General features: G+C 62.1%; 61 protein-coding genes, 1 tRNA gene and 1 pseudogene (1 of these 63 running past the window's edge). 31 read left to right on the top strand and 32 right to left on the bottom strand.

Features of this window, described 5'->3' with window-relative positions; all coding sequences use genetic code 11:
* Positions 1 to 377 (bottom strand): NUDIX hydrolase (locus ALI44B_RS16340; protein WP_238591951.1); only part of this gene is annotated, 377 nt, incomplete at its 3' end.
* A 783-nt stretch (positions 378 to 1,160) separates the two neighbouring features.
* Between ALI44B_RS16340 and ALI44B_RS01140 the strand changes: the two genes are divergently transcribed.
* From ALI44B_RS01140 to ALI44B_RS01120, 5 genes are all read left to right on the top strand, one after another.
* Positions 1,161 to 1,847: an SOS response-associated peptidase gene (locus ALI44B_RS01140; protein ID WP_077052963.1), complete on the top strand. Its 687-nt coding sequence runs from the start codon at positions 1,161 to 1,163 to the stop codon at positions 1,845 to 1,847.
* Positions 1,848 to 2,176: 329 nt separating this feature from the next.
* Positions 2,177 to 2,473, top strand: coding sequence for a DUF7882 family protein (locus tag ALI44B_RS01135; protein WP_077052962.1), 297 nt, complete (start codon positions 2,177 to 2,179; stop codon positions 2,471 to 2,473).
* Positions 2,474 to 2,487: 14 nt separating this feature from the next.
* Positions 2,488 to 2,784, top strand: coding sequence for a hypothetical protein (locus ALI44B_RS01130; RefSeq protein ID WP_077052961.1), 297 nt, complete (start codon positions 2,488 to 2,490; stop codon positions 2,782 to 2,784).
* A 238-nt stretch (positions 2,785 to 3,022) separates the two neighbouring features.
* Positions 3,023 to 3,328, top strand: coding sequence for a DUF7882 family protein (locus ALI44B_RS16595; protein WP_077052960.1), 306 nt, complete (start codon positions 3,023 to 3,025; stop codon positions 3,326 to 3,328).
* A 114-nt stretch (positions 3,329 to 3,442) separates the two neighbouring features.
* Entirely contained in the window at positions 3,443 to 3,715 is a 273-nt protein-coding gene (locus tag ALI44B_RS01120; protein ID WP_077052959.1) for a hypothetical protein, read from the top strand.
* A 114-nt stretch (positions 3,716 to 3,829) separates the two neighbouring features.
* On the opposite strand, the gene ALI44B_RS01115 is transcribed toward ALI44B_RS01120, so the two are convergent.
* A complete protein-coding gene (locus tag ALI44B_RS01115) occupies positions 3,830 to 4,279 on the bottom strand; it encodes a DUF805 domain-containing protein (protein ID WP_077052958.1) in 450 nt (149 codons plus the stop codon).
* A gap of 61 nt (positions 4,280 to 4,340) precedes the next feature.
* Positions 4,341 to 5,090 carry a hypothetical protein gene (locus ALI44B_RS15765; protein WP_143458903.1) on the bottom strand — a complete coding sequence of 250 codons (750 nt, stop codon included), beginning with the start codon at positions 5,088 to 5,090 and terminating at the stop codon, positions 4,341 to 4,343.
* A 671-nt stretch (positions 5,091 to 5,761) separates the two neighbouring features.
* On the opposite strand from ALI44B_RS15765, the gene ALI44B_RS16060 reads away from it, so the two are divergent.
* The 6 genes from ALI44B_RS16060 to ALI44B_RS16590 all read left to right on the top strand — a co-directional run bounded on the left by ALI44B_RS16060 (position 5,762) and on the right by ALI44B_RS16590 (position 9,185).
* Positions 5,762 to 5,852: transfer RNA gene (locus tag ALI44B_RS16060), tRNA-Trp, on the top strand.
* Between the two features lie 217 nt (positions 5,853 to 6,069).
* Positions 6,070 to 6,513, top strand: coding sequence for a VanZ family protein (locus ALI44B_RS16555; RefSeq protein WP_083709370.1), 444 nt, complete (start codon positions 6,070 to 6,072; stop codon positions 6,511 to 6,513).
* A 285-nt stretch (positions 6,514 to 6,798) separates the two neighbouring features.
* On the top strand, positions 6,799 to 7,593 hold the full coding sequence (locus ALI44B_RS01105) for a hypothetical protein (RefSeq protein WP_077052956.1): 795 nt from the start codon (positions 6,799 to 6,801) through the stop codon (positions 7,591 to 7,593).
* Positions 7,590 to 8,009 (top strand): phage holin family protein, encoded by a 420-nt coding sequence (locus ALI44B_RS01100; RefSeq protein ID WP_077052955.1) that lies wholly within the window; start codon positions 7,590 to 7,592, stop codon positions 8,007 to 8,009. Before ALI44B_RS01105 ends, ALI44B_RS01100 begins: the two co-directional genes overlap by 4 nt.
* Positions 8,006 to 8,626: a DUF3618 domain-containing protein gene (locus ALI44B_RS01095; protein ID WP_238591945.1), complete on the top strand. Its 621-nt coding sequence runs from the start codon at positions 8,006 to 8,008 to the stop codon at positions 8,624 to 8,626. The genes ALI44B_RS01100 and ALI44B_RS01095 overlap by 4 nt, the downstream gene beginning before the upstream one ends.
* 247 nt (positions 8,627 to 8,873) lie before the next feature.
* Positions 8,874 to 9,185 carry a DUF7882 family protein gene (locus tag ALI44B_RS16590; protein WP_143458901.1) on the top strand — a complete coding sequence of 104 codons (312 nt, stop codon included), beginning with the start codon at positions 8,874 to 8,876 and terminating at the stop codon, positions 9,183 to 9,185.
* A gap of 161 nt (positions 9,186 to 9,346) precedes the next feature.
* On the opposite strand, the gene ALI44B_RS01085 is transcribed toward ALI44B_RS16590, so the two are convergent.
* Positions 9,347 to 10,225, bottom strand: a complete 879-nt coding sequence (locus ALI44B_RS01085; RefSeq protein ID WP_077052954.1) for a manganese catalase — start codon at positions 10,223 to 10,225, stop codon at positions 9,347 to 9,349.
* A 611-nt stretch (positions 10,226 to 10,836) separates the two neighbouring features.
* Between ALI44B_RS01085 and ALI44B_RS01080 the strand changes: the two genes are divergently transcribed.
* Positions 10,837 to 11,184 (top strand): hypothetical protein, encoded by a 348-nt coding sequence (locus ALI44B_RS01080; protein ID WP_077052953.1) that lies wholly within the window; start codon positions 10,837 to 10,839, stop codon positions 11,182 to 11,184.
* A gap of 177 nt (positions 11,185 to 11,361) precedes the next feature.
* Here ALI44B_RS01080 and ALI44B_RS01075 read toward each other — a convergent pair whose 3' ends face one another.
* From ALI44B_RS01075 to ALI44B_RS01035, 11 genes are all read right to left on the bottom strand, one after another.
* The gene (locus tag ALI44B_RS01075) at positions 11,362 to 11,658 is read right to left on the bottom strand and encodes a hypothetical protein (protein WP_077052952.1); all 297 of its coding nucleotides are present in this window, start codon (positions 11,656 to 11,658) and stop codon (positions 11,362 to 11,364) included.
* Between the two features lie 5 nt (positions 11,659 to 11,663).
* Complete coding sequence (locus ALI44B_RS16055; RefSeq protein ID WP_179100186.1) at positions 11,664 to 11,828, bottom strand: hypothetical protein; 165 nt, start codon at positions 11,826 to 11,828, stop codon at positions 11,664 to 11,666.
* Positions 11,829 to 11,837: 9 nt separating this feature from the next.
* Positions 11,838 to 11,981 carry a hypothetical protein gene (locus tag ALI44B_RS16050; RefSeq protein WP_179100185.1) on the bottom strand — a complete coding sequence of 48 codons (144 nt, stop codon included), beginning with the start codon at positions 11,979 to 11,981 and terminating at the stop codon, positions 11,838 to 11,840.
* Between the two features lie 580 nt (positions 11,982 to 12,561).
* Positions 12,562 to 13,086 (bottom strand): hypothetical protein, encoded by a 525-nt coding sequence (locus ALI44B_RS01070; RefSeq protein WP_238591944.1) that lies wholly within the window; start codon positions 13,084 to 13,086, stop codon positions 12,562 to 12,564.
* Between the two features lie 59 nt (positions 13,087 to 13,145).
* On the bottom strand, positions 13,146 to 13,385 hold the full coding sequence (locus tag ALI44B_RS15755; protein WP_143458899.1) for a hypothetical protein: 240 nt from the start codon (positions 13,383 to 13,385) through the stop codon (positions 13,146 to 13,148).
* Between the two features lie 10 nt (positions 13,386 to 13,395).
* Positions 13,396 to 13,638 carry a glutaredoxin-like protein NrdH gene (gene nrdH / locus ALI44B_RS01060; RefSeq protein WP_077052949.1) on the bottom strand — a complete coding sequence of 81 codons (243 nt, stop codon included), beginning with the start codon at positions 13,636 to 13,638 and terminating at the stop codon, positions 13,396 to 13,398.
* Positions 13,639 to 13,998: 360 nt separating this feature from the next.
* Entirely contained in the window at positions 13,999 to 14,331 is a 333-nt protein-coding gene (locus ALI44B_RS01055; protein ID WP_077052948.1) for a hypothetical protein, read from the bottom strand.
* Positions 14,331 to 14,963: an AAA family ATPase gene (locus tag ALI44B_RS01050; protein WP_077052947.1), complete on the bottom strand. Its 633-nt coding sequence runs from the start codon at positions 14,961 to 14,963 to the stop codon at positions 14,331 to 14,333. Before ALI44B_RS01050 ends, ALI44B_RS01055 begins: the two co-directional genes overlap by 1 nt.
* 246 nt (positions 14,964 to 15,209) lie before the next feature.
* On the bottom strand, positions 15,210 to 16,271 hold the full coding sequence (locus ALI44B_RS15750) for a hypothetical protein (RefSeq protein ID WP_143458897.1): 1,062 nt from the start codon (positions 16,269 to 16,271) through the stop codon (positions 15,210 to 15,212).
* Complete coding sequence (locus ALI44B_RS01040) at positions 16,189 to 16,578, bottom strand: ParB/RepB/Spo0J family partition protein (protein ID WP_077052945.1); 390 nt, start codon at positions 16,576 to 16,578, stop codon at positions 16,189 to 16,191. Before ALI44B_RS01040 ends, ALI44B_RS15750 begins: the two co-directional genes overlap by 83 nt.
* A gap of 441 nt (positions 16,579 to 17,019) precedes the next feature.
* The gene (locus ALI44B_RS01035) at positions 17,020 to 17,760 is read right to left on the bottom strand and encodes a hypothetical protein (RefSeq protein WP_143458895.1); all 741 of its coding nucleotides are present in this window, start codon (positions 17,758 to 17,760) and stop codon (positions 17,020 to 17,022) included.
* A 284-nt stretch (positions 17,761 to 18,044) separates the two neighbouring features.
* On the opposite strand from ALI44B_RS01035, the gene ALI44B_RS01030 reads away from it, so the two are divergent.
* The 3 genes from ALI44B_RS01030 (at position 18,045) to ALI44B_RS01020 (ending at position 19,419) form a co-directional block, all read left to right on the top strand.
* On the top strand, positions 18,045 to 18,350 hold the full coding sequence (locus ALI44B_RS01030; protein ID WP_143458893.1) for a hypothetical protein: 306 nt from the start codon (positions 18,045 to 18,047) through the stop codon (positions 18,348 to 18,350).
* 194 nt (positions 18,351 to 18,544) lie between these two features.
* Complete coding sequence (locus ALI44B_RS01025) at positions 18,545 to 19,063, top strand: hypothetical protein (protein WP_143458891.1); 519 nt, start codon at positions 18,545 to 18,547, stop codon at positions 19,061 to 19,063.
* Between the two features lie 161 nt (positions 19,064 to 19,224).
* On the top strand, positions 19,225 to 19,419 hold the full coding sequence (locus ALI44B_RS01020; RefSeq protein WP_077052942.1) for a hypothetical protein: 195 nt from the start codon (positions 19,225 to 19,227) through the stop codon (positions 19,417 to 19,419).
* Between the two features lie 504 nt (positions 19,420 to 19,923).
* Here the strand turns inward: ALI44B_RS01020 and ALI44B_RS01010 are convergent.
* From ALI44B_RS01010 to ALI44B_RS15735, 8 genes are all read right to left on the bottom strand, one after another.
* Complete coding sequence (locus tag ALI44B_RS01010) at positions 19,924 to 21,855, bottom strand: hypothetical protein (RefSeq protein ID WP_143458889.1); 1,932 nt, start codon at positions 21,853 to 21,855, stop codon at positions 19,924 to 19,926.
* A 214-nt stretch (positions 21,856 to 22,069) separates the two neighbouring features.
* The gene (locus ALI44B_RS01005; RefSeq protein ID WP_143458887.1) at positions 22,070 to 22,306 is read right to left on the bottom strand and encodes a hypothetical protein; all 237 of its coding nucleotides are present in this window, start codon (positions 22,304 to 22,306) and stop codon (positions 22,070 to 22,072) included.
* A 103-nt stretch (positions 22,307 to 22,409) separates the two neighbouring features.
* Entirely contained in the window at positions 22,410 to 22,706 is a 297-nt protein-coding gene (locus tag ALI44B_RS01000) for an ArsR/SmtB family transcription factor (protein ID WP_179100184.1), read from the bottom strand.
* Between the two features lie 229 nt (positions 22,707 to 22,935).
* Positions 22,936 to 23,199 (bottom strand): ArsR/SmtB family transcription factor, encoded by a 264-nt coding sequence (locus ALI44B_RS00995; protein WP_179100183.1) that lies wholly within the window; start codon positions 23,197 to 23,199, stop codon positions 22,936 to 22,938.
* Between the two features lie 69 nt (positions 23,200 to 23,268).
* Positions 23,269 to 24,714 (bottom strand): MinD/ParA family ATP-binding protein, encoded by a 1,446-nt coding sequence (locus ALI44B_RS15740; RefSeq protein WP_077052936.1) that lies wholly within the window; start codon positions 24,712 to 24,714, stop codon positions 23,269 to 23,271.
* Positions 24,711 to 26,159 (bottom strand): hypothetical protein, encoded by a 1,449-nt coding sequence (locus ALI44B_RS00985; protein ID WP_077052935.1) that lies wholly within the window; start codon positions 26,157 to 26,159, stop codon positions 24,711 to 24,713. The genes ALI44B_RS15740 and ALI44B_RS00985 overlap by 4 nt, the downstream gene beginning before the upstream one ends.
* 17 nt (positions 26,160 to 26,176) lie before the next feature.
* Positions 26,177 to 27,271, bottom strand: coding sequence for a M23 family metallopeptidase (locus ALI44B_RS00980; protein WP_077052934.1), 1,095 nt, complete (start codon positions 27,269 to 27,271; stop codon positions 26,177 to 26,179).
* The gene (locus ALI44B_RS15735) at positions 27,268 to 27,735 is read right to left on the bottom strand and encodes a hypothetical protein (protein ID WP_143458885.1); all 468 of its coding nucleotides are present in this window, start codon (positions 27,733 to 27,735) and stop codon (positions 27,268 to 27,270) included. Before ALI44B_RS15735 ends, ALI44B_RS00980 begins: the two co-directional genes overlap by 4 nt.
* Positions 27,736 to 27,839: 104 nt before the next feature.
* Between ALI44B_RS15735 and ALI44B_RS00970 the strand changes: the two genes are divergently transcribed.
* The 8 genes from ALI44B_RS00970 to ALI44B_RS00935 all read left to right on the top strand — a co-directional run bounded on the left by ALI44B_RS00970 (position 27,840) and on the right by ALI44B_RS00935 (position 36,347).
* The gene (locus ALI44B_RS00970; protein WP_143458883.1) at positions 27,840 to 28,493 is read left to right on the top strand and encodes a DUF6668 family protein; all 654 of its coding nucleotides are present in this window, start codon (positions 27,840 to 27,842) and stop codon (positions 28,491 to 28,493) included.
* Positions 28,490 to 28,765 carry a hypothetical protein gene (locus ALI44B_RS00965; protein ID WP_077052931.1) on the top strand — a complete coding sequence of 92 codons (276 nt, stop codon included), beginning with the start codon at positions 28,490 to 28,492 and terminating at the stop codon, positions 28,763 to 28,765. The genes ALI44B_RS00970 and ALI44B_RS00965 overlap by 4 nt, the downstream gene beginning before the upstream one ends.
* Positions 28,766 to 28,793: 28 nt before the next feature.
* Positions 28,794 to 29,549 carry a DUF8175 domain-containg protein gene (locus tag ALI44B_RS00960; protein ID WP_077052930.1) on the top strand — a complete coding sequence of 252 codons (756 nt, stop codon included), beginning with the start codon at positions 28,794 to 28,796 and terminating at the stop codon, positions 29,547 to 29,549.
* 103 nt (positions 29,550 to 29,652) lie between these two features.
* On the top strand, positions 29,653 to 30,900 hold the full coding sequence (locus ALI44B_RS00955) for a hypothetical protein (RefSeq protein ID WP_143458881.1): 1,248 nt from the start codon (positions 29,653 to 29,655) through the stop codon (positions 30,898 to 30,900).
* Positions 30,897 to 32,405: an SCO6880 family protein gene (locus ALI44B_RS00950; protein WP_077052928.1), complete on the top strand. Its 1,509-nt coding sequence runs from the start codon at positions 30,897 to 30,899 to the stop codon at positions 32,403 to 32,405. The genes ALI44B_RS00955 and ALI44B_RS00950 overlap by 4 nt, the downstream gene beginning before the upstream one ends.
* 2 nt (positions 32,406 to 32,407) lie before the next feature.
* Positions 32,408 to 34,141, top strand: a complete 1,734-nt coding sequence (locus tag ALI44B_RS00945; RefSeq protein WP_077052927.1) for a putative type IV secretion/conjugal transfer ATPase — start codon at positions 32,408 to 32,410, stop codon at positions 34,139 to 34,141.
* The gene (locus ALI44B_RS00940; protein WP_077052926.1) at positions 34,138 to 35,901 is read left to right on the top strand and encodes a type IV secretory system conjugative DNA transfer family protein; all 1,764 of its coding nucleotides are present in this window, start codon (positions 34,138 to 34,140) and stop codon (positions 35,899 to 35,901) included. The genes ALI44B_RS00945 and ALI44B_RS00940 overlap by 4 nt, the downstream gene beginning before the upstream one ends.
* A complete protein-coding gene (locus tag ALI44B_RS00935) occupies positions 35,898 to 36,347 on the top strand; it encodes a DUF4913 domain-containing protein (RefSeq protein ID WP_238591943.1) in 450 nt (149 codons plus the stop codon). Before ALI44B_RS00940 ends, ALI44B_RS00935 begins: the two co-directional genes overlap by 4 nt.
* Before the next feature lie 75 nt (positions 36,348 to 36,422).
* Here the strand turns inward: ALI44B_RS00935 and ALI44B_RS00930 are convergent, their stop codons facing one another.
* The 3 genes from ALI44B_RS00930 to mobC are packed head-to-tail and all read right to left on the bottom strand — an operon-like array spanning position 36,423 to position 39,610.
* On the bottom strand, positions 36,423 to 37,592 hold the full coding sequence (locus tag ALI44B_RS00930; protein ID WP_077052925.1) for a hypothetical protein: 1,170 nt from the start codon (positions 37,590 to 37,592) through the stop codon (positions 36,423 to 36,425).
* Between the two features lie 21 nt (positions 37,593 to 37,613).
* Positions 37,614 to 39,215, bottom strand: coding sequence for a relaxase/mobilization nuclease domain-containing protein (locus tag ALI44B_RS00925; RefSeq protein WP_077052924.1), 1,602 nt, complete (start codon positions 39,213 to 39,215; stop codon positions 37,614 to 37,616).
* The gene (mobC, locus tag ALI44B_RS00920; RefSeq protein ID WP_077052923.1) at positions 39,215 to 39,610 is read right to left on the bottom strand and encodes a plasmid mobilization relaxosome protein MobC; all 396 of its coding nucleotides are present in this window, start codon (positions 39,608 to 39,610) and stop codon (positions 39,215 to 39,217) included. Before mobC ends, ALI44B_RS00925 begins: the two co-directional genes overlap by 1 nt.
* Before the next feature lie 274 nt (positions 39,611 to 39,884).
* Here mobC and ALI44B_RS15730 point away from each other — a divergent pair, with 274 nt between their 5' ends.
* From ALI44B_RS15730 to ALI44B_RS15720, 3 genes are all read left to right on the top strand, one after another.
* On the top strand, positions 39,885 to 40,187 hold the full coding sequence (locus tag ALI44B_RS15730; protein ID WP_143458879.1) for a hypothetical protein: 303 nt from the start codon (positions 39,885 to 39,887) through the stop codon (positions 40,185 to 40,187).
* 1,465 nt (positions 40,188 to 41,652) lie between these two features.
* The gene (locus tag ALI44B_RS15725) at positions 41,653 to 42,396 is read left to right on the top strand and encodes a hypothetical protein (protein WP_143458877.1); all 744 of its coding nucleotides are present in this window, start codon (positions 41,653 to 41,655) and stop codon (positions 42,394 to 42,396) included.
* 124 nt (positions 42,397 to 42,520) lie between these two features.
* The gene (locus tag ALI44B_RS15720; RefSeq protein ID WP_143458875.1) at positions 42,521 to 44,704 is read left to right on the top strand and encodes a hypothetical protein; all 2,184 of its coding nucleotides are present in this window, start codon (positions 42,521 to 42,523) and stop codon (positions 44,702 to 44,704) included.
* Here the strand turns inward: ALI44B_RS15720 and ALI44B_RS16550 are convergent.
* A pseudogene (locus ALI44B_RS16550) lies at positions 44,616 to 45,334 on the bottom strand (recombinase family protein). The gene ALI44B_RS15720 and the pseudogene ALI44B_RS16550 sit on opposite strands and share 89 nt — an antisense overlap.
* 223 nt (positions 45,335 to 45,557) lie before the next feature.
* Between ALI44B_RS16550 and ALI44B_RS00905 the strand changes: the two are divergent.
* The 5 genes from ALI44B_RS00905 to ALI44B_RS00885 all read left to right on the top strand — a co-directional run bounded on the left by ALI44B_RS00905 (position 45,558) and on the right by ALI44B_RS00885 (position 48,581).
* Positions 45,558 to 46,472, top strand: coding sequence for a toll/interleukin-1 receptor domain-containing protein (locus ALI44B_RS00905; RefSeq protein WP_077052920.1), 915 nt, complete (start codon positions 45,558 to 45,560; stop codon positions 46,470 to 46,472).
* Between the two features lie 265 nt (positions 46,473 to 46,737).
* Positions 46,738 to 47,244 (top strand): hypothetical protein, encoded by a 507-nt coding sequence (locus ALI44B_RS00900; protein WP_077052919.1) that lies wholly within the window; start codon positions 46,738 to 46,740, stop codon positions 47,242 to 47,244.
* A 41-nt stretch (positions 47,245 to 47,285) separates the two neighbouring features.
* Positions 47,286 to 47,630: a hypothetical protein gene (locus ALI44B_RS00895; protein WP_077052918.1), complete on the top strand. Its 345-nt coding sequence runs from the start codon at positions 47,286 to 47,288 to the stop codon at positions 47,628 to 47,630.
* Between the two features lie 80 nt (positions 47,631 to 47,710).
* Positions 47,711 to 47,917: a hypothetical protein gene (locus tag ALI44B_RS00890; protein ID WP_143458873.1), complete on the top strand. Its 207-nt coding sequence runs from the start codon at positions 47,711 to 47,713 to the stop codon at positions 47,915 to 47,917.
* A gap of 28 nt (positions 47,918 to 47,945) precedes the next feature.
* The gene (locus ALI44B_RS00885; protein WP_077052916.1) at positions 47,946 to 48,581 is read left to right on the top strand and encodes a hypothetical protein; all 636 of its coding nucleotides are present in this window, start codon (positions 47,946 to 47,948) and stop codon (positions 48,579 to 48,581) included.
* Here the strand turns inward: ALI44B_RS00885 and ALI44B_RS00880 are convergent.
* From ALI44B_RS00880 to ALI44B_RS00865, 5 genes are all read right to left on the bottom strand, one after another.
* Entirely contained in the window at positions 48,560 to 49,474 is a 915-nt protein-coding gene (locus tag ALI44B_RS00880; RefSeq protein ID WP_077052915.1) for a DNA-methyltransferase, read from the bottom strand. The two genes, ALI44B_RS00885 and ALI44B_RS00880, sit on opposite strands and share 22 nt — an antisense overlap.
* Positions 49,467 to 49,697, bottom strand: coding sequence for a hypothetical protein (locus ALI44B_RS15715; RefSeq protein ID WP_143458871.1), 231 nt, complete (start codon positions 49,695 to 49,697; stop codon positions 49,467 to 49,469). Before ALI44B_RS15715 ends, ALI44B_RS00880 begins: the two co-directional genes overlap by 8 nt.
* A 762-nt stretch (positions 49,698 to 50,459) precedes the next feature.
* Positions 50,460 to 50,765: a hypothetical protein gene (locus ALI44B_RS00875; RefSeq protein ID WP_077052914.1), complete on the bottom strand. Its 306-nt coding sequence runs from the start codon at positions 50,763 to 50,765 to the stop codon at positions 50,460 to 50,462.
* 922 nt (positions 50,766 to 51,687) lie between these two features.
* Complete coding sequence (locus ALI44B_RS00870; RefSeq protein WP_077052913.1) at positions 51,688 to 51,984, bottom strand: hypothetical protein; 297 nt, start codon at positions 51,982 to 51,984, stop codon at positions 51,688 to 51,690.
* Between the two features lie 10 nt (positions 51,985 to 51,994).
* Positions 51,995 to 52,340, bottom strand: partial view of a M23 family metallopeptidase gene (locus ALI44B_RS00865; RefSeq protein WP_083709365.1) — the 3' portion only. 113 nt of this gene lie beyond the right edge of the window; the window shows 346 of its 459 coding nt (coding positions 114-459); its start codon lies off the right edge, out of view — the gene reads right to left on this strand; the stop codon is at positions 51,995 to 51,997.

Here is a 52,340-nt window from a genome sequence, read left to right as displayed (position 1 = left end):
ATGTTCTCCGAGACCCATACGCCGAAGTGTGCGTGCGGCGTCGGCCAGGCGTAGTCGTCTTGGCGTGATTCGACGACGTTCCTTACTGCCCCAGCAAAGACGAGGCCAGTCCCGTGGCCGGTTACCTGCTCGGCAAGTTCAGTGATTGCGATCAAGCCGGTGGGATCATTCGGCTCAACCACGCGCATTGGAAGATCGAGCCGTCCCGTTTCCGACCGGGGCACACAGAAGATCTGGTCGCCCTGGCGGAGCAGGAGCCTCGCGACGCACATGGGCATGGGCGGGATACTTCGACGAACCACTTCGGCCCGGCCGTGGCGGGGAAGCCACGGAGCATTCGGCGTCACGTGGATGACAGTCTCCTCTTCAGCAATCACAACCGCGAGCGTAGCTGAGTAAGGAACCGGCGGGCCCTTCACGTCGAACCGGGAAATACTCCGCACGACCGTGTTTCACAGTGAAACCGTGCCGTAAAGCATCCCCTAACGGACAGTGTTCCAAACTGGTCGGTATCTTGTGCGCTATACTTAAAGTGGAATAGCACCTCTCCAGTTCGAGGCAGCCTTCTCGGGTAATAGGCCATAGCGGTCAGATGTCCCCGGGAGCGGATCTCACTGCACGTGTCTACTCCGGTGCAGGATCTAATCCCGTTTAATGGGATGGCGGTCCGGCCGCCCTCCACACCACGGATGGGCAAAATAAAAAAATGTCATTTCCGGCGCCGGGGAAACCGGCCCGAAATGATGCGGCAGTTTCATCCTTGTTCGATGCTCGTCCGGCCTCCCCACGCGTCGGAACACCGATCATCCGCAGGCTGAAACATACGGAGAGATCCGCGCCGAAAGTGCCCTGGTAGACCCGTCATTCAAGACCGGCGCCAAGCGGGTGGGGGGTTTGCGCCAGTTGTTGGAGACACGGTGTTTGACCTGGTTGCATTTTTTCACCCCTCACTTCAGCCCTCAACCTCACGGGCATCATTGCGGTGGGATATCTCGTGTTGATTTCACTTGTGGCATGCGTAGCGACGTTCTCGAACGCCGAAAGGAGCGAGCGAGCGTTTCGAGTACTCAAAGTTTTGACGAAGAGGAAACCTGAGCCACCTGTGCCACCTCAGTGACTCCGGGCCGTGAGGCGATCAGTCCGGCACATAGGCTGGCCCTATGTGTGGTCGTTTTGCGGTCAGCTCCTCCGGTGAAGAGCTAGGTTCCTATTTCGACGTCGACGAGCTCGACGCCTACAAGCTCGCGCCGGCATGGAATATCAAACCTACGCAGCAGATCCCCGTCGTGTTGCAGTCCGCGAAAGGTGAGGCCGAGGCTCGCTACCGGCTCGAGCAGGGCCGGTGGTCACTTCTCCCGCAATGGGCGAAAGAGCCCAAGCTGAAATACCCAACGTTCAACGCCCGCTCCGAGACAGCCGCCGAGAAGACGACGTTCAAAGCGTCGGTGAGATCGAAGCGTGCGATCATTCCCGCCACCGGTTACTACGAGTGGAAGACGGTCGGGAAGACGAAGACGCCGTACTTCATTTACGACCCGGCACAGCTGATCGCGTTCGCCGGCCTCTACACCTGGTGGCGCCCACCGGGCGGCACTGACGATGACTGGATACTCACGGCCACGATCCTGACGCGTGAAGCGGTCGGCGATCTTCAGAACATTCATGACCGCACACCCGTCACCCTCCCCCGACATCTCCACGACATCTGGCTGGACGCCGGCACTGTTGGTGACCAGGCGCTCGTCGACGCCGCAGTGGAGGCTGCGACACCCGTTGCGGCCAGCCTGCAGTTCCACCAGGTCGGCCCTGTCACTGGCGACGACCCTGATCTCATCAACCCTCTCTAGAACCTACTTTTGGGTTTGAGGTTCGGCACGCCGGCGTGACAAGGTAGCGCGGCCGCGGGCCCGCTAACGTAGCGCGACCCGCTGGTGGAGTATCCGTAATGCGCAGGCACCGCTAACTGAAGTCAAACGGTTCCTACTACCGTTATTACGGTCGCTTTCCTGGCGGAATGTGATTATGAGGCCTCGGCTGCACGCCTGCATGTGCGGCCGGGGCCTTGTTACATAGAACCCGAAAGACCTGTAGCCGCAAATTTGGGCCGGTCAAATTGCTTTTCTGTTCTGCGGCGAGGATTGTTAGCCCTTCGCCAGGAAAGAAAAGAGGCACCCCTATGGGGAAAATGACCTACGACGCATCTCTCGTCGTCGATTTCGATGATCGGACGCTCGCGCACCTACAAATCGTCATTACCGCGAAGCTGCGGCGCGGAGAAGCATTCGCTTTCTCCTGGCGCGACGACGCCGCCATCGGTGACGGACGCACCACCGTGTGGATGCACCCCACCATCTCGCTCGTGTACAAATTCCTCGGCGGACGCCCGCCGGAAATCAACAAACGGTGGGTCGACGAACTCGCGCTGAGTTCCAACTCACCCGCTGGTCTCCGAATCACGTCCGAACCGATCTGAAAAAGGCTCACACTATGAAGCGCGTCGATATCGAATACCTGGGCAACTCTTACACCCTGCCCCACACCACCGCAGAAGCCGTTCGCATAGAAATCGAAGAAGGCCTCGCCAGCGCCAAACCGTTCTGGCTAGAGGTCAACTCCGGCGAGGGAAAACCTCAACCCGTCGCCCTTCTCATCACCCCGGGAATCGGAATCACGGTTGCCGACATAAACGTGGACGAGGAAACCGGTGACATCGCCCCCCGGTCGTACGAATTCACAGGCCCCGACCACACCATCGGGAGCCACATCGACGAAGAACTCGTCTAGACAACGCCCCTCGAACCTGCGTCTCACAGACTCGCTCGAGGGGCGTCAATCGTTCTTTGCCGAATCGCTTCTCCCACATCACCCGGCTGACCGGCCATCTACCGCAGAGCCCGCGAAAGTCAGTTTTTCCCCAGATGTGGCGGCGCCGGAAGTTAGACTTGATCGATATGTGACGCGACCGCAGGCGCCATGCACGGCCGGCTCGTCTGCTCACCCGATTCTTCAGCAGGGATGTGTGATGGGCGTTTTGCGGTACGGGTCCAACGAGGCGTTTCCATTTGACGACAGGTTACTAACTCATATGAAGCTGGCGATCGTGACGAAACTTCGCCGCGGTGAATCCTTCACCCTGTCATGGGACCGAGAACCCGCCCTCGGTAGTGGCCGGTCGACGTTGTGGATCGACGCCGCGATCCCGCTGCAGTTCGAGTTCTCGTCACCGCGCGCCCAAATGAATCTGAATAAGCAGTGGGTTGAGCAGCTACTCGCGTCAGCGAACACAACCGGGAACATGGTTCCCGTGCCTGAACCGGAACCCCGCTAACCCAACGTCGCTATCCATCTGCAGCCCGGCCCTAGGTCAACGGCTTCTTAGGGTCAACCGGCTTCACGGCTAACGGATCGCTTCTTATCCTTTCTAAATCGGAAAGGGGACACGATGCAGCGCATGTTTGTGAACGTGAATAATTCGAGGTTTGTTCTACCCGAAGGCGTTGATGGCGACTCCTTGAAACAGGAGATTCAGAGCGCCGCACACACCGGCGGCGCGTTTGTCGACATTCCCCGCTCACTCCAAAGCCCCGTCAGCGTCCTCATCACACCAGCAAGCTCGGTCATGCTGTACGAAGAGCCTGACTCCGAACCGGAAACGACAGACCTCGAATCCGACGTCATCAGCGATCTCGAATGGATCAGCTGGACGGACGTCTGAAACCTCGGTGACAGCACCTACGCCGAGCCGAATCGGCGCCACAGCTCGTGACGTTTCGAAATGCGCTTTCTAACCTTGTGGGCTTCGAACTCAGCGGCCGCTTCACTGCCTCGATCAGTCGGTATCGAACCGGACGCCGTCGGTATTGGGCCGGGTGAGAGTGAGAACGAGGAGTGCAATCCACCCGAGTACCGGAATAAAAGCGATGAAAAACCATCCACCGCGGTGATTGGTGTCGTGAAGGCGTCTCCAAGTGACGGCGAGTGCAGGGATGACAGTCGCTAGCGAAAACAGGACGCCGGCCCAGGCGAAAAGGTCCGCGTGGAAACTGAGGGCCAGGATGTACCGGAAGGTATCGACGTTCCAGTTGCCGGTGACAAGGCCACTGGCGGTGTTGAGGATGACGGCGACGAGCCAACTAGTGACCATCCACCACCAGTACTCGCTGCGGCTGGCACGACCGCGGAAGGTCGCGTACTTGCGGAAAAAACGGGCGAGGGCGGCCGTGTAGGGCGCACGGTAGTACGACTGATCCAGCGGCGGTGTGCGAGCGGTGTCGTTCATTGTCTTAGTACCTTTTGTGGCAGAGACCGTGTTCGTGCGCTTCAGGGTACGTGCGGCAAGATTAATCCTCAGCCGTGTCTATTGATGGAATTGGTGCTGGGTCCCATAGGCCGGTCAGACGAAGCGCGAATGGCATTTCTTTTGTCGTTTGGGGGAACGAGGTACTGACGCCGAAGTTCAGTCCGCCCGCCGCGGGTGCTGATTCCCCTACGCTCGCGCGGGCGGGATCTTCGATAGGGTCGGCGTTTGCCGCGTTCGTGATCTTCGCATCTAGTTCATGAAGGCTGTCCATAGGTAGGCCCAGTTGCTCGAGCACCGCGCGGTAGGCTTCGCGGCCTTTTTTTGGGCCTTCGCCGGAGAGAACGTTGACCTGGAGGGTAAAGAGGCGTCCTTCTGGCACGGTGACTTCGCCTGATTTTCTGGAAGTGATCGCCTCCGTATTATCGGTGAGATCGAATATCACGGCCGAGGCCATGACTTGCACGCTGCGCCCCTCGGGCAGGATCAAGCGCACGGGATGGCCCTCGGCTGATTCTGCACTGTAGGCCCCCACGCTCTGCGAATGAGCGGGATCGACCTCGATGCCGAAGGCTGCGGCGCTCGGCGGCACTGTGAGGTCCCATACTGCGACGCCGTTGTCGTAGATGCGGGCTGTCGGTTCAGGGCCAATATGGAGGACCCCGTATTTGTCGCGCTCAAACCTATTTGTGCTCGTCGTCGGCGAACCGATTACCGGGAAACATCCCGTCAACACCAACACGGTGATGCACATCAGTACCACAGCGATGCCACCACGTTTCGACTTGACCACTTCGCCCCCGTTTCTGCGAGCTCGAGAACCCGTTGCCCCACAACTTACGGGAACACGGCAAGCGCTGAGAGCGGGTCGGCACGCGCGTCGTCTGGAACTTCGAGGTGCATGCTTCGAGAACGTATGGCTTTGATTGTGCGCCGCCGCGCACACCGCTTCCGCGTATCGCTCGATCACCCCATCCACGTCCGGATATCGTTTTCCGCGCGTGTGTTGACGCTGCGTTGGGAAGGGCGTTCGGTTGAGGTCTTTCCACGGCGCAGCTCTACAGATCCGGTCCTTGGACACATGGTGACGCGCACGGAACCGGACAAGATATCGCCGTCGGCACGTGATCTTTTGTTATGGCGGTGACAGTCGGCTATTAGATTGTCCAGGTGGGTTCTTCAACTGTGGATCGCCGGCCGTCCGCCGCAAACGATGACACTTCGGCGCGGAGCCCTGCAGCTGTCACCATGAGGGACGCGTTCACGGGGCTGGAAGAAAATCAGGTAATGCTTTTCCGGGTTGAGCAGAAGATGCGGCATCGCCACTGATCAGGGGCTCCCGGCGGTATGACACTCCTCGGGTCTCTGGGTCACGAGAATAGGTGAGAGATCAAGATGCACCGTGCTGTGTTGGGCTGCGACCAGAAGTCTGTGTGCTCACACATCTTCGGGGGCGTAGCCTGTGGACGAGGTTGACAGAGTCCGGCTTAATGTCCGCGAACCAAGTTTTCGTGGTTGAGGCGACTCATCGTGGGTTCAAATCCCGCACCTTCCGCTATGGCATGTCCCCGTTAATGAGAACGGGGGCATGTTGGGGAATTCGCCTTCGTGTGCATGCTGATTTGGCTCCGAGCGAGCCGCTTCATCTCAGCCCGCGGGGGGGCTGTCGCCGCTGCTCTCTCGGTTTATGCGGCTGGAATTGTGGCGAACATCTTCCCGGTCTTCGTTGACGCACCCCGCGGTGGCGAGCTTGAACCCCTGCCCTCGCGCTCATCCCCTTCGTCGACGACGAGGTCGGGGATGCGCTGACGAATATCGCGGTTTTCCTGCCACTCGGCTTGCTGATCCCTTTGTTGCTCGCCCAACCGTCATTGCGAATGGTGCGGATCAATACCGCCGGCGTGAGCCTTGCGATCGAATCCGGGCAGCTGGCGGCGCAGCGGTTTGCCGGCGGAGGCCATATTGCCGACGTCGACGATTTCATTTTCAACGTGGTCGGTGGAGCGGCTGGTTTCGCGCTTTTCCTACTGCTCATGCGCATTCATAATGCGTCGACATTGGTCGGCCGATTTCGTTGGGCGAGCAGCTGCGTAGATGCCGCCCGGGTGTTGTGCGTTTACCGGCGAAACAGGACAACCCTACTGGTACCAGGTCGGGGCGTCGCGGCATGCAGGACACCTCTTGACATTGATCACTTTCGAACCGTAGCCGGATAGCGGGAAGTCATTTTGAGGCTTTCTCGGTTCTTTCTCGTGAGGATATGAGTAGGCGTAGATGCCCCGCCGCGCGCTGGATACTCACCCTGGTCGGGCGTTCCACGCTGGTCTGATAGCAAGCAGATGATAGGGCTATGCGCCGGTTTGAAGGCCGGATGATATGGGGAAATCACTGCCGCTATAAGGGGATTGTGAGACATGGCCGGCACCTTCCAGAATCGTCATCACACGTTGCCCTCGACCCCCAGTCGGGGGCCATGCATCAGACGTCACGGAAGGATAACCATGACCGACGTTTACACTCCGACGAATCCGCCGGAGGACCAGAACTCCACGAGCGGCGTCGCCGACACGGCCAAAGACGTAGCCGGTGCCGCGAAGGAACAGGCGAGCCAGGTCGGACACGACGCGGCCGACTCCGCCAAGAACGTGGCCGGAACGGCCAAGGACGAAGCATCCAAGGTCGCGGGTGAGACCAAGAAGCAGGCGCAGGCGCTCTACGAGGAGGCCCGCACCCAGCTGCACGAGCAGGCCGGCGTGCAGCAGGGCCGCGTCGCCGAGGGGCTGCGCAGCATCGGCGATGAGCTGAACCGCATGGCTCAGGCATCCGATCAGCCCGGTGTCGCCACGGACCTCGTCTCGCAGGTGGCCTCGCGCACCAGCGGCATCGCCTCCTGGCTCGACGAGCGCGACCCGGGTTCGCTGCTCACCGAGGTGAAGAACTACGCCCGCCGCAAGCCCGGCACCTTCATCGCCGTCTCGGCCGTCGCGGGCCTCGTGGCCGGTCGCCTCGTGCGCAGCCTGACGAGCGAAGCGAAGGACGAGAAGGAGGCCGCGGCGTCGAGTGCGTCGAGCACCACCGGCACACCGGGCGCCTCGACGAGCGCCCCCGCGCACGCCGCTCCGGCCGTGCCCGTGACGCCGGTTCCCCCGGTGCCGCCCGTTCCCGCGTCGCCCGACGACGTCTACGGCGAGGCATCCCCCGCCTACACCGACGGCACGCCCACGCTCGACGGCGACTTCCCGCCCGTCTCGGCGCCCGCCTACGACCCGACCATCGACGACGGGCGCCGGCTATGACGGATCCGCAGCACACCCCCTCGGAAGAGAAAGCGGCGAACACCTCGCTCGGCGATCTGCTCGGTGAGGTGTCGCGCGACATCTCGGCGCTCATGCGCCAGGAAGTCGACCTCGCCAAGGCCGAACTGAAGCAGTCCGCGACGCGTGCCGGCAAGGGCGCTGGACTGCTCGGAGGCGCCGGCTACGCAGGACTCATGGCCGTGCTCTTCCTCTCCATCGCACTGTGGTGGGGCCTCGGTCACCTGATCGACAACGGATGGTCTGCCGTGGTCGTCGCCCTCATCTGGGCGATCATCGCGGGCATCCTCTACCTCCAGGGCCGCAAGAAGCTCAAGGATGTGCAGGGCATGCCGCAGACCGCCGACTCGCTGAAGAAGATTCCGGACACCCTGAAGAAGAATGAGGAAAACCGATGAGCATGCACTACGACGCCTCTGATCCCGACCAGATTCGGGCCAACATCGAGCGCACCCGTTCCGAACTGGGGAGCGACGTCGACGCCCTCGCCGACAAGGTCACCCCCTCGAAGATCGTCGACCGCGAGAAGGAGAAGCTGCGCGGCCGCGTGGATGGCGTGAAGGACCGCGTGTTCGGTGTCGCCACCGACGCCCGCGACTCGGTCCTCGGTGCCAAGGACTCCGCCGTCGGCTCGGTGTCGGGTGCCGGCAGCAGCCTGTCCGACGCCTCGCACAAGGCCGTCCACAAGGCCGAAGGCAACCCCTTGGCCGTCGGACTGATCGCCTTCGGTGTGGGGTTGCTCGCCGCATCCCTCATCCCCGCCAGCGACAAGGAGAAAGAACTGGCCTCGCAGGCAAAGGACGCCGCAGCGCCCGCCCTGCAGGAAGTCCAGGACGTCGCCAAGGGCATCGCCGAGGACCTCAAGGAGCCGGCCCAGGAGGCCGCGCACGCCGTTCAGGAGACCGCCCAGGAGGCCGCTCAGAACGTGAAGGGCACGGCGACCGACGAAGCCGAGAACGTCAAGAGCAGCGCTCAGGACGCTCGCGGCGCGGTGCAGGACCAGGCGAAGCCGTAACACTGGTGATGTAACTTCTCACACCGAAAAGAGGGTGCCGCCACAGCACATGTGGCGGCACCCTCTTTTCGGTCAGGCTGCCGATCCAGGAGAGCACTCATGCTCCGGATGTTCAGCCTATGCCGCGTCGCAGCGGTCTATATCCCTGAACATTCGGCGCGCACACCGTTAGAATTGGCTGAAATGTGACGCGACCGCTGGTGCTTTTGACGGCCGGTTTTGTGCGCACTCGATTCTTGAAGCAGGGATGTGTGTGGTGGGCGTTTTGCGTTATGGGTTGAACCAAGAGTTTCCTTTTGACGACAGGTTGCTCACGCATATGAAGCTGGCAATCATAACGAAGCTTCGTCGAGGTGAGTCGTTCACGTTGTCGTGGAATCGGGATGCCGTCGACGGTAGTGGTCGATCGACTTTGTGGATGGATGCAGCAATCCCTCTTTGGTTTGAGTTTTCTTCTCCTCGGGCCCAGATGAATTTGAATAAGCAGTGGGTTGAGCAGTTGCTCGCGTCCGCGAATGCGACCGGGACCATGGTTCCGGTCCCGGAACCGGAACGCTAAGGCTGGACCACGCGGTCACGAGAACCACGACCGCTAAGTACTCCTCCGCATAACGATCGACGTAAACAAAGGCCGCCGGACCCGAGAGAGTCCGGCGGCCTTTTCCATACCCTGTCACGTAACCGCAGGGTACGGCGGGTCGTATTTCCGTGTGTGGCGACTTACTGGAGGGCGTCCTTGACGGCCGTCTTGGCCTTCGAGTGGAGCCCGCCCGGGTCGGGCATGGTGCCGTAGAGCGTCGGGTCCGGCGTGGTGGGCGGCGGCATGGGCACGCTCGACGTGGGGCCGTCGTGGTAGGTGAACTCGCCGTGGCCGTCGGGCGTGGGGCCCGAAGCCCAGGAGCCTTCCTTGGCGGCCTGGCCGTCCGAGAAGTTGAGGTACTGGTAGGACACGTCGCGCTCCTCCTTGTCGATGGGGAACTTGTTCGGCACGGGCAGCATTTCGAGGCCATCGGTCTCGAGCTCCTTCGCGGCCGTGATCCACTGGTTCTGGTGCATCGTGTCGCGGGCCAGCAGGAACGACAGCAGGCTCTTCACACCCGAGTCGTCGGTCATGTTGTAGAGGCGCGCGACCTGCAGGCGGCCCTGCATCTCGGCGTTGGCGTTGGCCGTGAAGTCGGCGAGCATATTGCCGGATGCCGTGATGTAGCTGCCCTGCCACGGGTTGCCGTTGCTGTCCACCGGGCGAGCACCCGCGCCGGCGACGATGGCGTGCTGCACATCGGTTCCGCCGATGACGGCCGCGAGCGTCGGGTCGTTCTTGACGGCGCGCTCGGTTTCCTCGGCGGGGGCCTTCTCGAGCAGCTGAGCGATCATGATGGCGAGCATCTCGACGTGGCCCATTTCCTCGGCGCCGATGCCGTAAAGCAGGTCGCGGTACTTTCCGGGGATGTGCGAGTTCCACGCCTGGAAGCCGTACTGCATCGCGACGGTGATTTCACCGTACTGACCTCCCAGCACCTCCTGGAGTTTGCGGGCGAAAAGCGCGTCTGGCTTATCGGGGGTGGCGCTGTGTTGCAGTTCTTGACGGTGAAAAAACATGCGAAACCTTCCATTCAGTGGTGTGTGCCGAACGGGACATTCCTAACTCCGCTGTCCGGCTTCAATCACGCTAGGTCTGGCTGAGATATTCAGTAACCCAGCTGACAGACGTCATCGCCAGCAGTATCATCCCGGGCACTTATGATCGCTTCAGTTTCCGATCAGAGCCCGCTGTGCCGAAACGCTGAAGTAGATGAGCGAGTGGGGTCCCGCTCTCGGCGTTTTTGTGGGAAGCACGTTTTCTGGATATTAGCTAGCGGCCGACGAATGGTGCCAGCTCGGGGTAGCGCGGCCACGCGTTACAGGACTAAAAGCGAGTGATTCGACGTGTATCCGACGTCGAGTTGCGACTCCAGTTCCGCTTTCGGGCGCGGAGCGGGGGGTTACATTGGCGGGAAGCGCTCTCCGCCAGTGCGAGCTCCTCGACAGGGTTGCACGTCGTCCAAGAACCGATACATCCGCGGCTGGCCGTTTTTATGTACAGCACGTCACATGATGTGTTGCACAGGGATCAATCTGAAGCGTTACGCGTATCCGCCTTAGCTGTAGTCGGAGCGGTTTCGGTAGACAACCCCATTGCCTGGGGTTAAGAGCATCGAGAGAGTTGAATTATGCAAGAGATCACGTATGCGACGAAGACCTTTGTGACCACGGACGCCATTGCTGCTGCGCTGGTTGAGCTTGTGACCTCGATAAATCGTGACACTCATTCCGAAGCGGTTGTTGTTCCGGCTTACACGGAGACGGGCAAGCGGGTTGAGGCGACGATGACACTTGATGCGTCGAGCGAACTGGTTGCTGTTCCCTCTGACGTGAGTCCCGACGACAACCTTGAAAATGACGAAGCCGTGGCCGCCGCGCTGAAAGATATTCGCGCGAGGATTCAAAACGGATCACGTACAACGCGGGCGGTTTACCCCGACACCGTTGAGCCGGTGCAATACGGCGACGACATTTGAAGGAACACGCGGAGCTCCGAAGGGGATAGGAAAGCCGCCCCGTTTGGAGAACGCCTGCGATAGGTATTGCGCTGACCGCGCCCACCGCATCGGCCTATGCAGCGTGCACGAAGGAGAAATGAGAGGCGAGCCCGTTAGCGGGGTGCTCGTTTGGGACAGCTCGAAGACTTCAGGTCGTCAGTCTTCTTCGAACCGGCGCCGCAGTTCGTGGCGTTCCGGGATGCGTTTCACCGCGGCGAGTATCGCAGTTTGGAACTGCTCAACGATCATTGGCGGAACGGCGACAGCTGACCACACCTCCCACCGGCCCGGGCGTCCGCGCTGCACCCAGGTGCGGCGTTCATCGCTGATCTCAAAGTGCACTTCCCACCGGTCGACATCGGCGCGAAGCACAAACCCGTCGACCCCCATCGGTGCGAGCAGGTAACGCTCTCCAACGTCGAGTTCGTTCTCTGTGGGCAGTAGGCCACTCATGCCGGCTAGCCTCCCAGATCGGTGCTTAGATCGCGCACGTAGAGCAGAACGTTGCCCTTCGGGATCTGTGCTCGAGCAGCTGTGACCGCGGCGCCGCTCGCGGCCGCGTTGACGGTGATCCGCTCCCCCGGCTGGTCGATGCGGGGTCGGTGGGCGAGTTCGTATTGCATCTCGTGTTCCTAGATCTTGTCGACGGCGGATAACCACACCCACGCCCGCTGCGTGGCGCCCTGAGTGTCGGTCCATTCGATGTGCACGGCGCGGCTGGTCCACGCGATCGCGCGGCCCTCGATACGCGCGGATGTTTCCGGTAGCGGGTCCACGCGCGAACACTCATGGGCTCTTTCGGCGTGACGACGGGGTCGTTGTCGGTGTCAAGCTCGGCGTCTGTCAGGGTGACGGGTTTCGGGCGGATTAGGACCTCGGTGATGCGGCGTTCCATGAGCTTGTCGTAGTGCTCTGCGTAGCGTCGGTTCGATCCCATCGCCTCAGAGTAACCCGGTTCGAACACACGTTCGAATTGGTGGCGGGCAAAAGAAATGCCCCGCCCGGGAGGGGGCGGGGCTGCATCGCGATCGGAGAACCCTGATGCGTGATCAGATTAGACGATTTCCAGGAGCGGCCCCGTAGTCCCCCGAGAGCTACGAGGCCACCGTTTCGGGCTAGGCGTGGGGTGCGCTCACCCTACGCTGCGCGCCGGGAATAGAGAAGAGGCCCGGCAGGGGTTGCCGGGCCTCTCTAAATGCCACCACTGGGGGGTAATGGCTTGCCCACAGTACCGTCAGCGAGTGACATGACGCTGGGGGTTGCAGGGATATCCCCCGGCTGGGAGAGAGTCAGCCGGGGGAAGTGTTGGCGCAGAGCGACACATGGGCGCCGCGTGCGCGATTCGAGCAGGTCCGCCTATGGCAGCATCCGGTTCTCTTCGGCCTTTTCGAGATCCACGACGGCGCGCATTGCTTTCTTGACGGCTAGTTCATCGCCGCCGGCCTGCGCTTCGGCGAAATCCAGTCGAGCTTCCTCGAGAAGGGCTGCGATGTCATTGCCGTAGCCGACGAAACCGCTGCTGGGGGCGTCGGGGTTCGCGGCCTGCCCAACGGGCGCCACTTCCCATCCCACGGCGTCTGAGGCGGCGTGGGGGGCTTCCTGGGTGGTGTTCCGGGTTCCGGCGCGCTCGTTGGTGATGCTGGTGCCGATCTGGTCGGCTTCGATGACGCGCTTGTACTGGGCTGCGCCGTCTTTGCTCCAGGTGTTGGTGCGTTCGTAGCCGACGACGATCACGAGGTCACCCTTGTGGAGGACTGCAGCTGCATCGCCGAGTTCGAATTTCGCTTCGATGTGGTGGGGGGTGGCGGCGTCATCTGCGACCCACTCCCCCGCGCGGTATCGTCCGGTGTTTTCCATGACGGTGAACTTGGTGATGTCCATGCGTCCGGCTTTCTGCACGACCGGGTCGGCGGCGAGTCGTCCGGTGATTGTTCTGGTGCTCATGATGTTTTCCCCCTGTTGAAAGCTTCGAGTCGTTGAGTAGCGGTGCCGTATTCGGCCCGCCAGAGCCGCTTGCGTTCCCGGCGGTCTGCCCACATGCGAGCCTCGTCGGCATCCTGGCGCAAACGAGCGACGCTGAGGACGGTCTGTTCTTCCGTGAGGCCGCCGGCCTGGCCGTGAGCTTCGAGGAAGTCTGCAGCGGCGTCGAGATCTAGGGCTTCTGCGAGTCGTTTCATCATCAGCCCCCGCCTACTTGGCCAGTGCGGTGATCTTGTCGGGGCGGAACCCGGACCAGTGGTTTTCGTCGGTGTGTTCGTCGACGACGACGGGCGCCTGGCTGTATCCGAGATCTTCGGTGATGTAGCGGAGTGCTTCGGGTTTTTCGGTGATGTCCACGACGGCGTATTCGACCCCTGCCCGCTCGAGCCCCAGGTACGTCATCTTGCACTGCTGACAGTTCGGCTTGCTGTAAACCGTGACCTTCGCATTCATCGTGTTACCTCTTCCCCACCAACAATTTTTTTGCCCTGTCTGGCAAGAGAATCGATTGAGAGCGAGAGTGCCGGAGTGCCGGGTCGTGGAATACCGGAGCGCAGCGAGGATATGCCGCGAAAGCCCGGAACGGAGAGCGCGGCGCGAACTACGATGACCGGCCAGACAGGTGCAAAAAAGGGAGAGAGTCTTTCCTGCACCGCGGAGGGGTTCATCCGCCGGCCTCCGTGCCGGCCTGGGGAGCGCGAGGGGCAAGCCCTTCGCGTGCGCGTTGTACGCGCTCCCCCGGTGTACATATCAGAAAGCTTTCACTGAGCTATCAGAGTGATATCGGTTTGGATTCATGTCGCTAGCTATTTGCTAGCGCGATTCCGCGCGGATGGCTTCGAGGCCGCGGCGCAGAGCCCGAAGTGCCAATGCGTGCTGGCTGCGTTCGTCCAGCTCGGCCACTTCCGCCAACAACAATGGCAGCTCAGCGTCGGGCCAGCGGATCAGGAACGTCTTGGCGACCTCTTCGGATCGCGGAGCTTTACGCGTGTTCTTCTTCGGCGCCGTAGCGGCCTCAGATGGCGTGGCCGGCGCGGACGCGGCTATCGCCTCGGCACTCACGGGCGGCGCGTCGGCCGCTGCGCCAAATGCTTCGATTTTCGCGGCCGTCGCGGGATCGACGGGGGTACGTTTTTTGATTGCCATTACGCCATCAGCTCCGCTGCTAGTTCCATGACTTCGCCTCGCGCTTTGGGGTTGTTCCACTCGACAACGCCTTTGCCTTCGCCGATCACGTCTCGGTAGGCCTTTCGCTCGTGAATGATGGTCTGCATCGAGCGCAAGCCTGGATAATCCGACAGGTACTCCCCCGCGTCGGTTCGTTCCGACCCGTTGGGGTTGGTCGGGGCCTGGGTGAGAAGAACTCGCACTTCCAGGTCGGGGTTAAAATCGCGGACCTGCTCGACAAGGTCGCTCATGTGGGGCAACGTGTCCAGGTCGAATTGCGATGGGCGCACCGTAACGATCATCTTGTGCGCTGCGGTCATGCCGGTTCGCATCTCTTTGCTGTCCTTGCCAGCCACGTCTACGACAACCATTTCGTAGCGCGTATCGAGATCCACGAGTGTGTCGCGGATGTTGCCGAGTTTTTCGACGCTGGCGATCGTCGGCGTGACGCCTGACTCTTCGCGGTCGGCGTGCCACCTTGACGCCGAGCGTTGCGCGTCGGCGTCGACCAGACATACGTCGAGGCCCTGACGAGCGAATTCAACGCAGAGATTGACGGCAATGGTGGACTTGCCCGCGCCGCCCTTCTGGCTACCAATAAGTAAAATCATGCTTTCAGCATACTTTCACAGCGATATCAGAGCAATAGTTTCGCACTATCAATATGCTTTTAGTATCAGACGAGTATCAGCAAGCTATCGATATGGTTTAGATATCAAGTTGATATTAGTTTACCACTGCTTCGATAGCTTAGGGGAGTGTGAGGGCTTGCCCTCACCGGTCTGCTCAGGGAGAGCCGCCCGACGCGATCTGGGGGAGTGGGGCGGCTGACTGAGTGCCAGCCGCCCCGGTTCGGGTTATTCCGCGTTGTCGGGTGCCGGGTCGTTCTTCTCGGCGGCGATTCGTTCTACCTCGCTGAGGGTGTAGCCCCACGCTTCGATCTGGTTGAGGTACGCGGCGGTGTGGGCCGATGGTGTGCGCCAGCTCCACCGGCTGATCGATTCCTCGATTCCGCCGAGGACGACGGGGAGAGCGACGTGCAGCGCTTTGGTCGGCGTTTTCTCGACAATCGCGGCGAGGGCGTCGGGGGAGTAGTAGTTGGATCGTTCAACGCCCAGAAGCTCGTGCGCGAGGGAGTTGGACTGGTTCAGGCCTGTTCCGACGGTGTTGTGGTGCGTGGTGAGGCCGCGGGCAATGGATTGCGCCGCATCCTTCGGGAGCGTTTTCCGGGTGAGGAATTCGCCCAACCATTCCCGGCGCACGGTTTCTGCGGAGTCCCACGCCTTGTTGTTGATGATCAGCGTCTTCCGTTCGGCTTTCTGCTCGTCGGTCATCGGCTCCTTCGGGGCCTGGCCGTAGCGGCGGAATCCTGCTGCTTTCGGGTCGGCGACGTAGTAATTGACGACGACTCGATCAGCGTTGTACACCGAGATGAAAGCCGCGCGGCCGTCAACATCGGCAATGTGTTCCACGGTGACTGGTTCATTGTCGGCGGTGAGAAGTTCGCGTAGCGGCGTGTGGCTGCGGGGGGGGGTCGTAGCTGGGGTCGGTGTCGAGGATGATGTAGCCCTGCTCCGACAGTTCGGTTGCTTCGCGGCTGCCAGTTCGGCGTTGGTGCGGGCATCACGGAGACGCTGCAACGCGTGGGGGAACTGGCCGGGGTTGCTTTGCGCGGTGGCGACCAGCTCGGCGCACGCGCGTTCGTTGTCCTCAAACTCGGTCAACGCCAGCGCCTGGTCCAGTGTCAACTGATACCGGGTGATCGCGGATGCTGCGACGGCGCTTCCAGCCACGGCGAGACCCGATTTCACTTCCCCTGACTTCGTGCCGGTGCGCTTAGCAATCGTGGACACAGACATGCCCTCGAACGCGAGCTGCTGCGGCGCGGTCGGCGTCGCTAAGGGCTTCACGCTGGTCATTTTCGACCATCTGCTGCACGATCCGCTCGGTCGTCTTTTCATCCGCATCCACAACGTAGACGGGGATGGTGGCTACGCCTGCTTCTCGGGCGCCGAGGGTGCGTCGCTGACCGGCTCGGACGAGGATGTTGCCCTGTTCGTCGCGGCGTGCCAGAACGGGCGTCAGGACGCCGTTCTCGCGGATACTGTTGACGAATTCTTTGGTGATCGGGGCGCTGGGCCGCACGTTCGCTTCGATGATCACCGTGTTGGGGTCGATGTGCTCGACAGAACCGGTCTGGGTGGTGATGGTGTTCGTGGTTGTCATTGCTCTCTCCTTCGTTGCCAACCGTTTTTTTGCCTTTCTGGCGAGAGAAATCGATAGAGAGCGGGAGTGCCGGAGTGCCGGAGTGCAGGGACCGTGGAATACCGGAGCGCAGCGAGGATATGCCGCGAAAGCCCGGAACGGAGAGCGCGGAGCGAACTACGATGATCTGCCAGAAAGTCAAAAAGAACGTCCAAAAAGGGGGTGCCGGCACTGCCGGCGCCATTGACGTTTCATCCGGGGGAGCGCGAGGGGGTTTGTCGCCCCTCGCCGGGGCCGGCGGCGAGCCGACCCCGCCCCGACAGCAGCAAAGCTGGCCGAAATTGGCCCTGATCGGGATGAATCGGAGATGAGCGCCAGTAATTACACGCATTCAAGCGCGACTAATTACACGCACCTTTGGGGGAGCGGGGCCAACACGCGTGGTTGGCCCCGCTCAGGCGTCTACGCCCGGTGTGCGCGCTTTTCAGCGGCTAACCGCTTGTGGAGGGGCATATCTCCGGGACTGATCGTCCACGGGGCGTCACTGGCGTTGGGTAGGCGTGACTCTGCAAGACGTCGGAGTCGGTCACAGAACGCTCTGGCCTCGCTAGTGATCCAGCCGGGAGCTTCGCATGCCTGGTACTCGTAGCCGTTGATCGCGCCGAGAATTTCCACCGGTTCCCAGTCGAAGTGCTCGGGCCGCTGATACGTGTACACGTAGGCTTCGTCCTCGTTGTAGCGGGCGTTCACGCTGGCCGCGTTAGCGTCGAGGAGCATTTGGCCGAACGCCGATTCGGTGCCGCGCCGCAGCACCCGCATGTTGCAGCCCCAGCCGATCTGAACGCCGTTGTAGGGCGTGGGTTCGTCGTCCGTGACCACGCTCAGGTTCCCGTTTGCGCCGCCGCCGTAGGTGAGTGCGGCGTGAATCATGACGTGGATGTGCTCGGCGTCGACCAAGAACGCGCTCATGCCGCCACCGCCCTCTTCGTAGTGCAGGTCGCCCTCGTCATCGCCGTGAGCGTGATCCGCTAGCCATTTGTCGGCCGCGTGGCTTGCTCCTGCTGCCCGAAGCAACGCCGTAAGCGCGTCCACCTCGATGCAGCTTAGCGCCGTGTCGATGCTGTCTGCGATGCGTGAGTTGCTGAATATCTCAAGGAACGTTCTCGTGGCCTCCTGAATGGTAGGCCGGTTTGTGGGCGTCATTGCTCTCTCCTTCTCTGCCGACCGATTTTTTTGCCTGTCTGGCGAGAGAGAAACGAAGCGAGCGTGAGTGCCGTAGTGCGCAGATTCTCGGGCGAAATAAGCCCGTCAGGGCGCGTCCGAGAATCTGAGAACGCAGGCACGGGAGCGAGCTACGGTGAACGGGCCAGACCGGCAAAAGAGCCTCTTCACTGGCACAGGGCCGGCGCCGCCGGCACCGCTTGGGGTCCTGTGGGGTCGACAAAGATTGCTTGACAGGCGGCGGGGTTCGGAGAACTATGATCCGCATGGGGGGCCAGTCAGCAACGTCGCTAACAAAAAGTTCCAATCGCCTGTTTTCAGCGATCGGTTTATTCGTGGTGGGGGCGCTGATTCTGCTTGTGCGGTTGCCGCCAGCGGATTTGGCCGGCTGGATCGCGGAAGCGTTGAACGTCACCCTGGGGGTTCCATTCCTGGGTGCGGCCGCGTTGTTTGCTGGTGCCGCCGCGTTGGTGCGCACTGACAGCCAACGCCGCGTGTTCATGATCGTTTCGATCGTCGCGGCCGGTGTCTCGGTCGTGCTCGGGGTTCTCCTGATTGCTACGCCTGCGTAATCGATTCGACTATCCAATGGGGGATAACTGTGAAAAGAAGTACGTCTGTCATGTCCACATGCGCGGCCGTTTTGGCTGTGACGTTGGCGTTCCCGCTCTCGGCGATAGCGTCGCCGGGGCCGGCTCTCGATGACGCGGTGTCGGCCGCGTTGAACAGCGAGCTCGCTGAGATCGCTGCCGCATCCGATGGCACGGTGTCGTTCTCCGACGTGTCCGTGGATGTTTCACCGGAACTCGTTCAGGCTGCGGGAAGCAACGACCCGGCCGCGATCGCCGACTTCATCGTCGACGAGGCGGAGCGGTCGCAGAAAACTCAGGCTTCGCCCGTGTCGTCGCTGGCGCGTGCGGCGTCGCCGCAATCGGTCTCCGCGGTGTCCACGACTGTCAATTACACGGCGGACCAGAACACGACACTGCCGTCGTTTGGTGTCGCTTGGGTGAACCAGGACATGTCGGTCACGTTCACCGGGAACACGATCAATTCGGTGCGTCTCAAGGGCAACTCGTATGGCACCGGCATCTCGATCTTCGCGTACTCACACATCAACACCACGCTTGAGTACCGCAAGAGCCGCACCTGCCTTTACACGCATATGAAGGGCACTTTCAGCGCCATCGTGAAGGGTTCCGCGGTGAATTTCGCGGCGACGGTCCTCGCCACGGATGCGCCTCGAGGCGGCCGAATGGTGAGCCTGCTCTACTCCGACTGCTAAACCTGTACAACAGAGGGGCGGAACCGTCGGGGTTCCGCCCCTCTGTTGTGCGCTCTGCGGCGGTCGAATCTGAGTCCTGCTGGTGCTGCTGTATCGTTCCCCGGGCAGGTAGGCGAGCGGGTCGCGTCGGACCGTCCGTCTTTCACTGGGGGAGTGAAGCAATGCAATTGTGTGCACAAGCGGTGATACCGCTGTTCGGGTTCGTCATGGTCGCCGCGTCGACGTGGATCTACCGGCGCCGCCGCGATTGGCGATCCCTGCTGTTCTTGGTCGGCATGGTGCTGGTGGCCGGCTGGTGCTTGCTCATCAGCGCGATCATTGCGGGCGTTGTCCCGCTGATGACGATCAGCAGCTAGACGCTCAGTGAACTCACGTGGCATGCGGCGCCGATAACGGGACCGTCGCCGGCGTCGTCCCGTTGGTGACGACTGCTCGCTAGAATTCGAGTCGAGGTGAGTGAGAGATGACGAGCCCTGGCTGGTTTGCTGCGCTCGGGTGCGCGGTGCTGCTCATCCTCGTGAATCTGGTGATCTGGATGATCGTCACTCAGATTGCGAACGGCGCCCCGAGGAGTCATGTCGCAGGCATCCGCTTACCGTCGCTGTTAAGAAGCGACGAGGCTTGGCACATAGGTCACGTTGCAGCTCGAGCTGTGATGGCTCCATATTTGTTCGTTGCCGTCGGAGTCGGAGTGCTGACTGTTCCGTTGCAACTGTTTCCGGTCGCCTATGTGGTGGCCCTTGGCCTGTCTCTAACTGCAACGCTGTTGGCGCTCGGAATAGGGTCTGTGCACGCGTCACGTGCCGCTCGGCACGTTCACGACGAAGCTTCGCCCAGCACGGACCATTGAAGTAAGGGTCTTACGCCGCCTTATTGGCTCGTTCGAGAGCGCCGGCGGCCACGAGTGCGAGGGCGTCGCCGTAGTGGCCGCGCCCGTTGCGGCGCGGGTATGCGGGGTAGTCGGGGCGGTCGTTCTGAACGAACAAGGGCACTCCTGTGCTCGAGCGGCGCCCTCGACGTTTCTTCCGCGCCTTCGACATCCAGGTGACGTCGGCCAACCACCATGCCCACACCGCGCGCTCGAGGTCGTGGCGGGCGGCACGGCCGGCGAGATACCCGTCAACGCCGAGCTGCGCGGCAACCTGGTCGCGGTCGACGTCGGCGACGCGTGACCATCCTTCGGGATGCCGGTCGACGAGGCCGTGTGCGTGCAGGCGGGAGAGTGATTTTCGGATTCTCGACGCGCTCAAATTTGTCTCAGCAGTGAGCGTGTCCACGGTGAGCACATTTCCGGGGGAGAGCTGACTGTAGGTGAGTCCTGCTTTACGTCCCAGGCTTCTTGGAGCGGAGAAGACGTCGTGAGCGAGATCTTGTAGGCGGGCGGAGAGCTTGTTAATCCACCAGTCGCGTTGGTCAGCGGCCGGGCTCTGGCTGGGGTGCGTCACCGCTTGTGGCAACTTAGGGCTGTCCTCCCCTGTGGAGAACTTTTTGGAGAGTCGGTAGCGGGCCCCGTGGGCGCCCTCGGCCTGGTCGACCAACACGATCCAGGCGGACTCCGGGTCATCCGTTGATGGCGTGCGGAGCGCGTGGAGGGCGAGGCGGCAAGCCTCGTGCGAATACCCCGTGACCTGGGAGAGGCGCCGCTGGTCGGCTTCGATGACCTCGGATGCCGACTGGGCGATGAATAGGCACAGGGCGTCTAATACGGCGCGTTCCGCGTAGCGGCCTCTGGTGGCTCTCTGAGCGGTCGAGGGGCCGGTCAGCCCCCACCGTCCGGGTGTGGCGTCAGCGGCGCTCTGTACGCGGGCGATGGCGGCTGACGTGGCGATCGCGCGCGCGTGGAACTCGGTGTCGGCGCCGGCGCCGTTTACGGGGTTCGTGGCCACGAATTCGACGGCGCGTTGCCAGGCGCGTTCAAGCACTCGGCGTGATTCCTCGGCGCTGCGGGCAACGCGGCCGCGGAACGTGCGCCGGGTACGTGCGTGCTCGAGCGCGGGGGAGACGTGCAGCATCGCGAACACGTCGGCGAATCGCCACCGAGCGCGGGCGCAGCCGGCGAGTACCGCGGCCTGGGTTACGGAGGTGTCGTCGGCCGGGGCCTGGTCGAGGAGGTCGCGGATGCGGGGTGAGACGGCGCGCTTGGGGCCGACGAGGTGCGGGTAGCCGGCGTCGTCGTGGGCGACGCCTCGGATTGCGGTGACCGGTGCGACTGTGAGTGTGGCGCCGGTGTCGATGAGAAAGTCTTGGAGCAGCTGCAGCTGGTCGACGGTGACGCTGTGCGCGAGCAACGGGGCGATCGAGCCGACAGGCTCAGAGCGCCCAGAGCGTCGGTGAGGGGCGCCAGGGGGCCGCACGGAACCGGTCGCGGCGTTCTTCAGCGGCGTGATGTCCAGAGAGGGCAACAGCTGCGAAGCAAGGTGGCCGATTGTGGCCACGATGCCAGCGGAGGCGCCGTCCTGCAGGGACAGCCAAACGTGACGGCCGCCGGTCGGCCCGGAACGCGCTACCAGGTAGTTGATGTTGAGCTCATCGAGCCAGTGAGCGAGGCGGCCGGCGTCATAGACGGCGTTGCCGTGGCCTGGGTCGAGGTCGAAGCAGATGTAGTGGAAGAACCCGCGCGGGTCCGTGAGCGGCATCGCCCACGGCGTCGACGGCTCATCCGCGGTCAGGGGGATTGTCGCTGTGTAGTCGTTCAGATACCCGTCTGGGCCGAGCTGATCCGCGATGCGGACGCGGCCGCGCGGAGAGAGCGCACGGGTGAGGCCCCAGGGGGTCCACTGTTCTGGGGACACGCCAGTGGGCGTGTCGTCGTGTTTTTGGATGCCAAAAACGTCGATCTGGGTTACGATGGGGTCACCTCCTCGGTTCCTCCCGTGTAGGTACGAAGAAGCCCCGGTTCCTCAACCGGTCTTCATTCGGAACAAATTGCTTGATCTGGAAGAGTTTGGCGACACGGCCAGATCAGGCACAGAGCTTCAGCCCCCGCCTTGTGCGGGGGCTTTCTCGTTAAGCGGCTGGTATAGGCAGCTCCACGTTCTTGGGTCGGGGGAGCGCGACGAGCGGCAGCGCGCCGTTCTCGGAGATCTGCGCTCGAAGCATGTTCTCGAGGTAGTAGGCAATAGACACACCGCTGGCGGCGGCCGCGGCCTGTACCTCTTCGCGAATCTCGGGAGCTACACGTGCTTGAAGAAGCACGGTGGGTGCATTTTCTTGACGACGCTGGCGTCCGGCGATTGCGCTCATGTGCCCATCGTGGCGTTTGTATGCATTCACGGCCGCGATTAAGGACGGTGTGTCGCTCTTAAGCCTGGGCACAGAAACACAACCGCAGGTCAACGTTCGGGTGTTAGTTTTCCTCGCCGGAGGCGTATTTGGCCCAGACAGCAGCGAGCTGGGCAACTGCGGCAGGGTCAACGTGCCAGTGCAGAAGACGGCCCCGGCGTTGTTCGAGCGGCACATCAGTGGAAACGAGACCTGCCCGTTCGAGAGCTTGAAGGTGCGCGTGAGCGCTAACTCGAGAAAGGTCGAGTCTCTCGGCGATCTCAGGAACAGTGAGCCCGTCGTTCCGACCGAGCATGTGCAGGATCTCCGTACGCGCCCTGTTGCCCAAGACCTCAATCGCTTCCACCACCTTTTTTGGCATGTGGGGAGGGTGCGTGAGGCGCGGCATGGGTCAATCCTGCCCCACATCCAGGATTTCCAACTCGCGGGCCTCAACTATTAAACATAGTCTAATCGTTGCGGGTTGGCCGTAGGACACTTGATAAATCCACAGGGTGAGGCTTAACGAAGTAGGGCGGCACCGGTTAGGTGCCGCCCTATAAGCGCGGAGCATGTGGCGGGCACCTTCGGGTGGTGCCGCTTGTGCTCTGTTATGCGATGAATTGATCTCGTGTGTTGTCGAATGCTTCCTTGATGCGCTCGAGGTTCACGCGGTACTTCACTGATCGGCCGTGGCGCTTGTTCTGAGGGATGTCTCCTTCAATGGCGCCGTATTCCTCGAGGGGCCGTAGGTGGCTGCTGATGCTGCCTTCGGGGATGCCGGCGCCTTCGGCGATTTCGCTGAAGTAAGCGCCATCGGTTGTCGACCGCATGTAGTCGATGATCGCGAGGCGGCCGGGAACACTCGTCAACACTTTGACGAGTGCAGTGTCTCTATTTGGGGGACTGGTTGGGGTCACAGCGGGTACTTTCTGGGGGAGGGGTTAGAGCCCTCTGGCAACGGCTGCGGCTGCGGAGAGCCACGCTCGCTGCGTTGCGGGCTTCAAGGAACCGTATCGCAGGAGCCCCTGAACCATCGCGGGATCGTAAGGGATTGTGACGGTTTCCCGGGTGAGCGAACGGAACCCATCAGCGATCTTCTGCGCCTTCTCACCCGGCGCCTTATCGTTCGCTTCGCTGATGATGACGACGCTGTTGTTGGCGAGCTGGCGGGTGCGCTCGTCACGCTCAGCGAGCTTCTCGAGCAACAGGGCACCAACCTCGGCGCGGTCCTCCCCGGTGGTGCTGGCGAGCACGAGGTGATCGGCTTTGTCGATCATGCGGAGCCAGACAGGGTCTGTCTCGTCGTTACCGGAGTCGATGATGACGAGGCGGTAGAACTTCGTGGCCACCGCGTGGATCTGATCGACGTCGCCGGGGCCGATACGTTCGCCCTGCTGCAGAACGGTCGGCTTCCCACGGAGGACGTCGAACTGGTCACGGGTCTGGTGGTGCACATAGCGGGCGAGATCCGCGGCTTGCGCATCCGGGCCAAGCAACCGGTTCGCGTCCGGCAGCAGCTCGTGAAGGGTCTGCTCGTGCGGGCCCTGCTCGGTACGCCAGCCGAGCGTGCCGCGAGTGTGGTTGTTATCCCACGCGAGCACGCCGGCGCCACCGAAGCGGGCAAAGACCGACGACAGCAGAACGGTCGTCGGGGTTTCGTTCGCGCCGCCCTTGGCGTTCACGATCGCAATAGTGCGGGGGCCCGGCCAGTGCTGGCTGACGGCGTGCACATCGTGACGTTCATTGCGCTCCTGGTCACTGGGGGCGAGGCGAATGCCGAGACGAGTCGCGAAGCCGCGCCATCCCTGGGTTGCCGGCTCTTCTGCCGGTGTTTGGTCGGTGAGGAACGACCCGCGCGCCTCGCGTCGCGTCTGCGGAGCGTCGCCCGCGGGCTGAGCACTCTGGCGCTGTGCGGCGGTGGGGCGGATCTGTGTCGTCTCATCGATCGGCGGGTAGCTCTGGGGCGGCGTCGACGTAGACGGCTGCAACTGCGGCTGCGGCGTGTAGGCGGTCGAGGGCGCCGGCATGGCCGGCGGGAACTCGATCCGCTGCGCGGGCTGCTGGGGGAGCGGCGGGACAGGCGGGAGCTTCGTCGGCGTCGTGTCCGGCGCTTGGACCGGTGCCGTCGCCGGCGCCGCGTGAGCGGCGAGTGGGTTCGGTGCGTCGATCGGTTCCACGCGGCCGTCTGAGTAGACGCGGAGGTATTGCAGCTGGTCGCCTTCGCGAGTTTCGACCTCAACGTTCCGGCCGGTGTAAGCGGCGTATTTCGTTAGCACTTCGACAGCGCTCGTGCGGGCTTCGTCCGCGCTGGAGCGGGCGATCGGCACCATTTCTCCCGGGAGTGCAACACTGCCGGTCCCGTCCTGGTTGATGGTCACGATGATCATTCGGTATCTCCTTCTGTCAGGGGCAGTGCATACAAAAGACGCTGGTCAAGCTTCGTGGCCATGACCCACACGCGGTCTGTCGTGGCGATGAGGGGGAGTGCTGGATCTTCCGGCAGCTCTTCATCGGTGAAGGGGCGCGTCGCAACTCCTGCAGCGTTCACGGTGCCGACGACGGCGTCGCGGTCCTGCGTGCCGTAGACGGTGTTCCCGTCGACGGATGAGGGGACGAGCTTTCCGAGATCCACGATCACGGGGCGTTTGCCGTAGTCGATGAAGATGCGGCCGAGGGTGAGGGTCGCGTTGCCCTGCGCGCGGATCGGTTCGTCACGATCGCGCACGGCACCGTCGTCGACGGGGGCTGTGGCCACGGGGGTGTTTGATTCGAGATCCACGAGCGTCGCCACCTGGTCGTCGTCGGTGTCCCACACGACGATGAGGTGCGTGTCGTCCGCGGCGGATGCCAGGACGATGCTCTGGGCGCCGTCAGGCTTCGGGAGCGGGTGGGGTTCGGGTTTCCCCTCGAGAGGAACGCTCCACCACGTTTTCGAGTCGATCGCCGTTACCGTGTCGTCGGCCGCGAACACGGCCGTAGCGGTCACGGGGAGATCTCTCGTCTTGATGCCGTCGGCGGTCACGAACCCGACGGTCTGACTGGGGAGCGACACAAGGGGCGATGATCCGAGGTAGGACACGTCGGCTTTGGTGTTCAGCTCGAAGCTTGTCGACGGCACGTCGGTTGTGTCGTCGAGGTAGAGCGGCCAGAGATCCAGGGACCGGTTCGATGCGGACGCGAGGACCGGTTTCCCGCCGACGACGCTGTAATGCACGTCGGTGCCTTTCGGGCCTGCGCTATCGGCGGTCCACACGATTTTGCCGGTGTCGGGGTCGATGAGCTGCAGCTTGGTGCCGGTGACGGCGATACGGCCGTCAGGGAGCGCCCGGGGCTCCGAGGACTTACTGAGCGGGATCGCGTAGTCCGCGATCTGCGAGTAGCCGGGAGGGGCCAGTACCGGCAGCTGCACACCCGCCCCGGGCGGCTTGTACGGCGTCGACGACGCCACCGGCGCCGGCTGCTCGGTCACGTTCACCGCGACGGCCGTGCCAGCACCGACGAGCGCGAGAACGCCGAGCGTTGCGGCGCCTATGAGGATGCCTTTCCGGCGCCCCTTCTTCTCGGGTTCTGCAGCCGGGGTGATGTCGTACACGTGACCGTCAGAGGTCACGACCATGAGGTGTTCCCCGTCAGGGGTGACGGCCTGAGCGCGAATGGCGTCGAGGCCTTCTTGGCGGGCGAGATCCGCGACGACGATCACGGCATCCTCGGTTGGGCTTCCCGAACCGGTTACCGGAACGGGGGTGCCGTTCACGGTCGCGGTGCCGTAGGCGGTCAGCTGGATGCGGGCGACGGGGAACGCCGGGACGGCTGTGGGGTCGAATTCGGTCATCGTGGTTTCACTTCGTTTCAGCAGGTCGACGCGACACTGTGGCCGGACCAAATGGGGAGGGTGCAGAAGTTGATGTTTCGGTCTTGCATGAACGTGATCGGGTCGACGGCGTTCGCTTCTTTCGTGTCGCCGCCGACGTAGACGGTGTAGTGGAGGTGTGGCCCGGTCGATGTGCCCGAGTTGCCGGAGAGCGCGATGACGTCGCCGGCCTCCACACGGTCGCCGACCGCGACGAGGACTCCTTCGTCTTTGATGTGGTGATAGCGGGTGGAGATCCCGCCGCCGTGGGAGACGATGATGAGGTTGCCGAGGCCGCTTTTGGAGAATCCCTGGTCGGTGACCACCTTCGTGACGGTGCCGGCGGCGGCCGCGTGGATCTTCGTGCCGACAGGGGTCGAGAGGTCGACGCCGTTGTGCTTGTAGGCGTAGCCGATGACGTCGGCTGGGCGGGCGCCGTAGAAGTCCGCGATCATCAGCCCGGGCGAGGCGAGATCCAGCGGGCTGGTCCATCCGGATGCGTCGACGGCGACGCATCCCTGGGAGCCACCTTCGGGGAGCGGCATGCCGGCGAGAGCGGCGGTGATCTTCGTCGCCGGTTCCCAGAATTTCGCGTAGTGCTCGGGGTCAGCGTTTCGCTGTACCCGGTGGGCCGCGATCGTGGGCTCGAGGTTTTCCCACCCGTCGACAGTGGCGAGCACTGTGAAGAAGCTCGACGCCGAACGGTATGGGTCCATGCGATCTTCGTAGCTGCCCCAGGAGCCGTTGGCGCGCTGCTGGAACAGGCCGCGGGAGTCAGGGCCGGTGGCGTCGCCGCGGTCCATGACGTTCAGGCTGGATTCGCCGATGGCGGTCATGACGCCAATGGTCTGCGCTTTCGCCGGCATACCCATATCGGCGGCCGCCTTCATGATGTAGGCGGCGTTAGTCAGCTGCGTTGCGTTCCAGTTGTCGACCTTCTGCACCGGCAACGACACCGGATCGATGACGACGGCGGTCCCGCCGGTCCCCGGCGCCGTGCGTGGCGTGCACGAAGTGTCACCCGACAGGAACAGGACCACCAGGAGCGGGATAAGGAGCACGAGCGCGGCAGCGCCAGCTATGGCCTGTTTCATTGGGTGTCCTCTGGTGGCCGCAGCCGGTGGATAACCCACGGGCCGCCGGTCTGCTCGCGCACGAGCTCGACGGAGTAAGAGCCGATGTCAGTCGGCACCAGAACGGTGAGCATGCCCTCTTGGACGCCTGAGAGAAGGCTCCGCCCGGTTACCTCCGAGGCGGGCACATTGGCCGGATCGGTGTAGGCGTAAGCCTCTCGGGCGTCCTCACCGAGGTACTGGGTGAGATCAGCCCACCACTCGTCATAACCCCGGTCATGTGCAACAAAAGCGCGCATTGCAGCGTCCGCGAGACGTACTTCTTTGTCGTGGTCCTCCGATGACTTGCCCCCAATTCGGGGGCCGTCGGTGGTTACTGCTTGACTGCGTGATGGGGAAGGGGTTTCGCCACCCGAAAGGCAGCCGGTTAGCAGGGGGATTGCACCGATGAGAAGCACCAGACAGAGCGCTCTGCGTTGCGCCATTCTCTCCCCCTCACCCCAGGATCGTTCTGCAACTCTATCGTATACATAGTCTGTGTCAACTGATACGCTGATTGCGACGCATAAGTCGATGAAGTGGGGGAAGTATGCCGAAGAGCAATCCGTTCGTGGCAAATCCATTCATTCCCGAGCCCGAATCCGCGCCCGAGACGCCCGACGTACTGGCAGCTGACCCCGTGCTGGGAGGCTCGCTCAGCCTTCCCGGCCCCGCGTCACCCGAGCTAGCACCGCCGGTAGATACGTCAGGTGACGGCAGCTGGCGCACGTCAGAGACAACGGCACGGCCGTCGCTCTGCGTGATGGGCGTGCACGGTGGCGCGGGCGCCACGACGATTGCTGACCTACTTGGCTCCGACGCCCTCGACGTCGGCACATCCTGGCCGCTTGCGACCGGATGGGAACGCCCCCTACCGGAGCTGCCGGTGCTGGCCGTGGCCCGCACGCATCACCGCGGCCTCGCCGAAGCGACCCGCTTCGCCAGGCTGTGGGCGGGCGGGCAACTCCCCGGTTCACGGCTGATCGGGCTCGTCCTCATCGATGACGGCCCGAAGCTCGCCAATGAACAGCGCGCGGCCGTGAGCCGTCTCGCTCGAATGACTCCCCACGGATGGCATATCCCGTGGGTTGAAACCTGGCGTCTCGCCCCGGCCACGCAAGCCGCGTCGCCGCTGCGGGTACGTCGGACGCTGCAACAGATCCGCGCATTCGCCGGGGAACCTAAGAAAGGAACAGACCGATGACCATGACAGACGTCGCCATGACGCTTATGACCACGCTGCCGGACCCGACCCCGGAACAGCCCCCGGGAACCGAAGGCATCACGACGCTCCTGAACTGGCTTAGCTGGATCGTCATCATCATGGGCATGGCCGGCTTCCTGATCTCCGCCGGATACCTCGCCTTCGCCAGCTTCACCGGCCGCGAGATCAACGGCTTCAAGGGCCTCGTCATCGCCATCATCGTCTGCATCCTCGCGACCGGCGCCGGCGCAATCATGCGCTTCTTCGTCTAACCCACGCATAACCAGCTAGGAGGCTGCGATGTCAGACACTTCCGAAAGCAAGAACCCCTTCAACAAGTGGTGGTTCATCTCCGGCGGCCTGGTGCTCGTCATCGCGGCCGCCCTGGTGTGGATCCTCGTCATCGGCCCGGGCGCAGCCAATAACAACAACGACGCGCTGCCCGAACCGGGCAACAGCTCATCGGCACTGCCCGAGGAACCCAGCTCGAGCACGAAGCCAACCGAGCTAGCCGGCGGCGAATGCGACCTCGACGACAGCGACCAACAGATCCCCACCGCGGCGCCTGACGCCGAGTGGGTGGACTATGGGCCGCTGAAACTGCCGACGTCAACGACTATTGGCCCTAATTCTCAGGACGGCGCCGTGTGGTCCTGTTTCGCCCATACGCCCGCTGGCGCTCTCTTCGCTGCTTCCTACTTCACAATCGGGCTCGGTTGGAACGATTATGAGGCCGTCGCCGCGGCCGGCGTTGTCGCCAATAGCGGCAGAGAACAGTGGATCGGTAAGCGCACCGAACAGGGCGATGTCACGATCGCGCCGGGTGAGGCACCCGCAATTGCCGGCTTCCGCTTCGAAGCATATGGCGGGACAGAAGCGACGGTGCAGATTGGAATGCGCTACGGCGAGCTCGAACGTATGGTGCGGGTGTTCCTTGTCTGGGATGCCGCCGCGGGCGACTGGAAAGTCGACGCAAGTAAGGGCGACCCGACGTCGGTTACGAACGAGGTCACGTCGATCGCTAACTTCACACCGTGGGGTGTGACGTATGGCTAGCGTGGACTGCCCAGTCCTCGACCCGGCATGCCTCGTAGAGGGTGCCAAAGATGCCGTGGGCGGGGCGATTGGCGCGGGTGGGACCGCCCTCGCGGAGGGCTTCGTGAACTCGCTCGCGGAGGGCATGGAAAACACCCTGACGGCGATCTCGACATTCTGGATAGCGCTGCCCTCACCCTCGGTCGAGAACGACGCGATTCGAACGATTACTGACGGACTTGGCTGGTACACCTACGCTTTCGCCGTTGTCGGTATCCTGCTCGCGCTCCTGCGGATGGCGCAGACGAACGAGCTGAGTTCTGGGCTCCCCGCGGTCAAGATGATCTTCAACCTCATTCTGGTGACGGGCGCATACTCGGTCGGTTTTACTGCTCTGATCAAGGCGTCGGACGCGTTTGCGCCGTGGATTATTGAGAAGGCGACGGGTCAGGAAATGACCCTCTCGGGGATGCTGAGCGCGTCCACAATCATGACGACCGGCATCGGCCCAGCAATGCTTATCGCCCTGGTCGGGTTCCTCGCTTCGCTCGCCAACGTCGTCTTTATGGTGCTCCGGGGGGCGATGATCACGATTCTGTTTGCGTTCCTGCCGATCCTTGCGGCATCGTCTGGGTCCGAGGCTGGCTCTCAGGCGTTCAAGAAGGCCAGCGGCTACTTGCTGGCCTTCGTTCTCTTTAAGCCCGTCGCGGCAGTCATCTACGCTCTCGGGTTCCTGATGGTCAAAAACCCTCCCGCGTTCCAGGTCGACGACATCGGAAAGGCGCTCTATCAGAGCGCCGTTGCGGTCATGATCATCACGATTGCGTTCCTCTGTCTCCCGGCACTGATCAAGTTCATCGTGCCTGTTGCGGCTCAGGGTAGCTCTGCTGCGTTCTCCGGTGCAGCTGCCGGCGCCGCGGTGGTCGCGGGCGGCGCGGCCATCGTGACGATGGGTGCGACAGCTGGTGCTGGCGCTGCTGCAGGTGGTGCATCAGCGGCCGGCGGAGCATCCGGCGGCGCCGCGATGGGCAGCGGGAGCGCCGCTGCAGGAAGTGGTGGTGCAGCTGCCGGCGGAAGCGCTGTCAGTGGCGCGCAAGCCGCGTCGACGGCCGGGAGCGGTGGCCAGGCGGCCGCAGGCTCACAAGCGGGCGGGCAACCCGCCGGCGGAAGTGGCGACACCGGCGCAGGCGCTGCGGGCGGCGCATCCTCGTCGAACGGCGGCAACAGCTCAGCGGATAGCGGGCAAGCGGCCGGCGGCGCTCGACACGGGCGCGGGGGCGGCGATACCGCTCGCGCCGTAGGAGATATGGCTGCGGCCGGTGGCGCGCAGTCTCAATCAGCTATCGATGACGCATCTGAGGAGTCGAAATGAGTTCCACCGAATCTGTCCAACCGGGCGTCTACGGCAACATCATCAAGCCGGGCCGACAGGGCATCCTGGGCCTGTCGATGGGCGTGTCACTCGCGGGTGTGCCCTTCATCCTGCTGATCGTTTTCATGCTAATTCAGCGGCAATACATCCTCGCTCTAATCTTCGCCGTCGCCGGCGTCGTGGGTGCCCTGCTCATGGTCGCAACGAAACGCCAGGGCAGAGACATCTACCAGCGTGCAGCCCTCCGCACCGCTCAGAAGGTCAAGGAACGCTCCGGAAACCATCTGGCCATCAATGGTCCCGCCGGCCGCGCACCGGACGGCAAATACCGCCTCCCGGGCCTGTTGACCCCGAGCGAGCTGAGCGAGCACACCGACTCCTACGGAAACCCGTTCGGGCTCATCCGGCTGGAAGCGGCACGCCACTACACAATCGTGTTCGAGGCCTACCCGGACGGCGACGCCCTGGTGGACAAAAGCCGCATCGACGCCCAAATCTCCCACTGGGGTTCCTGGCTGGCGCAGCTCGGCATCGAGGACGGCATCATTGGCGCATCCGTGACCGTCGAAACCGCGCCGGACTCGGGGCTCCGCCTCGAGCGGATGGTGACGCAAAACGTGTCACCCGAAGCGTCCGATTTCGCGACGGCCGTCGCCGGCAGCATCACCAAAGAGCTGAACGGTGAATCACCCCAGTTCACAACCCGCCTCTCGATCACGTTCTCCGGTCGCGGCGTCGACAAAGAAGGCAGCGACCGCGGCCTGACGACGATGGCGGATGAGATCGGGAACCGCATCCCGGTGCTGCTGTCCGGGCTCTACGAAACCGGCGCAGGGACGAGCGTTCGCGCATGCACGGCACAAGACATCGTGGACTTCACCCGCAGCGCCTACGACCCGACCGTGGCGAACCTCATCGAACAGGCCCGCGCCGAAGGCGGCACCGGCCTGACGTGGCAGGACGCCGGCCCGAGCTTCGCAAGCGACCAGGTCGACCTGTATTTCCACGACCGCGCCGTGTCGAAGTCGTGGCAGATGTTCGAAGGCCCCCGCGGCATGTTCTACTCCAACTCCCTCAAACGCGCGCTCGAGCCCACCAAGGGTCTCCTGCGTAAGCGCGTGACGTTGCTGTATCGGCCGATTCCGGCCGACAAGACGACGGGCGTCGCGGAGGCCGACATCAACAACGCCACGTTCGCCGGCTCGCAGAAGCAGCGCATCAGCGCCCGCCAGAAGCAGCGCCTCGCGTACGCCGTCCAGACCGCGAAAGAGGAAGCTCAGGGCGCCGGCCTCGTCCGGTTCGGCATGATCATCACCGTCACCTGCGACCGGTCCTCGGAGTTCCCGCGCCTCGACAAGATCATCCCGGCACTCGGCAACCCCGCCAAGCTCCGACTCCGCCCGGCGCTGGCGAACCAGGCGGTGACGTTCCAAGCGGGCCTCCCGCTCGGTGTCGTTCTGCCGCTGCACATGGCTATCTCCGACAACACACGGAACTGGATCTGATCATGGCGAAACGCTCTCGCACGACACAGAACAACCCGGTGCCGTCGATGGAATGGGGCCTCACCCTCCGTCTGACGAAGCGTGAGGCTCGACGCATGGAACGCGACGCGCGACGCGCCCAACCCCGCGACCCCCGCACCGCCGGGGTCAAAGGATGGCTTGACCGCGCAGCGGCCGACCGTGGCGAAGCGCAGAACCGGCCTGGGCGCCGCGGGTGGCGCGGCAAGGCCGTCGGCCGCGTCAGCTGGATTGAACCGCTCCCGGAAGCTCAGGGCACAACCGTGCAGGTGTGCGGGCTGTGGCCCTTCATCGCCGGCTCCGGGTCACCGGTGGTCGGTGTGCCGCTTGGCCGGCACCTGCTGAACGGCACAACGGTGTGCGCAGATCCCGTGTACTGGTTCCTCTCCAACCTGATTTCGCAGCCGTCAGCGTTCGTCCTCGGGCGCCCGGGCCTCGGTAAATCGACGCTCATCCGACGGATGATCGCGATGCTGCAGGCGTGGGGCATCGTTCCGATGATCCTCTCCGACACCAAGCCGGACTACGTGGATCTCATTCGCGCGATGAAGGGGCAGATCATCACGCCGCGGCGTGGTGGCCACGCCCTCAACCCCTTGGATCTCGGCCCGCTGTTGCCGCGACTGCAGGAGATCGCAGACGACGGCAAACGCCGTGAAGCGGTCGACGAGATGCGCGGCCGCCGGCACACGATGGTGACCGGGCTGCTGCAGCTGGTTCGAAATGGTGAGCTGGAACCGTTCGAACAGTCCATCGTCTCGGCCGCCCTGCAGATCCTTGACACCGAACATGACGACATGCCTGTCATCCACGACCTCACCGAACTCATCCGAAGCCGTCACCCGCGCCTCGCCGGCCTCGCCCAAGACCAGGGCGACGCAAGCCGCTACTCCAGCCGAGTAGAGAAGCTGATCGACGGACTCACCGCCCTGGGCGAGGACGGCCCGTTCGGCGACATCTTCTCCCGCCAGACCACGGAACACATCGACGTCGGCACCCCGATGGTGTTCGACCTGTCCGCGATCGATGAGGCCGACCTGCAGCTGCAGGCGGCCGTGCAGTCCGTCTGCTGGTCCTACGGCAGCGCCGTCGTGTCCGCAGAAAAGCACCTCGCCGAAGCAGGGCTACGGAAACGACGCCACTACTTCCTAGTGATGGACGAGCTGTGGCGGATGCTGCGGGCATCCGACGTCATGGTCTACTTCCTCGACTCCCTCACCCGCCTGAACCGCCAACGCGGTATCAGCCAGGTCATGATCACCCACACAATGAACGACCTCGAGCTGGCATCCCCGCACCTAACGAAGATGGCGTGGGGATTCGTCGAACGCTCCGCGATGGTGTTCCTCGGCGGTCTCGCCGAGCGCGAAATGGGAAACCTGAACGACGTGTTTGCGATGAGCTCCGCCGAGCGCTCAATGATCACCGACTGGTCATCGGAGGGCGGCATCAACCCCGACACCTCCCAGGCATCCGCCCCTCCCGGCCGCGGAAAGTTCCTATTAAAGGTCGGCAAAAAGCCCGGCATCCCGTTCCAACTGCAACTCACGTCCGCCGAGCTCGAGGTGAACGACACCAACAAGGCGTGGGCCGGCGAAGCCGAACGTGTGCACCGGAACACGCTCCGCGCCGTGACTGACGCTGCAGAGCTGGACGTCGCGCCCGTCGACGCGCCGACGACCGAGGAAACCTCGGGCGTTCGGGAGGTACTCGCATGAGCCCCCGCGAGGCGCACCGCCGCGCGCAGCCGGGGACGAATGAGGGCCCTGCCCTCTTCATGCTCGCGGTGATCGCACTGCTGTTCGTCGTCGCCCTCCTGATCTGGGGCACGGCAATGCTGAACTCGAAGGTCGGGGATCTCGGATCGTCGAACCCCTTCGTTGTCGTCGGCGGGGTGCTCAGCGGGAAGCTCGCACCCGAACCGTTGCAGATCATCGTTCTGGTTGTCGCTAGCCTCGTGCTCGCCGTTCTCGCGGCGGGCATCGTCGTTGGGGCGATCCGGCAACGTGGCGACACCGGCGACGCCAGCCCCGTTGACTACAAGGCTCGCTCGATGGCTCAGACCCGCCATCTGAGGGGCCTGCTGCCGAAGGGTGCAGCGAAGGACGTCAAACGACTGAAGGCCGAGCACACGGGCCTGGGGTCGCCGCTGGGAGCGCAGGTCGGGACGGGCAAGCCGCTGCGGGCGTCATACGAGTGGGTGCAGATCTGGCTGATGGGCCCGCGCGCCGGTAAAACGTCGTGCGTATGCGTGCCGCAGATCCTCGAAACCGCTGGCCCTGTCACCACGACGTCGAACAAACGCGACATCGTGGACCTCACCCGCGGGCCCCGGTCGATGAAGGGCAACGTGTACGTCCACGACGTGCAGAACATCATCGGCGAACCGCCGACCTGGTGGTGGAATCCGCTCTCGTTCGTCGTCGACTACGAGTCGGCGGCGAAGCTCACCGATATCTTCATCACCTCGTCGACGGAGGCCGGCGCGACCCAGGATGCTTACTTCAAGGGCGCCGCGAAAGAGACGCTGACTCGGTTGTTCCTCGCGGCCGCGGTCGCCGGCCGTCCCATCACGGATGTGTTCGAGTGGGCGAATAATCCGAAAGACGAGAAGGTGGCGCCCGAGTTGACGCCGGTCTACATCCTGAGAACGCACGGGTACGAGTCGCAGGCACGTGCACTGGACCGCACGAAGCAGCTGCCCGATAAGCAGCGCGAGGGTGTCTACGACAACTTGCGCACGTGGATCACCGTGCTGGGCAACGAGAAGGTGTTGCCTTGGATCGTCGACGACGGTACGACGCGGCCGCACTTCAACCCCGAAAAGTTCGTGACCTCCACCAGCACCCTCTACGGGATCTCGAAGGAAGGCGACGGTTCGGCTCGCGCGATCACCGGGGCGCTCACCATGGCGGTCTTGACCGCTGCGGAACGTATCGGTTCACGGCAGCTCGGCGGACGCCTCACAACGCCGCTGATGGCCGTTCTCGATGAAGCAGCGAACGTGTGCCGCTGGAAAGACCTCCCCGACGTCTACAGCCACTACGGCTCCCGCGGCATCATCATCTCGTCGTTCTTCCAGTCCTGGTCCCAGGGCGTCGAAGCCTACGGCGAAAACGGGATGCAAAAGCTGTGGTCGGCCGCGAACATTCGCGCGATCGGTAAAGGACTCTCGGAGAAGGAATTCCTTCCTTTCGCCTCGTCGCTCATCGGTGACCACGACGTCGTGAAACGGTCCTCGTCGGCTCAGAAGAACGGGCGATCGGTGACGACAAGCGTTCAGCGGGAGCGGATCTTTGAAACCTCCGACCTAGCGGCGCTCCCTGACGGCCGCGCCATCCTGATGGCGTCGGGCATGCCTGCTGCGCTGATCAAGCTCACCCACTGGGGCGAGAAGGACTACGGCGAACTGGTGATGCAGAGCCAGGACTATTACGAGAAGAAGGCCGTGCGTATGTCGGCGGGAGGGGTGTCGTGAGCGAGTACGAGGACGACGACGTTGCCGGCGAAAGCCTGGCCGAACCGGAGCAAACTCCTGAGGCGCTGGCGGAGGCGGAAGCGCCCGAGTTGGTGTTCGCGGATGTCTACGAGTGGGTCGACGAGTGGCTGTTGCCGCACTGGCGCCGCGAGGCCGAGTATTGGGACAAGAGGTGGTGGTTGTACCCGGAGGTGCTGAGCCGCTTTGAGGCCCTGTGGCGGGCGTGGGAGTTCCTGCGGCTGGAAGGGGCGCTCGGGATGTCGGTTTTCTGGCGCGATCACCTCGAGAGCCACATGCGCGTCATCACGGCAGAGAACGGCCCGTTCTGGCAGGTGCGATCCTCAATGGACTACACGGGCGAACCGCCGGCAGTGTGGCCAGCTGAACCGGCGGACCGTGAGGCCGGCAGGATCGAGTACGTCCGCGGCGACAGCTCAAAGAGCTAGACGCATCACAACGAAGAGGGAGGGCCGGCAGATGCCGGCCCTCCCTCTTTACGTGTGCGCGTGGCGCCCTAGCGGCTACCGTTCGATGACGTGCTCGGCGCCGCGCTGCTTGCTCGGCCCGCGGTCGATGCGAGCCTTCGGTGCGCCCGGGCGTCGTGCCTTCCCGATCGCGTCTTGCGCGGTATCAGGGAAGCTCTGGCTGACCTGACGCGCAGCGGCCGTCTGAGGGCCCGTAGCGGCCGCTTTAGCGCGGTTGGCGGCCTCAGACATGCCGTTCTCGGCTGCTGCATCCTCGTGGCGCTCAGCGCGAATGCCGGCAGCTTGAGCGTGCACCTGGTGTTCGCCGCCGTCGTACTCGCGGTCCGTGTTGTCGCGGTCCGCGGCGGCCGCGGTGATGAGACGAGACGTTTCCGCCTCGATGCCCTCAGGGGTGCCGTCTTTGTCGATCACTTCGACAACACCGAACCGGGCGTGCAGAGCATCTTCGATGCGGCCGTTGGCTACAAACGCCACCTGGTCATGTTCGGCAGGGCCGGCCGTCACACCGTAGGCGTGAGCCAGCTCGTCGGCGCTTGCACGGTCGAGCCAGTCGCGATCCGCGTACTGGCCGTAGACGCTGTTCTTGTTCATGAGCTCGGCGGCATCCGCGGCCTTGGTGGCCTCGGCAACCTCGGTGCGTGCGTTGGCTGCTTCGGCTTCTTCGCGGCGCCGGGCGAGAGCGTCGTCGACGGCGTTCGTCAGGGCGCTGTGTCGGTTCGCTTCCTGGGGGCCGGCGGCGGCGCGCACCTGGTCGACGTCGACGCCGTACAGGTCATTGATGCGGGCGCCCATACGTTCGTAGACGCTCACAGCGACCGGGCTTCTGTCCGCCGTCTCAGCGGCGAGGGAGACGGTGTCGGCGATGCGGGCGGGGGTGGCGTTCTTCCACCATTCGTCGCGGCCGATGCTGCGATCCGCGACCTGCAGGGCCTCGCGGGTGAGGCGGTTCTTCTCCCCTTCGGTGGCCTGGGTTGCGCGGATGTTCGCCAGCTCCATTGCCCGGCTATCGTGGGCGGCTTCGCGTGTCAGCTGCTCGGCACGTTTTACGGCGACGTCGGCGGCGCGCGCTTCGGTCATGGCGGCTTCACGCTGCACGCGGGCCTGTTCAGCGGAGCGGCGCGCGATCGCGTCGGTGACGTTGCTTGTGGCCATCATCCCCGCACGGATAACCCGGTCGAACTCCTGACCGATTTCTTCCTCTTCCATGATGTTCCCCTCTCATCGTTTCTAGCGTTCGATCTCGGTGCCAGCGTCCCGGCTGGGGGCGCTGTGGTCGATGCGTGCCTGTAGGTGTTCCGGGATCTGTGTCGGTTTCTGTGTTGGAGTCGGCGAAGCGGCGGCCGCGGTGGCGGTCTTCGCTTGGATCTCGGTCCACCGCTTCTCGGCGACGCTCAAAGCGGCCACCGATCGGTCGCGCATGGCCGTGGCCATGGCGAGGTCGCCGCGCGCCCGGTAGGCGTTCTCAACGCTCTTACCGACCCGCTCGAGCTGACGGAAGACCGCCACCCATCCGGTGCGTGAGTCTCTGCCGGTGGCGCGCTGAATGAGGCGTGCTTGGTAGGCGAGGTTCGCGGACGCGGCTTGCGCGGGGATGCCCTTCTGTTGAGCTGCACGGGCGTAGATATCGCTCGCGTCTTGGATCGGCCCGGGCTTCCCGGCCTCCATTGCGACAGACGTTTGTGCGTACAGGCGCGACAGCTCGACGGCTGCCGCGACCTCGGGCAGTTGGGCCGGGTCGACGCGGGGTGCGGTGTCTGCGTGCAGCTGCTCGCCGTGCTGCTCGAGGCGGTTCAGCTGGGCCGTGAGAATGGCCTCGCGGCGGATGGCCTTGGGCACCTCTGCGCGGCGTTCGCGGAGCTCACGCTGTGTGGTGGTCCAGCTCTGCAGTGCGTCGGGTGTTACGTCGTCGGCTCCCCATGAGGCGCGGAGTCGTGTGAGCCCTAACGTGCGGTCAAGCTTCGACGGTGCGTACCAAATGGGGTTGGCCGATGCGCTGGCCGCGCTGTCGACCGGCAGGGCGGCGGAGTAACCGACAACCTGTGAGGTGTCGTCTTTCGCGAACCGGGGACGAACCAGCACGCGGTTCTTCTTCGCGGCGTCGATGAATGATGCTTCGTCGGTCGAGTTGGCGACGGCTGATCGGAGGCGGCGGCGCAGCTCATCGCGCGCCGTGACTTCATTCTCAGACACGGCCGCGCGGCGCTGCTCGGCGGGCTTGTCGGCCGACAGGCCGGCGCCTTGCTCGCGGGACTGCAGCACGTCGAGGCCGTACTTCTTTTCCAGCTCGTGGGCGAGTTTCTGCGACCGATGGTAGTCCTGCCACACGTTCGCTTTGGTGCCGTCCTCGCGCACGAGGTTCACGGCAATGTGGATGTGATCGTTGCCCGCTTTGGAGCTTCCGTGACGGACGGCAACCCACCGGTTCGACTTCGCACCGTCGGGGTCAACGAACCCCATGCCCTCAACGAAGTGATTGGCGATCTTTGACCACTGAGCGTCCGACAGTTTGCCCTCATCAGCTTTGATCGAGAGTGACGCATGCCACACATGACCGTCGACCATGTCTGTTCGAACGTGCTCGCCGGTGTCAGGGTCGTAGAGCTTGCTCGGAGTCAAAATCTCGGTGCCGAAAACCTTCGACGGCTGCTCCATCACGTTCGCCAAGTCCAGCGCCGAGTCGGTGGTCAGCGGACCGAAGCTCGCCGCGTGCATGACAGCGTCATGGCCTGCGATGACGTGCTGATCGGTGTGCTCATTCGCACGCCCGCCGCCCGCCAGGTAGACCATCAGGCCCGCCATGCGCCCGCCGCGCGTGATGTTCGGCATCATCAGCCGACAGCCAACCGGTCAAGAAGGTTATCGATGCGCTGGCACTGCAAGTTCACCGCACTCAGAGTGTGTGCCAACTCGCCGCCGACAGGCTCGCCAGCGTTCGACGCGCGAGCGATCTGGTTGACGTTATTGGCGATCGACGACAGCAACCGGCGCGCGTGAAACAAACCCGCCAGCAACTCGCGGCGATCCGTAGACGTTTCGCCCTGATCGGCCAAAGCGGACTCGACCAAAAGACGCGGAACGGTTACTTTCCGCTCGGCCGCGAGCAACAGAAGCTGACCCTCCTCCTCAGCCGTCACCTTCACCTGGTGGAAGTGACGACGGCCACCGGGAGCGTTCGCACGACGCTTACGGTCAAGCATTCGCGGTGACGCATGCTCTTCGCTCATCAGCAGCTCCTTTCGGCCCAGTGCAACGATCCCGCCCAATGCGGGAACCCGACACCTCAAGTGTCGCCCATCCTCGACCCTGTGTCGAGGATCAAGCACATTTAGCACAGCTAACTGCCTAGCTTGCTCCGCAGCTTAAAGCCCGGACCATCTTACGAACGGGAGATTGCGAGTAGAGATCGAACCTTGTTCGATCGACCGCGAGTTGCGAAACTGGGACGAGGGGATGAAACATCGACAGATGATTCACGGAGCCACGATGAGGGGAAATGAAATGGCGAAGAATCCAACGGCGGAAGAAGCAATTGAACGCGCACGAGCGCTGCAAGACAGCAAGATCGAAGCGGTTCGAGTGCTCGCGGAATCGAACCAGAACGTGACCGATGTGCGGGAACGTGCAGCGGAAGCAGAACGTGAGTATGCACGCGTGTTTGGTGCAGCACTCGCAGCGGGATGGACACCCGACGAGCTGCGCAAGATAGGGTTTTCTGACACTGAGAAGCGGTCGCGGCAACGACGGCAAAAGTCCAGTCGTGAGATCCAAGAACAGGCCGCCTCTGCGGGCATGGAGTCTTGAGCGAGTCCACCGTAACCGTGCCCGTCATCTTCACGGTCGAGCGCGAGGGAACGCGTGAACGGGGCGGAAGCTTCTCAAGCCATCAGCTGCGCTTTGTGACGACGCCTCGATTGGGTGACTATGTCACTTTGCCGAGCCACCACCCATTGCAGAGAATCATTTAGTGTGGGGATCAGTAGCGGGCGTAGTGTCCGCGACGTGCGTCCGGAACGATCCGCATACGCTCCCGTTACCGACAACGCCGCGCCAGCTCGACAGGAACGGCAACCCGGTCGACGCCGAAGCCAACCGCAAGGTGCTAGTTCGATAACCACGACCGGACTGGTGCACATTCGCTCGGCGTCGATCACTCTTCCTCGAATGCCTCGGCCGCGAAGCGGCCTGCGCGCGCTTGCGCGTGCGTTGGTGAGTTTCTATTAACGAGAGAGGGTGTTAACCCCACCCCTACGGGTTAGGTGTTCAATCTCATCCACAGGCAAGAAACGTCGACGCTTCGTCGGGTGCGTGAGCGCCCGCACCGAAGCCGCTCGCCGCTGCACCTGGCCGTGCGCTTCCTGCGCCTCCTGGCGCTCGTGAGCGAACAGGTAACAGCCCCTCAGCGGCCGTCACAGAGAAGCCCGCGGCCTCCATCACACGACGCGCTCTGATGGCCACACCACGCGACACACGCCGGCCCAGAATCTCCGTCGCCCGCAGCGCGGCCGTCTCGTGCGACGTTGTTACCTCGCGCCTTGTCCGGGCGTCGGCGGTCTCTCCCTCAGCCTGAGCGACAGCCATAAAACGGCGCACGCTGATGTGACCGTGAGCGTCCATCGTGGCCTTCCCCTCGGAGGACTCAGACCACTCCAACAGCTCCGAGAGCCGCGCGGCCAAACCGTCCCATGCGCGAACGGCCGCGTACTGCCCTGAGCAGCGCCCACCGGCCGAGAGAGCATAAGAGCCCACCCGAGACGGAACAGCCCGCGAGCGGCCATCCTGCGGTGCCGTTCCACGGCCCTTCGGCGCAGCGCCGGCCCCGCGATCTGGGGCCACGCCGAAATGCCCTTTTTCGGGCATAGGTATGCGTATAGACGTACTTCTGGCTATGATTAAGACACTTCCTAGCCTTCCCGGGCTGGTGGTACGACGAAGGTCCGGTTCCCCACCGGTCTTTATCTAGGAACTGCCTCGATCTGGATTCAGTTGGTAGCCGGATCAGATCAGGGCACAGAGCTTCAGCCCCCGCCTTGGCGGGGGCTTTCTCGTTAACGCGAATCGATAGGCAACTCCCCATCGCCAATCTCGGGATGTTGCGGGAACCAAGCTGGGATTCCGCGATCCGTCAACTCAATGTGCTCGACCATGAGGTCGAACAGGTATGACGGTGAGACTCCGGCGTGCGCAGTCTAGAAAAGGCGTAGATCCAGAAGTTCCCGACCAGATGCATCTGGTGTGAGAGGTCTTCTGGATTGGCATACTTATGCCCATGGCAGATACGAACTCAACGTCCGCGCAGTTGAGCATTACCGAACGGGTGCTCGCCGCGGTAACAGCGGCAATTCTTCTATCTGCTGGCGTCATTGCTGTCTTCCTCACCGAGAATGAAATCGGGGTTGCAGCTTTGTTCCTTATCGGGGCTGCGCTTGCAATGCTGGCGCTCACTGGGCAAACTCTTCGCCGAATAAAAATCGGCGAAAATGAGACAGAATTTTACGCAAAAGTGGGCAGGAATGCCGTCGCAACTGCGGAATCGGAGACTGCTACCCCGACCGAGCGAGAGACAGCACGGGAGATAGTTGAGCGGGCAAGCGATTCCGCTGCCGATCTCCCCTCACGAGTGGTCGACATTACGCTTGCCCGAACGTACGAACGAACCACGTTCGCTGCCCTCAAACGTGTTAGTGACGACGTAACCTTCTCCGAAATGCGTGGGTTAGACGCAATTGTCAACAAGAAGATCGGAATTGACGTCAAGTATCGCTCTGCGGGACGACCTCCGGGACGCAGTGCCTTATCCAAAGGTGGCAACTATCGACCCGCAATCGAAGCTGCGTCAAACAGTGGGATTAAAGCGCTGCTTATCCTCACGAATTCGACCGTAGATGACGACTCACCTGTGGTGATTGACGACACCTTGAGCGGACAGGTCATCACTGTGCGCATCATGCAGTGGACTGCTGATTCGCCTGATCTGCAGCTTGCTGAGGCAATCCAGGAACTTGACGGGTAAACCGGCCGCAACCATGAATGGGCCTCTCTGCGAAGTTGCTGAATCCCATCAGGAACATCTCTTCGAGGGTGCAACTCAAGCGACAAAACTCCGATACGCATGCCCATGAGGTTACGATTCGGCTATGTCGCATCCTCGATTCGAATTCGCTCTTGGTCAGCTCCGCGCCGAGCATTGGCGCCCGTTCGAGCGGCTTGCTTCTGAATTCCTACTCGAAGACTTCCCCAACCTGCGCACAACGGCCAGTCCGAGCGGCGACGGCGGCCGCGACGGGGAGCTGTTTGAACTAGACAAGGATCCCAGAACTGGATTCCAGTACTCAGTGACCGTTGAATGGCGCCCAAAAATCAGAGCTACGTTGCGCACCCTGGGGGAGAACTTCCCCCAGCTGCGAAGGGTCATTTATTGCACGAGTCAGGAAATTGGGGCCCAAGCTGACAACTTAAAGACCGAAGCATGGGATGACTTCGGAGTTCAGTTGGACATACGCGACCGAAACTGGTTCATAGAACGGGCTGCAAGCACCCCTCAAAGGGCGACGGCAAGCGAGGAATTAGCCGTCGCGATAGCGGACCCTCTCCTGCAGGAACGGAAATTGGTGACAGTAGTTGCCACACCACTCTCGAATGAAGAAAGCAGAGTTGCCCTTCTGCAGTTGGCCCTTAATGCCAGAGACCGAGAGACGGAGCGCGGGATCACAAGAACCTCTTTTGAGGCTCTTGTAAAGGCAGCGCTCGTGAACACATCAGCCGAGAGTACTCGGAGTTTGGCGGAAGTCCAGAGTACGGTTCGGTCATTTTTACCCGGTGCAAATGCCACTCAGGCTGATGCACTTGTAGTCAGCGCTCTGAACAGACTTGCGGTGAAACGCGGACCAGTGAAGCAAAGAACAGACACGAAGACTTATCACCTGGCGTTTGAGGAAGCGAGAACCTGGAAAGAAAACGCCGCGTCATATCTTCTTGACCAGCAAGAGGTTGAAGCCGATCTGGCGGCCGGAGCATATGGGTTGCATGAGGGCTTAGATAAGGACCCCGAGCTATTAAAAACAGAGGCCGTTCTTCTCCGACAGGCACTAGAAAGTCTTCTCCTACAAAGAGGCGAAGCCTTTGTAGATGCCGTACATGGTGCGGGCGAACCGGCAGCCAGCCTCGGGGAGCTCGCCGACCTGGTTGCAGCACTACAGCTTCCACTCAAGCTCTCGACCGATTCTGCTGCGCGAGCCATTAGCAATGTCCTCGCCGGCCCTTCCGACCGAACCAAAGTCCATCTCACGCGGATCTTAGACGCGTACACACTTTTCGCCTTTTTGCAGCAAACTCCGGATGTGCAGAAGACGCTTTCTCGAGTTTTCAGTGGCGGAGAGATCTGGCTTGATACGAGCGCGATTCTGCCACTCCTAGGGGAAATGCTGATTGAAGAACCATCCCAGCGAAACTTCACCAACCTCTTGGCCGCGGCTTCGGCTTCAGGGGTTTCCTTAGCTGTGACAGACGGAGTTATTGAAGAAGTCGAGGCCCATTTAGAGAACTCGTTGCGATACATCCGAATGGCAGCCGAATGGCGCGCTCGTATTCCTTTCGTATATAGCGCCTACATATTTTCCGGGCGTGCAGAATCGGATTTTCCAGTATGGGTTTCTGACATCAAGGGTTCTGAGGAGCCGCAGCTGGATGTTGAACAATTCCTCGCGCATCACTTTGGGATTAGAAAGCACAATCTGTCTACTCTCGCCGATGCGGCGGCAACGGAACTTCGTGGAGCCGTGCAAGAACTTTGGAGCCAGGCACACTCCCAAAGGCGAACAAAGCGAGGCGCCCCGATTGCATCGACACAACGGCTAATCAGTCACGACGTTGAGAACGTAGTTGGAGTTATCGAACATCGAAAAGGCTCTCCAACATCTCCGCTTGGATATGACGCTTGGTGGCTCACCCTTGATAGCACTGCGTTCAAGTTGAAGAAATGGCTTAAGGACCAACTGGGCAAGAATGCCCCAGCAAGCCCAGTTCTCAGCCCCGACTACCTAGCCCAAATTTTGCGGCTAGGCCCATTACGTCGAGAACACGGCGTGAGCGACATCTCGACAATGCCGCTCACAATCAGCATACGTATGTTCGAAGACGTGCCGCCCGAGCTGATCAACATTGCGAAATCGACGCGTGAAAAGTTCTCGGGATACGACGAATTGCGAATCCAACGCGAGGTGCGGGACGCGCTTAACGCGAGCCGAATGCTCGTATCGAAAGAGACCGATTACGGATCCGTTCTGGAAGCCGAGATCGTTGACACGCTGAGGGGCAGTTAGACGAGAGCTCGTATCTCAACGGCCTATGCAAAATCTCGCAGCATCGCGGTCTCAAACGTTGCGACAGCCGAACGTTACTTTCCCGGCACTTTAATCGACGTGTGAGGGTGCGTAGCGAGATTCCGACCGTGGCGGCCGCTTTTGCTTGTGTCGATCCGTTCTCAATAAGCATGCGTGCGGCGGCGATTTGAGCGTCCGACGCGGCCGCGGGGCGTCCACCTTTGCGGCCTGCCTGTCGCGCCGCTCTGAGGCCTATTTGCGTGTGCTCGCGCACTAGGTCGCGTTCGAACTCTGCGAACGCACCCGCGATGCTGAACAGCAGCCGGCAATAGGTGTGGTGGTGTCGATCGCTTCCGTCAGAGAGACGAAATGAACGCCGCGGCGCCCGAGCTGGCCGACGGTTTCGATCAGGTGGGGGAGCGACCTCCCTAAGCGGTCCAGCTTCCAGACCACCAGCTCGTCACCGGGGTTCAGGTAACCGCGCGCGCCCGCGACCTGCGGGCGGTCTGAGCGCGCCCCAGACGCCGCATCCTCAAAGATACGAACACAGCCGGCAGCAGTGAGCGCATCGCGCTGGCCCTCGGTGTCCTGGTCGATGGTCGAGACGCGCGCGTAGCCGATTCGGGTCATGATCCGAGAGCAGGTCATAAACGCTCGGCCAGATCAGTTTTGACACATACGTGTCAAAGATGAGTTGCGACCGATAAAACGGGTGGAATCGAGGGGTTGTGACCGACCCTTGGGAGTGCGCCACAAACGTTCGTTTCTGACCTAGTTTTCTAATGATCCCTAGAATGCCCCACAACCATTCCTTTGCCACTATTCCGGGGCATCAAACCAATTGGGGGAACATGTGAAGGTATTCATCAGCTGGTCGGGGGCGGTCGCTAATGCAGTTGCGATCGCGTTGAAGCCTCTCCTAACAATCGTTTCGAATAGAAAGATCGAAACATTCATCTCGTCTGAGGACATCAAAAAAGGTTCACGGGGGTTGCCCGTGATAGCCGACGAGCTCGAATTGGCAAGCTTCGGAATTGTCGTTGTGACCGCAGAGAATATGGACACTCCATGGATCAATTTCGAGGCGGGTGCTCTAGGAAAATCGGTTCTAAATGGCCGAGTAGCGCCTCTCTTAGTGGGCCTTCAACCGAAACAGATTGCCGGGCCTCTGAAACAGTTTCAGGCCGCAGACGTCAGCGTTAGGGATGAGATTTTGGGTCTTGTTCGAGAAATGAATGAGGCCTTAGCCGCCGAGGACCGAATCTCAGACGACATAATCGTGACGATGTTCGACAGAGAGTGGCCGAAGTTTGAGGCTGCGGTAAAGACCGCACGTGACTTGGGAAGCAATGTCGTCACTCCGAGTAGAAGCGATTCGGAGATATTGACCGAGGTACTTAGTACTGTTCGGGATCTCCAACGCGAAGTGACTCAGATGCGTCCCACAGTTGGCGACGATCGAGGAAGAGGGGTGCTCCGGTTGAGAAACGATCGAATCGATACTGAAACGCTCAACATAATCTGGTCGTTGCTCCCCGAGGCGTCTGTCGCCAATGTTGATGGCCGGGTTGAGATAACTGTGCGGGAGAAACCATCCAGTAGCACCCTGTCGGCCTTGCCCTTTTTTCTCTCCGACACCCCTAGTAAGCACTTTGACGTGTTCCTTAAGGATCCGCGAGAGATGTTGACGTCGTTCCGAACTGGCAAACAAACCGCCGCACAGATACACAGCTGGCTAGAGGCGCTAGAGGATGAAGAGCACGCCTGACGCTGCGTACCTTGGCTGCGGGAACAAGCCTGGCCATGCCGTGCGTACACGTGACCCGTTCTTTCCGCTTCCCGGTCATCCGGTGGCTTAATGCTCAGGCGCCTAGGACTGAGCGCACCATGGGCGTTGTCTTGCCTCATTTATGCGATCCCATCCAGCAGTCGACATCTAACGCGTCTAAAGATGAGTATGAATTAGATGCTTGACATGACGACGAGGGCGTGCTTCTCTAGTGAGACCGCAACTAATGCGGCTAAACGGAGGATTGATCAAGTTGATCGTAGTTAATGTAAAGAGCACCTACCCGTCCGTTCTAGCGGGAGTGATGGACCTGGATGACGCGACCCTAGGAGACTGGTACCAGATCTCCGAAGACGCGATCCGGATGTACGGGGACGTGATCATAGGGGTCTATAAAGAACGCGTAGTTTCGGCCTACGACATCACCGGTCACACTCGCGACACAGAGCGACAGACGGTCAGTTTCGACGGGAACGAGTCGAAAGAGTTCGGGTACCTCATCGGCCAGCGCAGTCCCGCCTCGCCCTGGACCCGAGGCCAAGGCCGGCCCATCAAATACATCGCAACTGATGTGGTCCGTAGCGGAGAGGTAGACGTTGAAGACGTTCCAGAGACTCCCGAGGGACGACGCGCGGTCGTGAAGGGCTACGTACTCACTGTCGACGCCGACAACATCGCTACCGTCGAACCTCCCGAAGGCGGGGTAGTTACAGTCCTCGCTGCTGGAAGCTCTTTGCTTGCAGTTGAATAATCACCGCGAATCGCCCATGTGCCCTGGAACATCGCTAGTGTGTGGCGTTCCAGGGCATCGAGACCGTATTGGCGAGCACTTCTCTCTATGAGGGGCAATTCGAAGCCATCAACAGAACGGGGGGGTGCATGTCTCAGAAATGGGATTATGAAGACGATCACGACTGGGACGATAACGTCGACTACGCGGCCGAGGGGTACGTCTACTGGTACGGAAAGTACTACCCGAAAGAGCACATTGCGAGTCTCTTTCCTCCCGAAAATGTCGTCGATGGCCGGAAGCTGACCGGCTTCCTTGTGCTGGGCTCAGGACTCGCGGCAGGTGTCTGGGGGGCAGTCAAAGCCGCGCCCACTATCTCCAAATGGTGGAAGTCCAACTTCCGATAGAAGTCCGCGATTAGCCGGGCCGATCATCTCGAGCATGAAGCCGCTAGTGATTGTTGTTCATGAGCCCTATGGTGTGCCCTATGGATCATCAAATCGGAAACCGTATCTGGATCAATGGGGTCGAACTGGAGGGCGTCGTTTCCGGAGACGTGTCCTTCGTGGAAGGCCAGATCGATGAGGCGCTGCAGGAAGGGGGTGACTGGGTGACGATAGAACTTCCCGGGGGCAGCCACTACAGAGTTTGGATTAGTAACGCGACTCAGGTCGTGACCTATTACGCCGGATAGAGAAGTTCTTGCACGTTACGCTAATCCCGTGATCACACGTCAAGAGGTTTACCAAGAGCGGTTCAACCCAGCACCATCGCTGCCTTACAACCTGCGAACGCTCGATTTTCAATCCGCTATGCAAGACGTGTACGACTTCTTCTACGACGTAAACTTGCATCTACAAGACAAGCGTTTGCCCCGGCTAGACGACATGCTCCGAGCCGCAAATCTTTCCGGAACAATCTCCGACATGATCACGGAATCGTTGGCGAAACACTCCCGGTCCTTGGTCGTGAACGCTTATCACAACGGGCATCCTGATCTACTGGTGCGCGGGGTTTACCCGAACGACACAGTGAAGGCGGGCGAAGAAGGTGTCGAGATCAAGTCGACTCGAAAGCCTGGCGGCGCAGTCGACACCCACGGTGGCCGTAAGCAATGGATGTGTGTCTTCGTTTACGAGATCGACTCAGAGACGGAGCCAGCTCAGGACAGGCGTCCGATGCTGTTCCGTGAGGTGTATTTAGCGCAGGTTGAGCCAGACGATTTCCGCCGTAACGAACGCGGCGCTCTCGGCACACGCACCTCCACTCTTGATAGAGACGGCGTCGCTAAGTTGCGTCGTTCCTGGCTGTACCTTGATCGGGATAGAGACCGCGTTCAGGACGCAACGACGAGCTGACTCAACGCCGGGATAGCGTTCGATGCGATGTTGAGATAGGTCGCATCGAGCTCGACGCCTTTGGATTGGTAGCCGACTGCTTCTGCTGCTGCCAATGTTGATCCTGACCCTGCGAAGGGGTCGAGAACGATGCCTTCACCGAGTGGAAGAATGCCGCGTACTACCTGCCGCAGGAATGCCTGGGGCTTTAGTGAGGGGTGGTTTGCGATGCTTCGTTCAGCGGGTCGAGTCGGTGCAGAGCGAATCACATCGCCGAATGGCTGAGTGTCTGAGATACGCCGCAGCCCGCCGGTGCCCCATTTTCTGAGGTTGGCCGCGGCGGTTCCTTCTAGAGGTTTCCGGAACAGCAGCCACGGTTCCCACATCGACCGGGGCATAACGCTTACGTCGGAGAATTCTTCGTGCGCGTTCTTCGGACGATCGCCGCCGCGCATGGTTGTTACGAGGCGAACGATTTCGCCGCGTCGTTCGAACTTCGCTGCATCGAGGGCGTAGGACACGAGGTGACTCACGAGAGGGTTGGCTGCAACCATGACGTGGGCGCCGGGTACGAGTACTGGCCGCAGTGCCTCGCCGAGGTTCCTGAAGAACCGTTCGAGGTCGGCTAGCTCGGCGTCCGACAGGGTGGTGAAACGCGGGAGGGGTGACCGTGTATGCCCGTCGAAGGACGGCGGGATGCGCCAGGTCCCTCCTTTGCCGGCTCGGAGCTTCGCTAGCTCGCGCGGCGTGTACTCGACTAGCCCGTAGGGCGGGTCGGTGACAACGCCGTGAATGGAGTTCTCGGGTTGGCGTTTGAGCCATTCGAGTGAGTCCGCATGGAACAGTTCCGCTTTGCCGAAACTGAATGCGGGCTCTTCCGTCTCGACCCGTGGACTGAGGGCAAAATCATGCATTTTCGCGGACCAAACGATATTTACCGCGTGCTACACGCTCGAATTTATTCGGGGTGTTGAGGCGCAGGTATGAACGAACGGAAGAGCGGGCTACTTCCGCACCTAAAACAGACTCGATGTAGAGGGCGATTTCTTCCGCCGAAGCGCCTGTAGCGTCTGCTTGCCGGTGGAAAAATTGTTCGATTCCATCGCGAACCCTACCTGGTTCTAGCTTTTGCATCACGACCCCCATTTTCGACGTCTAGACGTCATTTAAGCTCAGTCTAATCATGATCTCTACCCCGTGGGTGATGAGCTTGAAGCGGCGTCAAGATATTTCACAATTCGCTACTCCCACCACCCGAGAGGCTGCGTGCAACCTCTAAGTAGGGCATCACCCATTCGGGCAGTTCTTCGCACCCATATGTCATCTCGGTGTCTTGCACGGTAAACCTGATTGTGGTGTTTGACCGCGCAAGGCGACCCTCCGGTGAAATGTATTGACCCGCTATCTGTACTTCCTCCTGATGCCCAGACCTACCTTGGATAACGAGCGTTGACGGATGGAGTGTGATCTCGTGTTCCGTATACCCCGGGCGTTTAGGACTCGTCACCATATTGGGAACTAGATCGTAGATGTTCCATTGATAGGAAACCGTGGGCGTTGCTACGTCCCGGGAGATCTGTGCCGTCATGTTCTGTGTCCTTCCACCAACAATTTTTTTGCCTATCTGGCGAGAGAAATCGATAGTGAGCGGGAAGAGCGTAGTGCCATCCTGCGGCGGCGAAATAAGCCCGAAGGGCGCGTCGTCGCAGGATGGCACGGAGCTCTGGGAGCGAACTACGATGAACCGCCAGATAGGGGAAAAAAGCGGAAACACAGTACCGCGTCGCGGTACTGCCAGGCCGGCATGCCGGCCATCTGGGGGAGCGCGAGGGGGTATCTCACCCTCGCAGAGCGCCGGCGGTGCTCTAGCCGCAAAAAGCTCGATGATTGACGAGTCAGTTACGTTTTAGTGACAGCGGATGACCATACCCAGGCGCGCTGCGTCTCTCCGTTGCCGTCGACCCATTCGACGTGCACGGCGCGGCTGGTCCATGCAATCGCGCGGCCTTCGACTCGTGCCGGCGTCTCGGGATACCGCGCCCACGCTCGCACACTCACAGGTGTAGCCGGCGTCGTCACTTCGTCGTGGTCGGTGTCCAGCTCAGCCGGCGACAGGCTCACGGGCTGAGGACGAATCAGAACCTCCGTGATGCGCTGCGTCATCAGTCGGTCGTAGTGGTCTGCGTAGCGCCGGTTCGTGCCCATTGCCTTGTTGTCTCACGCTCCACCGACACTGCCGGCAGAGGCGAGGCCCCGGCGCGAAGGGACACGACGCGCCGGGCCTCAGAGCCGCGATCCGCCAGTCACGCGACTGCGGCCGACACTACCGCGGGTGCACGCTTATGTGCACGGGATCTTGCGCACATTTTTGCGCAACGACTACTGCGGAGCGCGAATGACTTTGCGCTTCCCTTCGGCCAGGAGTCCCCACGCCGCGAACTGCCGGAGATATACCTGTTAACCCGTGCGTCGCTGCACTGCCGTAAAGGTAGACGCCGGCCTGGTCCGCCGCCTCGAGAAATGGGACTCGAAGTTTCTCTCGAAGGGCAGCGCCCTGACCTCGGCCAACGTCCCGAGCGACATGCTCGGTGAACTCCCACGTTGGCTTACCCTTTCGAACCCGACGTTTCACGGCCAGCAGAGCTAAGTCATCGACATAGACCACTCGACGGCCTGTGGCGGCGAGTGTTGCGTTCAGAAGAAACACAATCACGGCCACGAGCACCCACAGGATCGCGGCCAGCAAAACACCAGCGACTACCCCAACGAAAATCCGTAAGGAAAGCGGCTGGCTCCACGTCAATGTGACGGCCGCGACCATGCCCAAAAGGGCGTAAAGAATCGTTATTGTGCGCTTTAACGGGGTAGAGAAAACACCTCGCACTGACCATCGCGCCGACTGAAACCCTCCGATTCCAGCACCCGTTCGTAGGCCCAGAGAGGCGGGAGCTGGCGGCGAGGGAACCTGTTTGGTTTTTTGTGTGGTGGTCATGCCGCGTCTTTCTGTTGGCGGGGTGAGAGTGCGGCCCCACGGGGTATCAAACCGGGGGCCGCACTGCACAGGACTGGGGGGAGTCCTGGTGCGAGCCGCCGACCAAAGGGGTGAGGCCGGCGACTGGTTTAGGGGTCACGCCCACGGGAGCGGCCACGAAACGAACACGCCCACGAGTAACACCACGGCGATGAGCGCGACGATAACACCGAGCACGAGCGGCGCGCCGCCCCGGTTGCCGTAACCGCGTCGAAGGCTAAGTAGGCCGAGACCGGCGACGGTGGCGCTGGCGCTGGCGCTGGCGGCCACGATGATCCGAAACACCACGACAAGGCCGATCTTCCAGCCGGTCGGGATCGGGGGCGCGACGGGGTGAACGTCTGGGATTTCTCCTGCGTACACGATGGTCGCGGTAATGAGGTCGGTAAGCATGTGTCGTCTCCTAGACATTTACGCCGTGTTCATTGAGGAACACACGGGGGTCGGTGTGCTCGCCATTGAGCTGAATTTTCAGGTCAAGGTGACAGCCGGTACCAACACCCGTGCCGCCCACCGTGGCAACCGGTGTGCTGGCTGTGACGGTCTGGCCCTGCTTCACGGGGTACTGCGCTGAGACGTGCCCGTAGATCGACTCGATGCCGTCGCCGTGGTCGATGATGACCCTGTTTCCGAAGTCGCCCGCCCCGCCCGTGAACGTCACCGTCCCGTCGCCAATGGCATTGATCGGTGTGCCGCACGCGGCCCCGAAACCGAGGCCGTAATAGAACGGCGTCGAGCAGCCCACAGAG

The organism is Leifsonia sp. ALI-44-B (assembly GCF_001984125.1).
In the GTDB taxonomy this organism is placed as follows: Bacteria; Actinomycetota; Actinomycetes; order Actinomycetales; family Microbacteriaceae; genus Okibacterium.
Note: the sequence above shows the minus strand (reverse complement) of the source record. Positions and strands in the feature narration are given on the sequence as shown.

Excerpts from the sequence above, each read along its gene's own strand:
- ALI44B_RS01140 (WP_077052963.1), top strand. The coding sequence starts at position 1,161 with ATGTGTGGTCGTTTTGCGGTCAGCTCCTCCGGTGAAGAGCTAGGTTCC.
- ALI44B_RS01135 (WP_077052962.1), top strand. The coding sequence starts at position 2,177 with ATGGGGAAAATGACCTACGACGCATCTCTCGTCGTCGATTTCGATGAT.
- ALI44B_RS01130 (WP_077052961.1), top strand. The coding sequence starts at position 2,488 with ATGAAGCGCGTCGATATCGAATACCTGGGCAACTCTTACACCCTGCCC.
- ALI44B_RS16595 (WP_077052960.1), top strand. The coding sequence starts at position 3,023 with ATGGGCGTTTTGCGGTACGGGTCCAACGAGGCGTTTCCATTTGACGAC.
- ALI44B_RS01120 (WP_077052959.1), top strand. The coding sequence starts at position 3,443 with ATGCAGCGCATGTTTGTGAACGTGAATAATTCGAGGTTTGTTCTACCC.
- ALI44B_RS01115 (WP_077052958.1), bottom strand. The coding sequence starts at position 4,279 with ATGAACGACACCGCTCGCACACCGCCGCTGGATCAGTCGTACTACCGT.
- ALI44B_RS01105 (WP_077052956.1), top strand. The coding sequence starts at position 6,799 with ATGACCGACGTTTACACTCCGACGAATCCGCCGGAGGACCAGAACTCC.
- ALI44B_RS01100 (WP_077052955.1), top strand. The coding sequence starts at position 7,590 with ATGACGGATCCGCAGCACACCCCCTCGGAAGAGAAAGCGGCGAACACC.
- ALI44B_RS01095 (WP_238591945.1), top strand. The coding sequence starts at position 8,006 with ATGAGCATGCACTACGACGCCTCTGATCCCGACCAGATTCGGGCCAAC.
- ALI44B_RS16590 (WP_143458901.1), top strand. The coding sequence starts at position 8,874 with ATGTGTGTGGTGGGCGTTTTGCGTTATGGGTTGAACCAAGAGTTTCCT.
- ALI44B_RS01085 (WP_077052954.1), bottom strand. The coding sequence starts at position 10,225 with ATGTTTTTTCACCGTCAAGAACTGCAACACAGCGCCACCCCCGATAAG.
- ALI44B_RS01080 (WP_077052953.1), top strand. The coding sequence starts at position 10,837 with ATGCAAGAGATCACGTATGCGACGAAGACCTTTGTGACCACGGACGCC.
- ALI44B_RS01075 (WP_077052952.1), bottom strand. The coding sequence starts at position 11,658 with ATGAGTGGCCTACTGCCCACAGAGAACGAACTCGACGTTGGAGAGCGT.
- ALI44B_RS16055 (WP_179100186.1), bottom strand. The coding sequence starts at position 11,828 with ATGCAATACGAACTCGCCCACCGACCCCGCATCGACCAGCCGGGGGAG.
- ALI44B_RS01070 (WP_238591944.1), bottom strand. The coding sequence starts at position 13,086 with ATGGACATCACCAAGTTCACCGTCATGGAAAACACCGGACGATACCGC.
- ALI44B_RS15755 (WP_143458899.1), bottom strand. The coding sequence starts at position 13,385 with ATGATGAAACGACTCGCAGAAGCCCTAGATCTCGACGCCGCTGCAGAC.
- nrdH (WP_077052949.1), bottom strand. The coding sequence starts at position 13,638 with ATGAATGCGAAGGTCACGGTTTACAGCAAGCCGAACTGTCAGCAGTGC.
- ALI44B_RS01055 (WP_077052948.1), bottom strand. The coding sequence starts at position 14,331 with ATGGCAATCAAAAAACGTACCCCCGTCGATCCCGCGACGGCCGCGAAA.
- ALI44B_RS01050 (WP_077052947.1), bottom strand. The coding sequence starts at position 14,963 with ATGATTTTACTTATTGGTAGCCAGAAGGGCGGCGCGGGCAAGTCCACC.
- ALI44B_RS15750 (WP_143458897.1), bottom strand. The coding sequence starts at position 16,271 with ATGACCAGCGTGAAGCCCTTAGCGACGCCGACCGCGCCGCAGCAGCTC.
- ALI44B_RS01040 (WP_077052945.1), bottom strand. The coding sequence starts at position 16,578 with ATGACAACCACGAACACCATCACCACCCAGACCGGTTCTGTCGAGCAC.
- ALI44B_RS01035 (WP_143458895.1), bottom strand. The coding sequence starts at position 17,760 with ATGACGCCCACAAACCGGCCTACCATTCAGGAGGCCACGAGAACGTTC.
- ALI44B_RS01030 (WP_143458893.1), top strand. The coding sequence starts at position 18,045 with ATGGGGGGCCAGTCAGCAACGTCGCTAACAAAAAGTTCCAATCGCCTG.
- ALI44B_RS01020 (WP_077052942.1), top strand. The coding sequence starts at position 19,225 with ATGCAATTGTGTGCACAAGCGGTGATACCGCTGTTCGGGTTCGTCATG.
- ALI44B_RS01005 (WP_143458887.1), bottom strand. The coding sequence starts at position 22,306 with ATGAGCGCAATCGCCGGACGCCAGCGTCGTCAAGAAAATGCACCCACC.
- ALI44B_RS01000 (WP_179100184.1), bottom strand. The coding sequence starts at position 22,706 with ATGCCAAAAAAGGTGGTGGAAGCGATTGAGGTCTTGGGCAACAGGGCG.
- ALI44B_RS15740 (WP_077052936.1), bottom strand. The coding sequence starts at position 24,714 with ATGATCATCGTGACCATCAACCAGGACGGGACCGGCAGTGTTGCACTC.
- ALI44B_RS00985 (WP_077052935.1), bottom strand. The coding sequence starts at position 26,159 with ATGACCGAATTCGACCCCACAGCCGTCCCGGCGTTCCCCGTCGCCCGC.
- ALI44B_RS00980 (WP_077052934.1), bottom strand. The coding sequence starts at position 27,271 with ATGAAACAGGCCATAGCTGGCGCTGCCGCGCTCGTGCTCCTTATCCCG.
- ALI44B_RS15735 (WP_143458885.1), bottom strand. The coding sequence starts at position 27,735 with ATGGCGCAACGCAGAGCGCTCTGTCTGGTGCTTCTCATCGGTGCAATC.
- ALI44B_RS00970 (WP_143458883.1), top strand. The coding sequence starts at position 27,840 with ATGCCGAAGAGCAATCCGTTCGTGGCAAATCCATTCATTCCCGAGCCC.
- ALI44B_RS00965 (WP_077052931.1), top strand. The coding sequence starts at position 28,490 with ATGACCATGACAGACGTCGCCATGACGCTTATGACCACGCTGCCGGAC.
- ALI44B_RS00960 (WP_077052930.1), top strand. The coding sequence starts at position 28,794 with ATGTCAGACACTTCCGAAAGCAAGAACCCCTTCAACAAGTGGTGGTTC.
- ALI44B_RS00950 (WP_077052928.1), top strand. The coding sequence starts at position 30,897 with ATGAGTTCCACCGAATCTGTCCAACCGGGCGTCTACGGCAACATCATC.
- ALI44B_RS00945 (WP_077052927.1), top strand. The coding sequence starts at position 32,408 with ATGGCGAAACGCTCTCGCACGACACAGAACAACCCGGTGCCGTCGATG.
- ALI44B_RS00940 (WP_077052926.1), top strand. The coding sequence starts at position 34,138 with ATGAGCCCCCGCGAGGCGCACCGCCGCGCGCAGCCGGGGACGAATGAG.
- ALI44B_RS00930 (WP_077052925.1), bottom strand. The coding sequence starts at position 37,592 with ATGGAAGAGGAAGAAATCGGTCAGGAGTTCGACCGGGTTATCCGTGCG.
- ALI44B_RS00925 (WP_077052924.1), bottom strand. The coding sequence starts at position 39,215 with ATGATGCCGAACATCACGCGCGGCGGGCGCATGGCGGGCCTGATGGTC.
- mobC (WP_077052923.1), bottom strand. The coding sequence starts at position 39,610 with ATGAGCGAAGAGCATGCGTCACCGCGAATGCTTGACCGTAAGCGTCGT.
- ALI44B_RS15730 (WP_143458879.1), top strand. The coding sequence starts at position 39,885 with ATGGCGAAGAATCCAACGGCGGAAGAAGCAATTGAACGCGCACGAGCG.
- ALI44B_RS15725 (WP_143458877.1), top strand. The coding sequence starts at position 41,653 with ATGGCAGATACGAACTCAACGTCCGCGCAGTTGAGCATTACCGAACGG.
- ALI44B_RS15720 (WP_143458875.1), top strand. The coding sequence starts at position 42,521 with ATGTCGCATCCTCGATTCGAATTCGCTCTTGGTCAGCTCCGCGCCGAG.
- ALI44B_RS00890 (WP_143458873.1), top strand. The coding sequence starts at position 47,711 with ATGGATCATCAAATCGGAAACCGTATCTGGATCAATGGGGTCGAACTG.
- ALI44B_RS00880 (WP_077052915.1), bottom strand. The coding sequence starts at position 49,474 with ATGCATGATTTTGCCCTCAGTCCACGGGTCGAGACGGAAGAGCCCGCA.
- ALI44B_RS00875 (WP_077052914.1), bottom strand. The coding sequence starts at position 50,765 with ATGGGCACGAACCGGCGCTACGCAGACCACTACGACCGACTGATGACG.
- ALI44B_RS00870 (WP_077052913.1), bottom strand. The coding sequence starts at position 51,984 with ATGCTTACCGACCTCATTACCGCGACCATCGTGTACGCAGGAGAAATC.